This is a genomic window from Microbacterium sp. NPDC058062, from assembly GCF_042885375.1.
Classification (GTDB): domain Bacteria; phylum Actinomycetota; class Actinomycetes; order Actinomycetales; family Microbacteriaceae; genus Microbacterium; species Microbacterium trichothecenolyticum_C.
The window spans coordinates 313803-369246 of record NZ_JBHVSC010000003.1 but is presented as its reverse complement, the minus strand read 5'-3'; the positions used below and the strand labels follow the sequence as shown (position 1 = coordinate 369246).

56 protein-coding genes and 1 tRNA gene (2 of these 57 only partly in view) are annotated in these 55444 nt (G+C 69.8%); 37 read left to right on the top strand and 20 right to left on the bottom strand.

Features of this window, described 5'->3' with window-relative positions:
- The 8 genes from rpmG to ACFVSU_RS10890 form a co-directional block, all read left to right on the top strand.
- Nucleotides 1–153 carry the 3' portion of a 50S ribosomal protein L33 gene (gene rpmG, locus ACFVSU_RS10925; protein WP_018173550.1) on the top strand. Its footprint begins 18 nt before the window's first position, so 153 of the gene's 171 nt are visible here — the last part of the coding sequence; its start codon lies off the left edge, out of view; the stop codon is at nucleotides 151–153.
- Nucleotides 154–156: 3 nt separating this feature from the next.
- Entirely contained in the window at nucleotides 157–462 is a 306-nt protein-coding gene (gene rpsN / locus ACFVSU_RS10920) for a 30S ribosomal protein S14 (RefSeq protein ID WP_018173549.1), read from the top strand.
- A 148-nt stretch (nucleotides 463–610) separates the two neighbouring features.
- Entirely contained in the window at nucleotides 611–2137 is a 1527-nt protein-coding gene (locus ACFVSU_RS10915; RefSeq protein WP_387142233.1) for an alpha-N-arabinofuranosidase, read from the top strand.
- A 35-nt stretch (nucleotides 2138–2172) separates the two neighbouring features.
- Nucleotides 2173–3174 (top strand): LacI family DNA-binding transcriptional regulator, encoded by a 1002-nt coding sequence (locus ACFVSU_RS10910; RefSeq protein WP_387142230.1) that lies wholly within the window; start codon nucleotides 2173–2175, stop codon nucleotides 3172–3174.
- A gap of 89 nt (nucleotides 3175–3263) precedes the next feature.
- Nucleotides 3264–4250 carry a carbohydrate ABC transporter permease gene (locus ACFVSU_RS10905; RefSeq protein ID WP_387142227.1) on the top strand — a complete coding sequence of 329 codons (987 nt, stop codon included), beginning with the start codon at nucleotides 3264–3266 and terminating at the stop codon, nucleotides 4248–4250.
- On the top strand, nucleotides 4247–5128 hold the full coding sequence (locus ACFVSU_RS10900) for a carbohydrate ABC transporter permease (RefSeq protein ID WP_387142224.1): 882 nt from the start codon (nucleotides 4247–4249) through the stop codon (nucleotides 5126–5128). Before ACFVSU_RS10905 ends, ACFVSU_RS10900 begins: the two co-directional genes overlap by 4 nt.
- Before the next feature lie 75 nt (nucleotides 5129–5203).
- Nucleotides 5204–6466, top strand: a complete 1263-nt coding sequence (locus tag ACFVSU_RS10895) for an ABC transporter substrate-binding protein (protein WP_387142222.1) — start codon at nucleotides 5204–5206, stop codon at nucleotides 6464–6466.
- 99 nt (nucleotides 6467–6565) lie between these two features.
- Complete coding sequence (locus ACFVSU_RS10890) at nucleotides 6566–7663, top strand: alpha/beta hydrolase (protein WP_387142219.1); 1098 nt, start codon at nucleotides 6566–6568, stop codon at nucleotides 7661–7663.
- A gap of 153 nt (nucleotides 7664–7816) precedes the next feature.
- Here ACFVSU_RS10890 and ACFVSU_RS10885 read toward each other — a convergent pair whose 3' ends face one another.
- On the bottom strand, nucleotides 7817–8671 hold the full coding sequence (locus tag ACFVSU_RS10885; RefSeq protein WP_387142216.1) for an alpha/beta hydrolase: 855 nt from the start codon (nucleotides 8669–8671) through the stop codon (nucleotides 7817–7819).
- 167 nt (nucleotides 8672–8838) lie between these two features.
- On the opposite strand from ACFVSU_RS10885, the gene ACFVSU_RS10880 reads away from it, so the two are divergent.
- The 3 genes from ACFVSU_RS10880 to ACFVSU_RS10870 all read left to right on the top strand — a co-directional run bounded on the left by ACFVSU_RS10880 (nucleotide 8839) and on the right by ACFVSU_RS10870 (nucleotide 12015).
- The gene (locus ACFVSU_RS10880; RefSeq protein WP_387142213.1) at nucleotides 8839–9432 is read left to right on the top strand and encodes a TetR/AcrR family transcriptional regulator; all 594 of its coding nucleotides are present in this window, start codon (nucleotides 8839–8841) and stop codon (nucleotides 9430–9432) included.
- Nucleotides 9433–9643: 211 nt separating this feature from the next.
- The gene (locus ACFVSU_RS10875; protein ID WP_045301792.1) at nucleotides 9644–9931 is read left to right on the top strand and encodes an HU family DNA-binding protein; all 288 of its coding nucleotides are present in this window, start codon (nucleotides 9644–9646) and stop codon (nucleotides 9929–9931) included.
- A gap of 104 nt (nucleotides 9932–10035) precedes the next feature.
- Entirely contained in the window at nucleotides 10036–12015 is a 1980-nt protein-coding gene (locus ACFVSU_RS10870) for a cytochrome c oxidase assembly protein (protein WP_387142210.1), read from the top strand.
- A gap of 3 nt (nucleotides 12016–12018) precedes the next feature.
- Here the strand turns inward: ACFVSU_RS10870 and ACFVSU_RS10865 are convergent, their stop codons facing one another.
- The 3 genes from ACFVSU_RS10865 to ACFVSU_RS10855 all read right to left on the bottom strand — a co-directional run bounded on the left by ACFVSU_RS10865 (nucleotide 12019) and on the right by ACFVSU_RS10855 (nucleotide 15939).
- The gene (locus ACFVSU_RS10865; RefSeq protein WP_387142207.1) at nucleotides 12019–13797 is read right to left on the bottom strand and encodes a SulP family inorganic anion transporter; all 1779 of its coding nucleotides are present in this window, start codon (nucleotides 13795–13797) and stop codon (nucleotides 12019–12021) included.
- 57 nt (nucleotides 13798–13854) lie between these two features.
- Nucleotides 13855–15000, bottom strand: a complete 1146-nt coding sequence (locus ACFVSU_RS10860; RefSeq protein ID WP_387143487.1) for a hypothetical protein — start codon at nucleotides 14998–15000, stop codon at nucleotides 13855–13857.
- A 105-nt stretch (nucleotides 15001–15105) separates the two neighbouring features.
- Nucleotides 15106–15939: an NAD(P)/FAD-dependent oxidoreductase gene (locus ACFVSU_RS10855; RefSeq protein WP_387142204.1), complete on the bottom strand. Its 834-nt coding sequence runs from the start codon at nucleotides 15937–15939 to the stop codon at nucleotides 15106–15108.
- 53 nt (nucleotides 15940–15992) lie between these two features.
- Here ACFVSU_RS10855 and ACFVSU_RS10850 point away from each other — a divergent pair, with 53 nt between their 5' ends.
- Together ACFVSU_RS10850 and ACFVSU_RS10845 are read left to right on the top strand one after the other, a co-directional pair.
- A complete protein-coding gene (locus tag ACFVSU_RS10850) occupies nucleotides 15993–16475 on the top strand; it encodes a MerR family transcriptional regulator (RefSeq protein WP_387142201.1) in 483 nt (160 codons plus the stop codon).
- Between the two features lie 9 nt (nucleotides 16476–16484).
- Nucleotides 16485–17849 carry an ATP-dependent RecD-like DNA helicase gene (locus tag ACFVSU_RS10845; RefSeq protein WP_387142198.1) on the top strand — a complete coding sequence of 455 codons (1365 nt, stop codon included), beginning with the start codon at nucleotides 16485–16487 and terminating at the stop codon, nucleotides 17847–17849.
- Nucleotides 17850–17855: 6 nt separating this feature from the next.
- Here the strand turns inward: ACFVSU_RS10845 and ACFVSU_RS10840 are convergent, their stop codons facing one another.
- Complete coding sequence (locus tag ACFVSU_RS10840) at nucleotides 17856–18518, bottom strand: heme oxygenase (biliverdin-producing) (protein ID WP_387142195.1); 663 nt, start codon at nucleotides 18516–18518, stop codon at nucleotides 17856–17858.
- A 45-nt stretch (nucleotides 18519–18563) separates the two neighbouring features.
- Entirely contained in the window at nucleotides 18564–18890 is a 327-nt protein-coding gene (locus ACFVSU_RS10835; protein ID WP_387142191.1) for a DUF2470 domain-containing protein, read from the bottom strand.
- Nucleotides 18891–19021: 131 nt separating this feature from the next.
- On the opposite strand from ACFVSU_RS10835, the gene ACFVSU_RS10830 reads away from it, so the two are divergent.
- Genes ACFVSU_RS10830 through ACFVSU_RS10820 form a run of 3 tightly spaced genes read left to right on the top strand, consistent with a single transcriptional unit; the run spans nucleotide 19022 to nucleotide 22185 of the window.
- A complete protein-coding gene (locus ACFVSU_RS10830; protein WP_387142188.1) occupies nucleotides 19022–20239 on the top strand; it encodes a serine hydrolase domain-containing protein in 1218 nt (405 codons plus the stop codon).
- Between the two features lie 29 nt (nucleotides 20240–20268).
- On the top strand, nucleotides 20269–21159 hold the full coding sequence (locus ACFVSU_RS10825; protein WP_387143484.1) for a DMT family transporter: 891 nt from the start codon (nucleotides 20269–20271) through the stop codon (nucleotides 21157–21159).
- A gap of 39 nt (nucleotides 21160–21198) precedes the next feature.
- Entirely contained in the window at nucleotides 21199–22185 is a 987-nt protein-coding gene (locus ACFVSU_RS10820) for a Gfo/Idh/MocA family protein (RefSeq protein ID WP_387142185.1), read from the top strand.
- A gap of 15 nt (nucleotides 22186–22200) precedes the next feature.
- On the opposite strand, the gene ACFVSU_RS10815 is transcribed toward ACFVSU_RS10820, so the two are convergent.
- The 3 genes from ACFVSU_RS10815 to ACFVSU_RS10805 are packed head-to-tail and all read right to left on the bottom strand — an operon-like array spanning nucleotide 22201 to nucleotide 26809.
- Nucleotides 22201–23664 (bottom strand): glutamate--cysteine ligase, encoded by a 1464-nt coding sequence (locus ACFVSU_RS10815; RefSeq protein WP_387142182.1) that lies wholly within the window; start codon nucleotides 23662–23664, stop codon nucleotides 22201–22203.
- 35 nt (nucleotides 23665–23699) lie between these two features.
- Nucleotides 23700–24806 carry a substrate-binding domain-containing protein gene (locus ACFVSU_RS10810; protein ID WP_375870341.1) on the bottom strand — a complete coding sequence of 369 codons (1107 nt, stop codon included), beginning with the start codon at nucleotides 24804–24806 and terminating at the stop codon, nucleotides 23700–23702.
- Complete coding sequence (locus tag ACFVSU_RS10805) at nucleotides 24803–26809, bottom strand: heparinase II/III family protein (RefSeq protein ID WP_387142178.1); 2007 nt, start codon at nucleotides 26807–26809, stop codon at nucleotides 24803–24805. Before ACFVSU_RS10805 ends, ACFVSU_RS10810 begins: the two co-directional genes overlap by 4 nt.
- Nucleotides 26810–27008: 199 nt before the next feature.
- Here ACFVSU_RS10805 and ACFVSU_RS10800 point away from each other — a divergent pair, with 199 nt between their 5' ends.
- The 12 genes from ACFVSU_RS10800 to ACFVSU_RS10745 all read left to right on the top strand — a co-directional run bounded on the left by ACFVSU_RS10800 (nucleotide 27009) and on the right by ACFVSU_RS10745 (nucleotide 40376).
- Complete coding sequence (locus tag ACFVSU_RS10800; protein ID WP_387142175.1) at nucleotides 27009–29000, top strand: DUF2264 domain-containing protein; 1992 nt, start codon at nucleotides 27009–27011, stop codon at nucleotides 28998–29000.
- A gap of 49 nt (nucleotides 29001–29049) precedes the next feature.
- The gene (locus ACFVSU_RS10795; RefSeq protein ID WP_387142172.1) at nucleotides 29050–30357 is read left to right on the top strand and encodes an ABC transporter substrate-binding protein; all 1308 of its coding nucleotides are present in this window, start codon (nucleotides 29050–29052) and stop codon (nucleotides 30355–30357) included.
- A 99-nt stretch (nucleotides 30358–30456) separates the two neighbouring features.
- Nucleotides 30457–31389 carry a carbohydrate ABC transporter permease gene (locus ACFVSU_RS10790; protein WP_052676912.1) on the top strand — a complete coding sequence of 311 codons (933 nt, stop codon included), beginning with the start codon at nucleotides 30457–30459 and terminating at the stop codon, nucleotides 31387–31389.
- On the top strand, nucleotides 31389–32354 hold the full coding sequence (locus tag ACFVSU_RS10785; protein ID WP_387142169.1) for a carbohydrate ABC transporter permease: 966 nt from the start codon (nucleotides 31389–31391) through the stop codon (nucleotides 32352–32354). Before ACFVSU_RS10790 ends, ACFVSU_RS10785 begins: the two co-directional genes overlap by 1 nt.
- Before the next feature lie 4 nt (nucleotides 32355–32358).
- Complete coding sequence (locus tag ACFVSU_RS10780; RefSeq protein WP_387142166.1) at nucleotides 32359–33048, top strand: ferredoxin-NADPH reductase; 690 nt, start codon at nucleotides 32359–32361, stop codon at nucleotides 33046–33048.
- Nucleotides 33049–33094: 46 nt separating this feature from the next.
- Entirely contained in the window at nucleotides 33095–34279 is a 1185-nt protein-coding gene (locus ACFVSU_RS10775) for a glycoside hydrolase family 88 protein (protein ID WP_387142164.1), read from the top strand.
- A complete protein-coding gene (locus ACFVSU_RS10770; protein WP_387142161.1) occupies nucleotides 34276–35145 on the top strand; it encodes a fumarylacetoacetate hydrolase family protein in 870 nt (289 codons plus the stop codon). The genes ACFVSU_RS10775 and ACFVSU_RS10770 overlap by 4 nt, the downstream gene beginning before the upstream one ends.
- Nucleotides 35142–35906 (top strand): 2-dehydro-3-deoxy-D-gluconate 5-dehydrogenase KduD, encoded by a 765-nt coding sequence (kduD, locus tag ACFVSU_RS10765; RefSeq protein WP_056365831.1) that lies wholly within the window; start codon nucleotides 35142–35144, stop codon nucleotides 35904–35906. Before ACFVSU_RS10770 ends, kduD begins: the two co-directional genes overlap by 4 nt.
- Nucleotides 35907–35943: 37 nt before the next feature.
- Nucleotides 35944–36789 carry a 5-dehydro-4-deoxy-D-glucuronate isomerase gene (gene kduI, locus ACFVSU_RS10760; protein ID WP_387142157.1) on the top strand — a complete coding sequence of 282 codons (846 nt, stop codon included), beginning with the start codon at nucleotides 35944–35946 and terminating at the stop codon, nucleotides 36787–36789.
- Between the two features lie 165 nt (nucleotides 36790–36954).
- Complete coding sequence (locus ACFVSU_RS10755; RefSeq protein ID WP_387142154.1) at nucleotides 36955–37860, top strand: sugar kinase; 906 nt, start codon at nucleotides 36955–36957, stop codon at nucleotides 37858–37860.
- A gap of 111 nt (nucleotides 37861–37971) precedes the next feature.
- On the top strand, nucleotides 37972–38631 hold the full coding sequence (locus tag ACFVSU_RS10750; protein WP_387142151.1) for a bifunctional 4-hydroxy-2-oxoglutarate aldolase/2-dehydro-3-deoxy-phosphogluconate aldolase: 660 nt from the start codon (nucleotides 37972–37974) through the stop codon (nucleotides 38629–38631).
- The gene (locus tag ACFVSU_RS10745; RefSeq protein ID WP_387142148.1) at nucleotides 38628–40376 is read left to right on the top strand and encodes a beta-galactosidase family protein; all 1749 of its coding nucleotides are present in this window, start codon (nucleotides 38628–38630) and stop codon (nucleotides 40374–40376) included. The genes ACFVSU_RS10750 and ACFVSU_RS10745 overlap by 4 nt, the downstream gene beginning before the upstream one ends.
- Nucleotides 40377–40421: 45 nt before the next feature.
- Here the strand turns inward: ACFVSU_RS10745 and ACFVSU_RS10740 are convergent, their stop codons facing one another.
- Nucleotides 40422–41060 carry a hypothetical protein gene (locus tag ACFVSU_RS10740; protein ID WP_387142145.1) on the bottom strand — a complete coding sequence of 213 codons (639 nt, stop codon included), beginning with the start codon at nucleotides 41058–41060 and terminating at the stop codon, nucleotides 40422–40424.
- 67 nt (nucleotides 41061–41127) lie between these two features.
- Nucleotides 41128–41286: a hypothetical protein gene (locus ACFVSU_RS10735; RefSeq protein WP_387142142.1), complete on the bottom strand. Its 159-nt coding sequence runs from the start codon at nucleotides 41284–41286 to the stop codon at nucleotides 41128–41130.
- Between the two features lie 28 nt (nucleotides 41287–41314).
- On the opposite strand from ACFVSU_RS10735, the gene ACFVSU_RS10730 reads away from it, so the two are divergent.
- Nucleotides 41315–42208, top strand: a complete 894-nt coding sequence (locus tag ACFVSU_RS10730; RefSeq protein ID WP_387142139.1) for a carbohydrate kinase family protein — start codon at nucleotides 41315–41317, stop codon at nucleotides 42206–42208.
- On the opposite strand, the gene ACFVSU_RS10725 is transcribed toward ACFVSU_RS10730, so the two are convergent.
- The 3 genes from ACFVSU_RS10725 to ACFVSU_RS10715 all read right to left on the bottom strand — a co-directional run bounded on the left by ACFVSU_RS10725 (nucleotide 42189) and on the right by ACFVSU_RS10715 (nucleotide 45220).
- A complete protein-coding gene (locus tag ACFVSU_RS10725; RefSeq protein ID WP_387142136.1) occupies nucleotides 42189–42614 on the bottom strand; it encodes a pyridoxamine 5'-phosphate oxidase family protein in 426 nt (141 codons plus the stop codon). The genes ACFVSU_RS10730 and ACFVSU_RS10725 overlap by 20 nt on opposite strands.
- A gap of 75 nt (nucleotides 42615–42689) precedes the next feature.
- Nucleotides 42690–43232 (bottom strand): GrpB family protein, encoded by a 543-nt coding sequence (locus tag ACFVSU_RS10720; RefSeq protein ID WP_387142133.1) that lies wholly within the window; start codon nucleotides 43230–43232, stop codon nucleotides 42690–42692.
- A 482-nt stretch (nucleotides 43233–43714) separates the two neighbouring features.
- On the bottom strand, nucleotides 43715–45220 hold the full coding sequence (locus ACFVSU_RS10715) for a DUF222 domain-containing protein (RefSeq protein ID WP_387142131.1): 1506 nt from the start codon (nucleotides 45218–45220) through the stop codon (nucleotides 43715–43717).
- Between the two features lie 127 nt (nucleotides 45221–45347).
- Here ACFVSU_RS10715 and ACFVSU_RS10710 point away from each other — a divergent pair, with 127 nt between their 5' ends.
- The gene (locus ACFVSU_RS10710; RefSeq protein ID WP_387142128.1) at nucleotides 45348–46100 is read left to right on the top strand and encodes a class I SAM-dependent methyltransferase; all 753 of its coding nucleotides are present in this window, start codon (nucleotides 45348–45350) and stop codon (nucleotides 46098–46100) included.
- A 58-nt stretch (nucleotides 46101–46158) separates the two neighbouring features.
- Here the strand turns inward: ACFVSU_RS10710 and ACFVSU_RS10705 are convergent, their stop codons facing one another.
- From ACFVSU_RS10705 to ACFVSU_RS10685, 5 genes are all read right to left on the bottom strand, one after another.
- Nucleotides 46159–48228, bottom strand: coding sequence for an acyltransferase (locus tag ACFVSU_RS10705; protein ID WP_387142125.1), 2070 nt, complete (start codon nucleotides 48226–48228; stop codon nucleotides 46159–46161).
- Nucleotides 48228–48301, bottom strand: a tRNA-Gly gene (locus ACFVSU_RS10700). The genes ACFVSU_RS10705 and ACFVSU_RS10700 overlap by 1 nt, the downstream gene beginning before the upstream one ends.
- 275 nt (nucleotides 48302–48576) lie before the next feature.
- On the bottom strand, nucleotides 48577–49038 hold the full coding sequence (locus tag ACFVSU_RS10695) for a hypothetical protein (RefSeq protein ID WP_387142122.1): 462 nt from the start codon (nucleotides 49036–49038) through the stop codon (nucleotides 48577–48579).
- Entirely contained in the window at nucleotides 49035–50069 is a 1035-nt protein-coding gene (locus tag ACFVSU_RS10690; protein ID WP_387142119.1) for a hypothetical protein, read from the bottom strand. The genes ACFVSU_RS10695 and ACFVSU_RS10690 overlap by 4 nt, the downstream gene beginning before the upstream one ends.
- Nucleotides 50045–50569, bottom strand: coding sequence for an RNA polymerase sigma factor (locus tag ACFVSU_RS10685; RefSeq protein ID WP_387142116.1), 525 nt, complete (start codon nucleotides 50567–50569; stop codon nucleotides 50045–50047). Before ACFVSU_RS10685 ends, ACFVSU_RS10690 begins: the two co-directional genes overlap by 25 nt.
- A gap of 200 nt (nucleotides 50570–50769) precedes the next feature.
- Between ACFVSU_RS10685 and ACFVSU_RS10680 the strand changes: the two genes are divergently transcribed.
- From ACFVSU_RS10680 to ACFVSU_RS10655, 6 genes are all read left to right on the top strand, one after another.
- Nucleotides 50770–51051, top strand: coding sequence for a DUF3892 domain-containing protein (locus ACFVSU_RS10680; protein ID WP_387142114.1), 282 nt, complete (start codon nucleotides 50770–50772; stop codon nucleotides 51049–51051).
- Nucleotides 51052–51167: 116 nt separating this feature from the next.
- Nucleotides 51168–51365, top strand: a complete 198-nt coding sequence (locus ACFVSU_RS10675) for a hypothetical protein (RefSeq protein ID WP_387142111.1) — start codon at nucleotides 51168–51170, stop codon at nucleotides 51363–51365.
- Nucleotides 51366–51413: 48 nt separating this feature from the next.
- On the top strand, nucleotides 51414–51995 hold the full coding sequence (locus tag ACFVSU_RS10670) for an RNA polymerase sigma factor (RefSeq protein WP_387142108.1): 582 nt from the start codon (nucleotides 51414–51416) through the stop codon (nucleotides 51993–51995).
- On the top strand, nucleotides 51992–52633 hold the full coding sequence (locus ACFVSU_RS10665; protein ID WP_387142105.1) for a hypothetical protein: 642 nt from the start codon (nucleotides 51992–51994) through the stop codon (nucleotides 52631–52633). The genes ACFVSU_RS10670 and ACFVSU_RS10665 overlap by 4 nt, the downstream gene beginning before the upstream one ends.
- 89 nt (nucleotides 52634–52722) lie before the next feature.
- On the top strand, nucleotides 52723–53355 hold the full coding sequence (locus ACFVSU_RS10660) for a hypothetical protein (RefSeq protein ID WP_387142102.1): 633 nt from the start codon (nucleotides 52723–52725) through the stop codon (nucleotides 53353–53355).
- 223 nt (nucleotides 53356–53578) lie between these two features.
- Complete coding sequence (locus ACFVSU_RS10655) at nucleotides 53579–54232, top strand: hypothetical protein (protein WP_387142099.1); 654 nt, start codon at nucleotides 53579–53581, stop codon at nucleotides 54230–54232.
- 494 nt (nucleotides 54233–54726) lie between these two features.
- On the opposite strand, the gene ACFVSU_RS10650 is transcribed toward ACFVSU_RS10655, so the two are convergent.
- The gene (locus ACFVSU_RS10650; RefSeq protein WP_387143481.1) at nucleotides 54727–55008 is read right to left on the bottom strand and encodes a helix-turn-helix domain-containing protein; all 282 of its coding nucleotides are present in this window, start codon (nucleotides 55006–55008) and stop codon (nucleotides 54727–54729) included.
- Nucleotides 55009–55393: 385 nt separating this feature from the next.
- Between ACFVSU_RS10650 and ACFVSU_RS10645 the strand changes: the two genes are divergently transcribed.
- Nucleotides 55394–55444 carry the 5' portion of a hypothetical protein gene (locus ACFVSU_RS10645; RefSeq protein ID WP_387142096.1) on the top strand. The gene runs 258 nt beyond the window's last position, so 51 of the gene's 309 nt are visible here — the first part of the coding sequence; the start codon lies at nucleotides 55394–55396; the stop codon falls past the right edge of the window.

The following is a 55444-nucleotide window of genomic DNA, read 5'->3' as shown; positions in this document are numbered from 1 at the left end:
GACGTCCGTCCGATCATCAAGCTGCGTTCGACCGCGGGCACGGGCTACACCTACGTGACGCGCAAGAACCGCCGCAACAACCCCGACCGCATCGTGCTCAAGAAGTACGACCCGGTCATCCGCAAGCACGTCGATTTCCGAGAGGAGCGTTGATCCATGGCTAAGAAGAGCAAGATCGCGCGCAACAAGCAGCGCCAGGAGGTCGTCGACCGCTACGCCGCCAAGCGCCTTGAGCTGAAGAAGGCGCTCGTTTCGCCGACGTCGACCGACGAGGAGCGCGAAGCCGCTCGCGTGGGCCTGCAGAAGCTGCCCCGCAACGCGTCGCCGGTCCGCCTGCGCTCGCGCGACGTCATCGACGGCCGCCCCCGCGGTGTCCTCACGAAGTTCGGCATCTCGCGTGTCCGCTTCCGTGACATGGCGCACCGTGGCGAGCTGCCCGGCGTGACCAAGTCAAGCTGGTAACACTTCGACAGGCTCAGTGACCGCTGAGCTCGTCCGGAAGGCCCGGAGTTCCTCGGAACTGCGGGCCTTCTGCATTTCTTCTCGACATCACGCATCGTGATGTGTATCGTTACAAATCGCTTCACCCCGATGTTTCGAAGGAGAAACCGTGCCCGACCTCCGCGCCCGCGCCGTCGTCGACCTGGACGTCCCCGGTCCGGTCATCAGCCGCCACCTCTACGGCCACTTCGCCGAGCACCTGGGGCGCTGCATCTACGGCGGCTTCTACGTCGGCGAGGACTCGTCGATCCCCCACGAGCGCGGCATCCGACTCGACGTCGTCGAGGCGCTGAAGGGCATCGGCATCCCGAACCTCCGCTGGCCGGGCGGCTGCTTCGCCGACGAGTACCACTGGCGCGACGGGATCGGCCCGAAGGAGTCGCGGCCGCGCATGGTCAACACCCACTGGGGCGACGTCGTCGAGAACAACCACTTCGGCACGCACGAGTTCATGGACCTGTGCGAGATGCTCGGCGCCGACGCGTACGTCAGCGGCAACGTCGGCAGCGGCAGCGTGCAGGAGATGAGCGACTGGGTCGAGTACCTCACGCGCGACGGCGACAGCCCGATGGCGAGCCTGCGCCGCGAGAACGGGCGCGACGAGCCGTGGAAGGTGCCGTTCTGGGGCATCGGCAACGAGGCCTGGGGCTGCGGCGGCAACTTCACGGCTCCGCAGTTCGCGTCCGAGGCGCGTCGCTACGCGACCTTCTGCCGCGACCACGGCGACAACAAGCTCTACCGCATCGCCGCCGGCGCGTCCGATGACGACGTGACCTGGACGACGGCGCTGATGGAGGCGCTCAACTGCCTCGGCTGCCAGCGCGACCCGAAGAACATCTTCCAGGCGATCTCGTTCCACTACTACACGCTCGCCGGCACGTGGGAGCACAAGGGCAGCGCCACGTCGTTCTCCACAGAGGACTACTACGCGACGATGTCGAAGGCGCAGGACATCGAGCGCGTCATCAGCGCGCACGCCCGGATCATGGACGCGTACGACCCGGGCCGCAAGGTCGGGCTCGTGCTCGACGAGTGGGGCACGTGGTGGGACGTCGAGGAGGGCACCAACCCCGGGTTCCTCTACCAGCAGAACACCGTGCGCGACGCCCTCGTGGCGGCCGTCCACTTCGACGCGTTCCACCGCAACGCCGACCGCCTCGTGATGGCGAACATCGCCCAGACGGTGAACGTCTTGCAGGCGATGCTGCTGACGGATGCCGAGACCGGCGCTCTCGTGCTCACGCCGACGTATCACGTGTTCGAGATGAACCGCGGCCACCACGACGCCACGTCGCTCGCCGTCCACGTCCTCGATGCCCCCGACGCCCGCGAGGCGGACGGCCGCTCGCTGCAGGTGGTGTCGGCGTCGGCCAGCACGACCGGCTCGACGGCGCTGCTCTCGCTGAGCAACCTCGACGCCGAGGCATCCCTCACCATCGAGGTCGACCTCCGCGGCCGCGCGGTGTCGGCCGCGACGGCCCGCGTGCTCACGGGCGACTCCGCCGCCGCGCACAACACGGCCGAGGCCCCCGAGGCCGTAGCGCCGGTCGCGCTGGACACCGAGCTGGACGGCGGCACGCTGCGGGTCACGCTGCCGGCGCACTCGTTCGCGACGGTGTCGCTGGAGCTGGCCTGACGGCCGGGCCGACGGCCCACGGATAGAGTTCAGCAATGGCCACCCTGCACGACGTCGCCAAGGCCGCCGGCGTCTCGCCGATGACCGTGTCGAACGTGCTCAACAAGCACCCGCACGTGCGGGCCGAGACGCGTGAGCGCGTGCTCAAGGCGATCGACGACCTCGGCTATCGCGTGAACGTCGCGGCGCGCAACCTGCGCGCGGGGCGCACCAACACGATCGGGTTCGCCGTGCCGGAGGTCGACCGGCCGTACTTCGCCCAACTCGCGGCGCGCGTCATCGCGAAGGCGCAGGACGCGGGATACCGCGTCGTGATCGAGCAGACCGGCGCCGACCGCGAGAACGAGCTGTCGGCCATCGTCTCGTCGCGCACCCGCATGTACGACGGGCTCATCCTGTCGGCCGTCGGCCTCGGCACCGCCGACCGCGACCTGCTCACGACGGACGTGCCGATGGTGATCCTGGGCGAGAGCGTCTTCGACTCGCCCGTGGACCACATCGCCCTGCCCAACGAGGACGGCACGTACGCCGCGACGCTGCACCTGATCGACCGGGGGTGCCGGCGCATCGCGATGGTCGAGGGCGACGACGTGAGCCGCCTCAGCGTCACGTCGCTGCGACACGCGGGATACCGTCGGGCACTCGAGGAGCGGGGCATCGAGCCGGACCCTGCGCTGGTCGTCGAGCTGCGCGAGCTGTCGTCCGAGTCCGGACGCCTCGCGGCGCACGGACTGGTCGACGGCGACGGGGGTATCGACGGTGTGGTGTGCATCACCGACACCGTCGCGCTGGGCGTCATCCGCGGGCTCGCCGATCGCGGCGTTTCGGTCCCCGGCGACGTGAAGGTGGTCGGCTTCGACGACATCCTCGAGGCCCGGTACAGCGTGCCGAGCCTCACCACCATCGACCCCGACCACGACGAGGTCGCCCGGCTCGCGGTCGACCTCCTGCTCGCCCGTCTGGCGGACGCGCCGGACTGGCAGCCCAAGGAGCACGTGACCGGGTTCCGCGTCGTCGCGCGCGAGTCGACCGGATGAGCCCGCCATGAGGGTTCGGTACCGGCTCTAGACCGGTTGTAACGATACAGGTAGCATTCAGTCCACTTCCGCTGGTCGAAGGAGATCACGTGACACTCATCGAAGAGAGGCCGCAGACCGACACACGGGTCCTCGTGACGGCGGGAAGGCGCATGTCGCGATGGCTGCGCCAGCCGGTCGGCAGCCATGGCCCCGTCTACCGCGCCGATCGGGTGCGGATCAGCCTGTTCCTCGTGCCGATGATCATCGTGTTCATCGTGCTGTTCGCGATCCCGCTGGCGCAGTCGCTGTGGTGGAGCTTCACGGACTTCAACGGATACTCGTCGGACGCGCAGTTCGTCGGGGTCCGCAACTACGCGAACGTCTTCACGGACCCCTCGATGCTGGCGGGCCTGAGCTTCACGATCCTGTTCACGCTCGCCACGACGATCATCATCACGGCGCTCGCCATCCCGCTGGCCGTCGTCCTCGATCGGGCGTTCTTCGGCCGCAACGCCGTGCGCGCCATCTTCTTCTTCCCCGCCATTCCGTCGGTCGCGATCCTCGGGCTGGTGTGGGGCTTCATCCTCAACCCGCTGGGATCGGGAGCCCTCAACTCGCTGCTCATGTCGATCGCCGGCATCGGGCCGATCCCGTGGCTGTCGAACAGCACGCTGGCGCAGATCAGCGTGATCGCCGTCGCGGTGTGGACCTCGACCGGCTGGCACGCCATCCTCTACCTCGCCTACCTGCAGTCGATCCCCGGCGACTACTACGAGGTCGCTCGCATCGACGGCGCGTCGGGACTCCAGCGCTTCTTCTACATCACGCTTCCGCTGCTGCTGCCGGCGATGACGGTGAGCTGGCTGCTGCTGATGACGGGCGGGCTCAAGGTCTACGACCTGCCGATCACGCTGACCAAGGGCGGCCCCGGGTTCTCGACCTTCACGATCACCCAGACGATCATCCAGAACGGCGTCTCGCAGGCGAAGTACGGTCAGGCGTCCGCGCTCGCGGTGATCTTCATGATCGCGGTGGGAGCGATCGTCGCCCTGCAGCTCTTCCTCTCCCGCCGCCTCGAGGGGAGGTTCTCATGAGCGTCCGCGAAGCCGCCGTGCCCGCAGCATCCGTTCCTGCGCTCAAGGTGCGCCGTCGTGAACGCGTGCTGTCGCGCCCGGGCGCGATCGTCACGAGCCTCGTCATGATCCCGCTCGCCGTGCTGGTGGGGCTGCCGTTCTACTACCTGGTCATCAACACGCTCAAGACGCAGGCCGAGACCACGGCCTCTCCGCTGGCCCTGCCGGCCACGTTCAACCTCGACAACTACATCCGCGTGTTCACCGAGATCCCCGTCGCGCAGGCGTTCCTCAACACGCTGTACGTGACGGTCGCCTCGATCCTGCTCATGCTGCTGATCGGGTCCATGGCCGCGTTCTCGGTCATCATGCGGACGTCGCGGCTGATGGTCGTGCTGCTGGTGATCGCGTTCCTCGTGCCCGGCCAGGTGACCCTGATCCCGCTGTACCGGCTGCTGAGCGACGCGCGGCTCGTCGACACCCTCGAGGGGCTCATCATCCTCTACTCCGCGGGGGCGGTGTTCTGCTACTTCCTCATCGTCGGCTACATGCGGACTCTCCCCGGCGAGGTGATCGAGGCCGCGCGCATCGACGGCGCCGGGCCGTGGCAGATCTACTGGCGGATCGCCCTCCCGCTCATCCGGCCGATCCTGGTGACGGTCGGTGTCTTCCAGACGATGTGGGTCTGGAACGACTTCCTGCTGCCGGTCGTCTTCATCAGCTCGACCGAGAAGCAGACCCTCGTCCTGCAGACCTACAAGGCCGTCGGCGAGTTCACGACCGACTGGCCGATGTTCCTGACGCTCAGCGTGATCGTCCTGATCCCGATGGTGATCTTCTTCATCGCGATGCAGCGCCACATCGTGCGCGGCCTCATCGCGGGAAGCGTCAAGGGCTGAGATGCACCGCTCGCACGGCGGTACGCGCGGATGCTTCCGCAACCTGTAACGATACAACAACCGAAAGGCACAGCAATGACGCACACCTTGCCCTCCGCCCGCACGTCGATCCGGTTCGCCGCCGGCGCCGCCGCACTCGCCACGGCCGTGGCGCTGGCGGGCTGCTCAGGCGCACCGGCCGACGACCGGACGACCCTCACGTTCTTCTCGTGGTCGAACGAGGAGACCATGACGCCCGTGATCGAAGCCTTCGAGGAGGAGAACCCCGACATCCGCATCGAGTTCTCCTCGGCGCCGCCGGTCGCGGAGTACATCTCCACCCTGCAGAACCGCCTCGGCTCCAACACCGCCGCCGACGTGTTCCTCATCGCCGCCGAGAACAAGACGAACCTCATCGAGGGCGGATTCGTCGAGGACCTCAGCGACGAGCCGTTCATGGACGTCGCATCGGAGTTCAACACGGCGACCTACGCGGGTCCCGGCGGCGAGGCGTACGGACTGTCGATCTCGTCGTGGGCATCGGGCATCCTCTACAACGAGGACCTGCTCGCCGAGCACGGCTACGACGAGTTCCCGACGGACTGGGACTCGTTCGTCGAGATGCTCACCACGCTCAAGAGCGCGGGCGTCGTGCCGTTCCTCGAGTCGTGGCAGGGCTTCCCGACCTCGCTCGGCTCGGCGGTCGGCCTGGCGAACTTCGAGCAGGGCGGCGACGTCGACGCGCAGATCTTCGCGGGCGAGTCGACGTTCGAGGACCTGTGGACCGACCCGCTCACCCCGTGGGACGAGCTGATCGCCGACGGCGTGCTGAGCCCCGACATGGTCGGCCTGACGGGCGACCAGGTGCGGGACGAGTTCGTCGGCGGGCGCGTCGCGATGATCACGACCGGTCCGTGGGACGTCGGCACGATCCGCGAAGCCAACCCCGACATCAACTTCACGTTCGCCGGCGTGCCCCAGGAGGGCGGCGAGCCCTTCTTCACCGGCGCCGCGTCGCCCGGCTACGCCATCAACACCGCCGCCAAGGAGCCGGAGGCCGCGAAGAAGTTCCTGGAGTTCCTGGCCAGCGAGGACGGCGTGCGCATCTTCCAGGAGCAGACGAACGACATGACGACCACGTCGAACTACACCCCGACGATCGACGAGTCGCTCGAGGTGCCGTTCCAGGCCCTGCTCGACGGCAAGTTCTACCTGCCGATGATCTCGTGGCCCAAGTACCAGGACGCGCTGTACACCGAGCTGGTCGCGCAGATCCAGCTCATGGCGCAGGGTCAGGCCACTCCGGCCGACGTCGGGGCGGCCCTCGACGCCAAGCTCGCGCAGGAGTCCGGCGAGTAGGCGCAGCCGGCGCGAAGGCCCGGGGTTCTTCCGAACTCCGGGCCTTCCGCATTGTCAAGGACCGTGCCTGTCGCCGCCGCGGGGCGGGAGGATGGATCCATGCCGCTGGACCCGTTCTTCGAAGAGCGCCTGCGAGTGCACCGCAAGTACATGTTCGATCAGGCGATGAGCACCGTGAGGACCCGCCTCACCGCGCTCTGGCCGTTCAGTCGCGTGCCGGTCGTCCCCGCCGCGGCGTCCGTCGACGCGAACGCGAAGCCGGCGAAGAAGGCCAGATCCGGTCAGGACGTCGGCCCGCACGCCCGTGCCCGCGCCCGGCACCGTCGCGCGGCGCTCGCGTGGGACCGCACCGAGCTGAGCACCGTCGGCACACCCGGCCCGGAAGTCCGCATCACCGAGCACCACGTCCCGGTACCGGGGCATCCCGCCGTGCGCGTGCGGATCTACCACCCGTCGGTCGTGGGCGACGCGCCGGTGCCCGCCGTGCTGGCGTTCTTCGGCGGGGCCTTCCGTATCGGGGGCATCGACTATCCGACGACGGATGCCGCGTACCGCCGTCGCTGCGTCGACGCCCACGTGGCGATCGCCGCGGTCGACTACGCCCTCGCGCCCGAGCACCGCTATCCGGCGCAGGTCGAGCAGGGGTACGCGGCGCTGGAGTGGCTCTTCGCGTCCGCCGGCGAGGTCGGTGTGGACCCGAGCCGCATCGGGGTGCTGGGCATCTCGGCGGGCGGATGCCTCGCCGCCGCGGTGACCCTGCTCAACCGGGACCGTTCGCGGCATCAGCTCGGCGTGCAGGTGCTCGAGGTGCCCGTCGTCGACCTCACCGGCTCGCACATGGACCTCGGCGCCATGCGCGCCCTGCACATCCCGCGCTTCCTGACGGTGCGGGAGCTGCGGTCGGTCGCGCGGACCTATCTCGCCCGCCCGGCCGACGCCCGTGAGTCGTACGCCTCGCCGCTGCTCGCGGCCTCGCACGAAGGGCTGCCGCCCGCTGTCATCCTCACCGCCGAGTACGACCCGCTGCGCGGCGACGGCGACGCGTACGGCGCGGCGCTGCGCCGAGCCGGCGTCGACGCGAGCGTCGTGCGGTACCAGGGTGTGACCCACGACACCGCGATCTTCACGGGTGCACTGCCGGCGGCTCGTCGCTGGCATGACGACGTCGTGGCCGCGCTGCGGCGGCTGCACGCCTGAAGCACGGGAAAGGCCCGGGGCTCTTGCGAACCCCGGGCCGCTGCGTCCCACCGCGGACACCGGCCGGGACACCACCCGACCGCCGAACCACCAGATGGACTGGGAGCTCGACGACCGGGTGCTGTCGGCGCGGCGCCGGGGCGCAGCATCCGTCTACTGCGCTGCCTCCGTCTCAGGAGCCGCAGCCGTCTCGCGCACCTGGTGGCTGGTCGCCCACGCGAGGGCGTAGTCGGCGATCTCCTCCCACCCGTCCTGGCTCACCAGGCGGTGGGTGCGGCCCGCGTACTCCTTGTACTCGACGATCGCGGGGCTGCCGGTAGCGGCGTACTTCTTCACGACCGCCTTGCCGATCGCCGGCGGCACGACGTGGTCGATCTCACCGGTGATGATGAGCAGCGGCGCGCGGTCGGTGCGGCCGTAGTCGACGTGGGTGACGCCGCCCTTCTCGTTGAGCACCGATGCCACGCCCTCGAAGAAGACCCGGTTGTAGGAGTTGACCGCGTACTCCTCCCAGAGCTTGTCGGACTCGCTGCGCGGCAGGTCGTTGCCGAAGGTGAAGTGGAAGTGGCGCTTCGAGAGCGGCTTGGCGCCGTTCCGGCCGAACGGGTTCGACAGGATCGGCGTGCCGGTCCACAGAGTCGACAGCGGCAGCGTGGTGACGCCGGCGGTCTGTCCGGGGGCGACGCCCACGTAGGCGACGCCGAGGCCGCGGTCGGCGAGCATCTGGGTCAGGACTCCCCCGAAGGAGTGGCCGATGATGATCGGCTTCTCGGGGAGCTCGCGGATGATGCGCTCGTAGTTGTCGGCGATCTGCTTCAGGCCGATGCCCTTGAGCGCCTCGGGGTTGTTGCGGATGTCTTCGACCGTGCGGTCGTCGATTCCGGGCCAACCCGGCACGATGACCTGGTGGCCGGCGGCGCGGAAGCGCTCGGCCCAGGTGTCCCAGCTCTTGGGGGTCATCCAGAGGCCGTGGATGAGGACGATGGGGGTCTTGGTCGTGGTGTTCATTTCCTGCTCCTCGGTGGTGTCGTGCGGTGGTTTCGGTTGTGGTCTCAGGTTCCGGATCCTGGTGTGTCTCCGGCTGATGTGTCCGATAGTAGACCGAACGTTCTATCTACGCAAGACTATTCCCAAGAATTCTGAAATGGCACGATGGAAGGACCTGAGGGGGATCCATGAGCACCACACCTGCCGCGCCTGCCGCGGCGAGCCATCCGTCGCCGGCGCGTCAGCGGCTGCTGGAAGCCGCGACGCAGCTCTTCTACAACGAGGGCATCCACTCGGTGGGGGTCGATCGCATCATCGAGGAGGCCGGCGTCACGCGGGCCACGATGTACAAGCAGTTCGCGGGCAAGGAAGGCCTCGTGCTCGCCTACCTCGAGGGGGAGGACCAGGGCCTGCGGGCGCTGCTCGCGCAGGCGGCGCAGGCGTCGGATGACCCCGACGTGCTCCTCGATCTCGTGGTCGCGGGCATCGAGCAGGACATCCGCGACCGGCACACGCGAGGCTGCCCCTTCATCAACGCCGCGGCCGAGTACCCCGACCAGGGGCCGGTGCGCGATCTCATCGCCGACCATCGCGAGTGGTTCCGCGGAACCCTCCGGCAACTGGCCGAGGGAGCGGGGCTGCGGGATCCCGAGGGGGTCGCCGCATCCCTCGTCCTGCTCCGCGATGCGGCGCTCGTGGGCGGCTATCTCGACGGCCAGGACCGGGTCGGCCCGGCGTTCGCCCGCACAGCCCGCGAACTGATCGCCGCGCACAAGGGCTGAACGCTGTCGGCGTAATCGAGGCTCACGAGCCACATTTGTCACTCTTTTCACACGACACGCGGCCCTAATCGGCAGAAATCCGCAGAAATACGCGGTTCTGTCGGCCAGGTCGGGTACATTCGGGACCGGTCGATAGGACCAGCCGGGGGGCGAAGCCGTCCGGTCCGAGCAATGACAAGACGGCACTCGTCGTCTTTGGAGGACATACCAAATGGCCGACAAGACCATCACCAAGACCGAGCTCGTCGCGAGCATCGCGAGCGCGACCGGCCAGAGCCAGTCCGCCGTCTCTGGCGTGCTCGACTCCCTCTTCTCCACCGTCTCCGACGCGGTCGCCGCCGGCAGCAAGGTCTCGATCCCGGGCTGGATCGCGTTCGAGCAGGTCGCCACCTCGGCTCGTACGGGCCGCAACCCGCAGACCGGCGAGGAGATCAAGATCCCCGCGGGCAAGCGCGTCAAGGTCACCGCGGGCTCGAAGCTGAAGGCCGCCGTCAAGTAATTCCGACGCAGACCTCTGGAGAGGGGATGCCGCGACCCGCGGCATCCCCTCTTCTGCGTCTCCGGGCGGGAAACCGCACAGGTGCCGCGACGTAGGCTTGAGGCGTGAACCCCCGCGCCCTGCGGGCCGTCGGGCCCGTCATCCTCGTCGTGGCCGCACTCGCAGTCATGGTGTGGGCGCTGGCGTTCGGCGGAGGCACCGCGCCGCTCGCGATCGCCGACCCCGGGCCGTTCGTGCGCTGGGGGCTTCCGACCGCGAAGCTCTTCGTCAACCTCTCGGCCGCCGGCATGGTCGGCGTGCTCGTGACGACGCTGTTCACGCTGCGGGCCGGGGATCGCGAGTTCGACGTCGCACTCGACACCGCGTCGATCTCGGCCGCCGTGTTCACGATGGCCGCGGCCGCCACCGGGTTCCTCACGTTCGTCGACGCGTTCAATCCGGTCCTCAGCATCGGTCCGGAGTTCGGGGCGCAGCTCGGCCGCTTCATCGTCGAGACCGAGGTCGGCCGCACGTGGCTCATCACCACCATCGCGGGCGCCGCCCTCACGGTGCTGACCTTCGCCGTGCGCTCGTGGACGGCGACCTTCTTCGTGGCACTGCTGGCCACGGCATCCCTCGTCCCGATGGGCACTCAGGGCCACTCCGGCGAGGAGGCGTTCCACCACGAGGCGATGACCGCGCTGATCCTGCACATCATCGCCGCCGCGGTGTGGCTGGGCGGCCTGCTCCTCATCGTGATCGTGCGGCCGCTGCAGTCCCGCGACGACAGCGTCGCGACCGTCGCCCGCTACTCGAGCATCGCGCTCGCCGCGTTCGTCGTGGTGGTCGTGTCGGGCACGGTGCGGGCCGCGATCGGCCTGCGCGACTGGTCCGCGCTCATCTCGCCGTACGGCCTGATCCTCGGCGTGAAGGTGCTGGCGCTCATCGCGCTCGGCCTCTTCGGGGCCTGGTACCGCACCCGCCTCATCGGCAAGATGCGGACCCAGGATGCCGCCACCCGATCGTTCTGGACCCTCATCGCCTTCGAGCTCGTGCTGATGGGCGTCGCGAGCGGCGCGGCGGCGGCCCTCGCGCGCACGCCCCCGCCGGTCGCTCCGCTGATCCCGAAGACGCCCACGCCCGCGGAGCGCCTCACCGGCGCCCCGCTCCCGCCCGAGCTGACGCTCGACCGCTGGCTCACGGCGTGGAACGTCGACCTCCTGTGGGCGGTCATCGCCGGGTTCGCGATCTTCTTCTACCTCGTGGGCGTGTGGCGTCTGCGCCGCCGCGGCGACGCGTGGCCGGTGTACCGCACGATCATGTGGGTCGTCGGCTGGCTGCTGCTGGTGTGGGTCACCGGGGGCGTCATCAACGTCTACCAGGACTACCTGTTCAGCATGCACATGGTCGGGCACATGCTCCTGACCATGGCGATCCCCCTGCTGCTCGTGCCCGGCGCACCCATCACGCTCGCGGCGCGCGCGATCCACAAGCGCGACGACGGCACCCGCGGCGGCCGCGAGTGGCTGCTCTGGGTCGTGCACTCGCCGGTGGCGCGCATCCTCACGAACCCGTTCATCGCCGCAGGTCTCTTCATCGGCTCGCTCTGGGTCTTCTACTACACCGACCTGTTCCGCTGGTCGCTGTACGACCACCTCGGCCACGAGTGGATGATCGCGCACTTCCTCATCACGGGGTACCTGTTCGTGATGAGCCTCATCGGCATCGATCCGGTGCCCTACCGCCTGCCGTACCCGGGGCGCCTGCTCCTCCTCATCGGTGTGATGGCGATGCACGCGTTCTTCGGCATCGCGATCATGATGCAGGAGGGCCTCATGATCGCCGAGTGGTTCGGCTCGATGGGCCGCACGTGGGGTGCGACGCCGCTCGAGGACCAGTACACCGGCGGCGGCATCGCCTGGTCGATCGGCGAGATCCCCACGCTCATCCTCGCGATCACGGTGGCGATCCAGTGGAGCCGCAGCGACGACCGCGAGACCAAGCGTCGCGACCGTCACGCCGACCGCACCGGCGACGCGGAGCTCGAGGAGTACAACGCACGGCTGGCGGCGCTCGCCGAGCGCGACGCGCGCACCGGCGGCTGAGCACTACGCGTTCGGGTCGCCCAGGGTGTCGTCGCCCGGGGCGCGGCGCGGAGCCGGGGGCTCAGCATCCCATTTCGTCCCGCCGATGTCGCCCCGCAGCGTGCCCGTGACCTCGTCGACGGCGGCCCCGACGGTCGGGGCGAAGCGGTAGGGAGCGAAGCGGTCGGTGAGGCCGTAGCGGGCGAGCGTGTCGACGACCGGCGACTTCATCTCGGCGATGATGAGACGGATGCCGCGTGCCTGCAGATACTCGTCGAGCTCGACGAGCTCGTCGGCCGCGGTGGTGTCGATGTCGGTGATGGGCTCGGCGGCGAGGATCACGGTGCGGACGTCCGGTCCCGCGGACCGCACACGGGAACGCACCCAGTCGTCGAAGATGGCGCCGTTCGCGAAGAACAGCGGGGCGTCGAACCGCACGATCACGACGCCCGGAACACGGGCGCCCTCGGGATTGCGCGAGAGGTCGTGGTAGCCGCGGAGGCCCGCGACGCGGCCGAGCTCTGCCTTGTACGGGCGCCACGAGCGGTTGACGAAGGCGATGAACGACAGGCCGATCGTGATGACGATGCCTTCGAGCACGCCGAAGACGAGCACGCCGAGGAACGCGGCCGCCGAGAGCACGGCGTCGACGATGTTGATGCGCACGAGCCGCACGACTCCGCGCGCGTCGATGAGGCCGATGGCGGCGCTCATGACGACGGCGGCGAGCGTCGCTGACGGGAGGAGCTCGGTCAGTCCCGGCAGGGCGAGGATGAACACGATGAGCAGCACGGCGCCGACCACGCCGGTGAGCTGGGTGCGCGCCCCCGCCTGCTCGGCCACCGGGGTGCGCGACGACGATCCCGAGACCGGGAACCCGCCGAGCGCTCCGCCCGCGACGTTCGCGATGCCCAGCCCGGCCATCTCCTGGCTGCCGTCGACGCTGTCGCCGCGGCGGGCGGCGAACGTGCGCGAGAGCACCGCGGTGTCGGTGAACGCGATGAGCGCGATGCCGGCGGCGGGGAGCGCCAGGGATGCGACATCCGTCCACTCCAGCCCGCCGAGGGCGGGCGCGGGGAGGCCCTGCGGCAGTGCGCCGACCACGCTCAGCCGGTCAGAGAGGCCGAGGACCCCGGTGAGCACCATCGACACCACCACGACGACGAGAACGCCCGGCACGCGGAACCGCACGGCCTTGAGTACGAAGATCACGACGAGGGAGCCGACGCCGAACGCGGCCGCGAGCAGGTCGATGCGTCCGCCGAGGATGCCTTCGACGATCGCGACGGCACCCTGCCACAGCGACGGCGCGTCGACCGAGAAGCCCAGCAGCTTGGGCAGCTGCGACACGATGACGATGACCGCGATCGCGTTCAGATAGCCGACGCGGATGGGCTTGGACAGCAGGTCGGTCACGAATCCGAGGCGCACGAGTCCGCCGATGACGAGCAGCGCGCCGACCATGATCGCCAGCAGCCCCGCGAGCGCGACCGCGCGCGACTGGTCGCCGAGCGCGAGCGGGAGGATCGCGGCGGCGATGATCGGGGCGAGCGACGAGTCCGGGCCGAGCACGAGCACCCGCGAGGGACCGAACACCGCATACGCCAGCAGCGGCACGATCGTCGCGTACAGGCCGGTCACGGGAGGAAGCCCCGCGACCTCGGCGTAGCCCATGCCCGCGGGGATCAGCAGCGCGGTCACGACGATGCCCGCCCGCACGTCGGGCCACAGCCATGCGCGCTGGTAGCCGCGCACTGTCGCGACGGCGGGAATCCACCGCGCGATGCCTTCCTGCGACCTCATCATCGACCCCGGCACCCATCATGGCGGAAAGGCGGGGCGGCCTGTGCGCCGGCGGCGCTAGGTCGTGTCGGGGCCCGTCACGACGATCGTCGCAGTGCCGTCGGGGCGGACGGTGATCGTGCCCTTGACGATGAAGGGGACGTCCTCGCTGACGGCGCGCACGCGGCCGTCGAAGAGCGAGCGGATGTCGACATCGATGTGCGCGACGGCTTCTGCCGCGAGGATCGACCAGCCGGCGCCGTCCGGCTCGACGGCGACGGTCGGCTGCGACACGATCGACCACTTCGGGGCCGACGTGATGCGGTCCTCCACGAAGTAGCCGAACGGGCAGGCGGTCGGCTGCAGCACCTCCTGCGTCGCACAGGAGGTGAGGAACTCCTCGACCTTGTCCTGCACGACGCTGAGGAACTTCTCGGTCGGCTGGGCGACCACGTTGACGGGGATCGCACGGAACGGGCTGTCGGAGAGCACCGCGACGCCGGGGGTGCTCGAGATCGCGGTGTCGACCGACACCGAGTACAGCCCGGGCGAGAAGACGAGAAGCGAGACAGGTGCGGCGGGGTCGGCGTCCGCGCCGTCGGGTGAGACCTGGCGCTTGTCGAGCTCGAAGCCGTTGACATCGAAGATCATCGAGCCCGTGACGCCGAGGTTCATCACTGCGAGGGGGCTCTTCGCGAACCGCCACGTCGGCGCGAGGCCGATGGAGCCGTCGCGCTCGACCGAGAAGGTCGTGCGACCGTCGTGCCCGCGCGCCGTGTAGGCGATCGTGACGTGGGTGATGTCGCCGTCGTGCTCCTCGGACACGACGTGCGCATCGCGGATCGGGGCGAGCGCGGAGCTGCGCAGCAGCGCCTCGGACGCCGTGGGCGGCAGGCCGGCCTCTTCGAGCTCGGCAGAGCTCACCGCGACGCCGGGCACCGCGAGCGCATCGGCCGCACGCCCCTCGGCGAGCAGCTGGACGTAGCGCTCGACGAACGCCTTCGGGCTGTAGAACTCGCGCTGCATCACTCCCCACGCCGCGAACACGGCGCCGGCGAGAACCACGCCGACGATGCCGAGCAGCGTCAGATCGAGCGCGAGGCGGCGGCGAGTCCGCCGTTTGGCGGGAGGCTGGATGACCGGCGAATCGGGCGTCACGCGCGCCGTGTCAGGGGTCGCCGGACCGGCCGGAGGCGCACCCGCGCGACCGGACGATGTGTCCATCACCCCCTGGTCCACGGGCCCAGTCTAGGAAATCGTGGCCGGGAGGCCCCTGTGGAACGCAAAGTTGGGACTCGAAGTCCACTCGCCGTTCACGCGCCCCGTGAGTCAGGGCATGATCGCGTCGCGGACGGCGCTGGCGCCGGCGAGCTGGCCGGAGGCGATCGCGGCGGCCAACGACACCATCGGACCGGGAACAGCCGCCAGGTGCGCCATGTCGCCGCCCGCGTACACGCCGGGCACCGTGGTGCGCCCCATCGCATCGATCTCCACACCGCCGCTCGGGAGGCTGCCGCAGCCGAGCTGGGCAGCGAACGGGGCGCGCTGCGTCGCGGTGGCGGCGGTGAAGACCCCGGCGATGTGCTCGACCGAACCGTCGGCGAGCGAGAGCTCGAGCCCGCCGTCGACCTCGGTCACGAACGCGACGTCGTCGGGGCGGGCGATGAAGGCGGAGGCGACGACGGGACGCAGCATCCGTTCGATCATCCCGGCGTGCTCGCCGTCGATGAGGATGCCGACGCGCCGGCCGGCGAACTCGTGGCCGTGGCAGAACGGGCACTGTGCGACGAGGCGGCCCCACTGCTCGGCGAGGCCGGCAACCGGCGGCAGCTCGTCGCGCATGCCCGTCGCCAGCACGAGACGCGCGGCACGCTCGGTGCCGTCGGCGGTGGTCACCTCGAAGTCGCCGAGCGATCCCGACACGGCGGTGACCGCCGTCGTGCGCACCTCGACGGTGTCGTAGGCGGCGAGTTCGTCGCGCGCGATGCGGCGCAGCTCGGCTGGGCTGCGGCCGTCATTGGTGAGGAGGTTGTGGGCGTGCTCGACCGTCGCGTTGCGGTACTCGCCGGAGTCGAGCAGGAGCACGGTGCGGTGCATGCGGCCGATGGTGAGCGCGGCCTGGAGGCCGGCCGGGCCGCCGCCGATCACGATGACGTCGTACATGGGGATCCTCTCGTCGGGTTGCGTCTGATCCGATCCTGTGACTTCATGTCGACATGAAGTCAAGTCTGCCGATCGGAGACGCCGCCGCCAGGTTCTCGCTGCCCACGAATGTGCTCCGGCATTGGGAGGACGTCGGGCTGCTCCGGCCCGGACGCGACGCCGGCGGGCGCCGCCGCTACGGCGATGACGACCTGGTGCGCATCGGCGTGATCGTGCGCAGCAAGAACGCCGGCATGAGCCTCGAGCAGATCGGCGTGCTGCTGGACGAGCAGGCGCCCGAGCGGCATCGCGTGCTCGAGGAGCACCTCGCCGACCTCGAGCGCCGCATGGCCGACATGGAGCGCTCGCGGCGCATGACGGAGCACGCGCTGCGCTGCCGCTCCCACGACATCACGACGTGCCCGCGGTTCCGGGCGATCATGGACGAGGTCGTCGCGGGCACCGGGCGCTGGAGGGAGGCCGAGGAGCCTGTGGAGAGCGGGCGGGTGTCCACGGATCGCGGCGTGCAGGGCCGGGAGGCGGCATCCGCTCGTTAACATGAGTCGGTGAACACTCCGCCTCTGTCTGCCGAGCAGGAGGCGCTGTTCCGGCTCATCGAAGACACCCGCGAGCACGTGTTCGTGACCGGGCGCGCGGGCACGGGCAAGTCGACGCTGCTGCAGCACCTCGCGTGGAACACGAACAAGCAGATCGCGGTGTGCGCCCCGACGGGCGTCGCAGCGCTCAACGTCGAGGGTCAGACGATCCACTCGCTCTTCAAGCTGCCGCTGGGCATCATCGGCTCGCACGACGAGGATCAGTCCGAAGCGACCCGCAAGCTGCTGAACGCGATCGACACCCTCGTCATCGACGAGATCTCGATGGTCAACGCCGACCTCATGGACGCGATCGACCGTTCGCTGCGCAAGGCGCGGGGGCGGCGCGGCGAACCCTTCGGCGGCACGCAGGTCGTCATGTTCGGCGACCCGTACCAGCTCGCGCCGGTGCCGCCCCGTGGCGACGAGCTCCGGTACGTGCAGGACCACTACCGGTCGTTCTGGTTCTTCGACGCCAAGGTGTGGGTGGGCGAGGCCGCGACCGACGGCATCCTCGATGTCGGGTCGTACGGCGCCGACCTCAACATCCGTGAGCTCGTCGACATCCACCGGCAGTCCGACCCGGCGTTCAAGGCGATGCTCAACGCCGTGCGCTACGGCCGGGTGACGGCCGACATCGCCGAGGTGCTCAACGTCACCGGGGCGCGCACTCCCCCGGACCCGCTCGACGGTGAGCACCCGATCATCACGCTCGCGACACGCAACGACATCGTCAACAACATCAACCGCCGCCACCTCACCGAGCTCGTGGGCCGGGAGCAGACGGCGATGGCGGAGGTCAACGGCGACTTCGGACGAGGGGATGCCGCGTACCCGGCCGACCTCGAGCTCAAGCTGAAGGTCGGCGCCCAGGTGATGTTCCTGCGCAACGACACCGCCGCCTTCGGCGAGCCGCCGCGGTGGGTCAACGGCACGATCGGCACCGTCACCCGCATCGCGGGCGAGACCGTGCGAGTAGACGTCGAGGGTGAGGAGTTCGACGTCGAGCCGTCGGTGTGGGAGAAGTACCGCTACTCGTACAACCCGGGGTCCAAGACCCTCACCCGCGACATCGTGGCCGAGTTCACCCAGTTCCCGCTGCGGCTGGCGTGGGCGGTCACGATCCACAAGTCGCAGGGCAAGACCTACGACCGCGCGATCATCGACCTCGGCTCGGGTGCCTTCGCGCCCGGGCAGACGTACGTCGCGCTGTCGCGACTGACCTCGCTGGACGGCCTGTACCTCTCGCGCCCGCTGCGGCCCCGCGACATCCAGGTCGACCCCGACGTGCGGCGGTTCATGGCCTCCGCGGTGCGGGGGACTCCCGTGGCCTGACGCGCGTCAGGCCACGTGGGCGGCCTCGGCGGCCTTGGCGGCGGCGAGGTCCTCGAAGAGCTCGGTGTTGAAGCGGTAGGCGAGCAGCACCTCGTCGATGACGCGCTCCTGCTCGGCGGCATCCCACGGGGCGGCGTCGAGCTGCTCGCGGTAGACGTCCTTGAACGCCTTCGGGTCGGCGATGTCGTCGAACAGGTAGAAGCCGATGCCGTTCGTCTCGAACCCGAAGCGGCGCGCCATCAGGCGCCCGATGAACTGGCCGCCCGAGAGGTCCCCGAGGTAGCGCGTGTAGTGGTGGGCGACGAAGCCGCCCGCCCACGTCGCGCCGACCTCGTTGATGCGGTCGACGTAGCGGCGCGTCGTCGGCAGCGGCACGATCTGCTCTCGCCAGTCGGGGCCGACCAGGAACTCGAGGTCGGCCTCGAGCGCGGGAAGCCGCGTGAGCTTATCGGAGATGAAGACGGCCGCGACCGGGTCGTTGCGCATCTGGCCGGCGGTGCGCTCGAGCGCCTCGTAGATGAACCAGTGCTGCACGACGAGGGCGACGTAGTCCTCGCGCGTGCCCTCCCCTTTCATGAGGTCGGCCATGAAGCCGGAGTGCTCGCTCGACGAGTGCGAGCTGCTGGAGCGCTCGCGCAGGGCGGTGGAGAACGGGATCGGGTCGCTCATACCTTCATGCTAACTGAAGATAAGGCGAACCTAACCACCAATTTCCTATGCGTGCGGGCGGGGCTCGATTCCGAGGCGGCGGCACGCCTCGTCATAGAGCGCGACGATCTCCCGGCGCACCTCGCGGCGCTCCGTGATCGGGCCGCCCGGCCATGCCACGGCGATCTCGGCCGTCGACCCGTCGGCGAGCGTGGCCTCCCAGACGCCCCGATCCCCGTCGAACCCCGTCATCGTCGCGGCGCTGATCTCGGCGTCCGCGGCTCCCGCGTCCGCGGCGAACGCCCGCGAGATCAGGAGGTTGTCATCGCCGTGATCGCCGTTCATGTGGCCGAGCACGCCGGTGAGGGCGGCGTCGTCGAAGTGATGGGTCATGCCATCACCCTACGGATCGCCGTTCAACGCAAGCGACTCTGGTGTGTTTGAATTCATTGCACGATCATCGGGGGGTGAGAATGCGGACCCGCTCCACACATCGACGCGCCATCGCGGTCGTCGCAGGTGCCATGACATCCGCTCTGCTCCTCGCCGGGTGCTCCTTCGGCGGCGACATCCAGCCCGACGTGCCCCCTCAGACGACCGCTGCCTTCGCCGACGAGACCGTGCAGCAGCTGACGGATGCCGTCACCCACGCGATGGGCGTCACCGGGTCGTCCGGCGCGATCGTGGGCGTGTGGGCGCCATGGAGTGGGAGCTGGGTCGCCGGCCTCGGCACGCAGCGTCCGGACGGCGGGGGCGAGGTCACCGACGATCTGGTGTTCCGTGCGGGCAAGGTCACGCGCGCCATGACGTGCGACGTGCTGTTCGAGGCCGCCGCCGCGGGCAAGGTGAAGCTCGACGACAGCATCACCGAATACGTCTCGGGCGTGCCCGACCTCAAGGACGTGACGCTCATCGAGCTCTGCGACGGGACGTCCGGCATCGGCTCGTACACCGGCCAGCTGTACTCGTCGTGGCTCTCGAATCCCGACCGGACCTGGGATCCGCGGTATCTCGCGAGCTTCGGTCTCGGCCAGCCGCGCACGTCCGATCCGGGCACGGCCTACCGAGACTCGGACGCCGGGTACGTGCTGCTCGGCCTCGCGCTGGAGCGCGCGACCGAGTCGACGGCCGCCGCCCTCATCCACGACTACGTCGCCGATCCGCTCGGACTCGATGCCACCGCACTCGGCGAGCTCCCCGCCTCGGACGCGCTCAAGGGCGGGCAGTCGGTCAACAACGCCGAGGGAGCGCTCGACTGCGCGCAGCCCATCGATCTGACCGCGGCCTCGTCGAGCAGCGGCTTCACGGACGCCGGCGTGATCACCGACATCCATGACCTCGGCCGCTATGTGCAGTCGCTGGCGTCCGGTTCGCTCGTCGAGGACGACGACCGGTTCAACTCACCGGTGGCCGTCGCCGCCGATGCCCCGTCGTGGTACACCGCAGACGGCGGTGCGCTGATCGCCGGCTCGCTCATCGGACAGTACGGCAAGGTGCCCGGGTACATCACGGCGGCATTCGCCGACCCCACGACCGGGTTGACGGTCGCCGTCGTCCTCAACAACTCCGCCGCCGACGCCGCGGTCGGCCTGTACCTCGCCTGGGAGCTCGCGGCGATCGCGTCGAAGACGCCCGCCACGGCAGGCGAGAGGGCGCCGGAGGCCGGTCTTCCCTGGACCGCTGAGCAGTACCACGCCGCGATCGACACGCTCGCGGTCTGCACTCCTCCGGCAGCGGAGTGAACGCCGGAGCAGGCTCCGGAGGCGCGACGATCTCGGGCGGTGGCCGCTCAGGCACCTCGCCCGCCTCGCCCGCGATCCTGCTGGTCATCGCCGGCCTCGCCTGCCAAGAGGTCGGCGCGTCGATCGCGGTCCTGCTGTTCCCGCAGGTCGGGCCGCTCGGCATGGTCATGCTGCGCCTCGTGTTCTCGGCCGTCGTACTGCTGCTGATCGCGCGACCTCGCGTGCGCGGTCACTCGCGCGCCGACTGGACGGCGGTGGCGCTCTTCGGACTCGTGCTCGCGCTGATGAACGGCCTGTTCTACCTCGCCCTCGAGCGCCTGCCGCTCGGGGTCACCGTGACCATCGAGGTGCTGGGCCCCCTCGTGCTGTCGATCGTCGCGGCTCGCCGCGCGTCGGCGTGGCTCTGGGCGCTCCTGGCACTCGCCGGAGTCGTGGCTCTGGGCGGCGGCGGATGGGACCGACTCGACCCGCTCGGCGTGCTGTTCGCGCTCGGCGCCGCCGGCAGCTGGGCGTTCTACATCCTCTCCTCGGCGCGCGTCGGGCGGGCGTTCCCCAAGCTCGACGGGCTCGCGCTCGCGATGACGGTCGGTGCCGTCATCGCCCTGCCGTTCGGGATCGCGGATGCCGGAGCCGCCCTCCTGCGGATCGAGATCGTCGCGCTGGGCGCGGCCGTGGCGGTGCTGTCGTCGACGATCCCGTACGCCTTCGAGCTCATCGCGCTCCGGCGCCTCCCGGCGGCCGTCTTCGCGATCCTGATGAGCCTGGCGCCGGCCACCGCGGCGCTCGCGGGTTTCATATTCCTCGGACAACATATGACGTGGCTCGAGATCCTGGGCATCGCGCTGGTCATCGCCGCGAGCATCGGTGCGATCCGGTCCTCCGCCCGCGCGGCGCGCGAGGCCGCGGAGCCGATCGCCTGACCGGAGCGTGACGAGCCCACGGCTCGGTAGCATCGGGGCGTGACGCAGGCGCAGACGAGATGGGCGGTCCTCGGGCCGGGGTGGATCAGCCGCGACTTCGTGGTCGGGCTTCGGGCTTCGGAACACGGGATGCTGCATGCCGTGGGCAGCTCGTCGGCCGAGCGCGCGGCGGCGTTCGCGGCGGAGCACGGGGCCGAGGCATCCGGAACCTACGACGAGATCCTGGCGCGCGACGACGTCGACGCGGTGTACGTCGGGACGGTCCACACGGCCCACGCCGACCTCGCGATCCGGGCACTCGAAGCGGGCAAGGCCGTGCTGTGCGAGAAGCCCGCGAGCCCGACGCTCGCAGAGGTCGAGCGGATCCTGGAGACCGCCGAGCGCACGCAGCGGCCCTTCCTCGAGGCGTTCAAGACGCGTTTCGGCCCGTTCGCCGAGGCGCTGCGCGAGCTCGCCGCCGGCGGGGAGCTCGGAGCACCGCAGCGATTCGAGGGAGCCTTCGGCTTCGACGCGGGTACGCGCGAGGGTCGTCTGTTCGACCCGGCGGTCGCGGGCGGCGCGATCCTCGACGTGGGGTGCTACCCGCTGGCGCTCGCGATCGACCTCGCGGCCGCGGCGGGGCAGCCGATCGCACCGGAATACCGGGCATTCGAGGCCGAGCTGGTGGGTGGCGTCGACGGCACGGCGTCCGCCGAGCTCGCGTTCGGCGACCTGACGGCCGGCATCGCGACGTCGGTGATCGAGAACCTGTCCGACACCGGCGTGCTGCGCTTCGCCGACGCCGAGGTCGTGCTGCCGAACGTCTGGGGCAGCCGCACCGAGAGCCCGTCGACGCTGATCGTGCGCCGCGGGGCCGACGAGCGCGTCGTCGAGCTGCCGGTCGTGCAGCCGATGGCCGCCGAGGCCGACGCGCTGTCGCTGGCGCTCGCAGAGGGGCGGCTCGAGGTGCCCGAGATGCCCTGGGCCCACACACGCGCTGCGGCTCGCGTGCTCACCGACTGGCGCGCGGCCGCCCTCGCCGGCTGACCGCTCCGGGAGGGGTCACTCCCAGGTGTGCACGGGCTCGTTCGTGTGCATCGCCTCGCGGTACTCGAGCAGGGTGGCGCGCAGCGCGTCGTAGCGGTCCATGTCGGCCCGGCGGTGCATGCGGTCCGTGAACCATCCGGCGCCCGTGACGCCGGTGAGGCACCGGCCCTCGATGATGCCGAGCAGGCGATCTCGGACGGACGTCTCGACCCCCCACGCCTCGAGGCCCCGGTGCGCGAGCGGCAGCAGGCGACGCAGCACGAGCTCCGTCGCGGGCACCTGGCCGACGCCGGGCCAGTACTGCTGGGCGTCGATGCCGTCGCGGGCCGCGCTGTGGAAGTTCTCCTCGGCGGCGGTGAACGACAGCTGCGACCACAGCGGCCGGTCGTTCTCGGCGATCGCGCGCACGAGGCCGAAGTAGAACGCGGCGTTGGCCACGATGTCGGCGACGGTCGGCCCGGCGGCGAGCAGGCGGTTCTCGACGCGCAGGTGCGGCACGCCGTCCGCGACGTCGTAGATCGGGCGGTTCCACCGGTAGACCGTGCCGTTGTGCAGGCGCAGCTCCGCGAGGGCCGGGATTCCGCCGTCGTCGAGCACGGCCATCGGGTCGTCGTCGTGGACGATCGGCAGGAGCGCCGGGAAGTACCGGACGTTCTCCTCGAAGAGGTCGAAGACGGAGGTGATCCAGCGTTCGCCAAACCAGACCCGCGGCCGCACACCCTGCACCTTCAGCTCCTCGCTGCGGGTGTCGGTGGCCTGCTCGAACAGCGGGATCCGCGTCTCGCGCCACAGCTCCTTGCCCAGCAGATACGGCGAGTTCGCCGACATCGCGAGCTGCACGCCTGCGATCGCCTGCGAGGCGTTCCAGTACGCCGCGAACGAGTCGGGTGAGGTCTGGACGTGCAGCTGCGTGCTGGTGCAGGCCGCCTCGGGAAGGATCGAGTCCGCCGTCGTGAGGAGCCGCTCGGGCCCGTCGATCTTGATCAGGATGTCTTCGCCGCGGGCAGCGAGGATCTGCTCGCTGAGCAGCCGGTACCGCGGATTCGCGCTGATGCTGTCGGGCCGCAGATGCCCCTCCGCGAGCGTCGGAAGGATGCCGATCATCACGAGGTGCGCGCCGACCGTGGCCGACCGCTCCTCGGCATGGTTGAGGCTGCGCCGCAGCCCCTCCTCGAAGGTCGTCAGGCCGCCTTCGCGCAGGCGCGCCGGCGGCACATTGATCTCGATGTTGAACTGTCCGAGCTCGGTCTGGAACGCAGCATCCGCTATCGCTTCCAGCGCCTCGGCGTTGCGCAGCGCCGGGTCTCCCGCGTCGTCGACGAGGTTCAACTCGACTTCCAGGCCGGTCAGCGGGTCGTCGGTGTCGAAGTGCGCTTCGCGCAGCATACGCGCGAACACGTCGAGGTTGCGCCGGACCTTCTCGCGATGGCGTGTGCGGTCGGCGCGGGTGAACTCCTGTGCCGGGACGTCCTCCCCCATGGCGGAACTCTAGCGAGCCCCGCGCGTTTCCGCGCCTACGCGCCGCGGGGCGGAGCTGTCGAGCCGCGGACGTTCAGCGTGGGGTTGAGCACGACGCGGTGCACGGGGCGCGTGGGATCCTCGATGCGCCGCGCGAGCAGGTCGACGGCCGCGCGACCGACCGAGTTGCGCGGCGGGCTCACCGCGGTGAGCGCGGGCGTGAAGAGCTCGGCCACCTCGTCGTCGTACGCGACGACCGACAGGTCGCCGGGCACCGAGATGCCGCGGTTCAGCGCCAGGTCGACGAAGGCCATCGCCTCGGGGTCCGAGTGCACCAGGATCGCCGTGACCGAGTTCGACAGCGCCGCGTCGAGTGTGGCGTCGACGACCGCCGAGAAGTCGGGACTCGTGCGCGGCGGCAGGCTCGTCTCGAAGTGGTCCGACGGCGTGAGGCCGAGCTCGAGGCAGGCGGCCTGCCAGCCGGCGGCGATCTTGCGCGAGGTCGGCGAGTCCCGTGCGATGATGAGCCCGACGCGGCGGTGGCCGAGCGAGGCGAGGTGCCGGGCCGCGAGCACGGCGCCGAGCGCGTGGTCGGTCGTGACGTTCTCGACAGGGCTGCCGTCCGGCAGCACCACCGCGTCCCGCTCGACCAGCACGTTGGGGACACCGCATTCGGCGAGCCACTGCACGACGTCCTGCGCGTGGGGCGTATCGGTGTTCGGCGCGACGACGAGCCCGCGCACGCCCTCGGTGTGGACGAGCCGCTCGAGCACCGGGCGCTCGTCCTGCAGCTCGTACGACGCACCGCGCAGCACCACCCGCAGACCGTGGCGCGTCGCCTCGGTCTCGGCCCCGCGCACGACGCTCGGCCAGTAGAAGCTCAGCGACGGCACGAGCATCGCGATCGATCCGGTACGAGTGGAGGTGAGCGGATGCCCCGGCTCGACGTCGTCGAATCCTCCCGCGGGAGGCACGGCGCCGCCGTGGACGCGCACGAGCAGACCTTCGCGCTCCATCTGGGCGAGGTCGCGGCGCAGCGTCACCGGGGCGACGCCGAGCTCGTCCATGAGCTGCGCGACCCGCACGGCGCCGTCGCGCTCGAGCGTGGCCATCACGTGCGCCCGCCGTTCCGCGGCCAGCAGCGCCGGAGTCTGGTCGGTCATCGGGCGTCCTCCGCGTTCGTCAGGTCCAGTTCTACCGTGACGGCGACCGAGTCTGCCGCCGTCACGTCGAGATCGAGCCGGGTGAGTCGCGCGCCCCACACGCTGGACAGCACCGGGTCGTCGAGTTCGCGCACCACGAGAGACGCCTCCACGCCCTCCGGCCACGAGATCCGTACGGGGGTCGCGCCGTCGAGCGGCGTGACGACGGCGGATGCCTCGGCCCGGCGCACGTCGCCGGCCAGCAGCATCCGCACCTGGGTCTTCTCGTCCGTCCGGGGCGTTTCGTCTCGCTCGTTCCCCGCTCGCTCGACGAGCGGGGGCTGCCACGCGTCCTCGATCACGACGCGCCGCGTCTCGCGCTCGAGGCGCACCGTGCGCCGCCACGGCGCCGCGCCGGCGTACGCACCCGAGAGGTCGAGCGACATCGACGCGTCCTCCACGGACACCTCGACGTCGGATGCCGCGAACCCGGCGCCGGGGCTCTGCTCGACGCCGCCGATCACAGGCACGTTGTGCCACCCGCTCTGCATCGTCCAGATGTCGTAGCGGCCGGGGCCGAAGGTCTGCAGCGTGTACGTCGGCCGGCCCGCGTCGACGATGACCGGCACGCCGTCCGACGCGACGACGAACGAGCCGACGTCGTTGTGGTTGTGGTGCTCGCCGTTGTGCCCGCCCTTGACGGCGACCGTCAGGCCGCGCGCGGTCCCGCCGTGCTCACGCGCCAGCAGGACTTCGGTCGAGGGCAGCCAGACATCGCGCGGGAACGGCGACGTCTCGCGTGCCGCGCCCACCCAGGCGGGATCCGTGATGCCGCGCAGCAGGCGTCCGAAGCCCTCGTGCTCGGTGGCCGCCGGCGTGCCGGCGATGCGATGCGACGCGGCGTGGGCCGCAGCATCCGTGTCTCCTGCGTTCCGCGCCGCACGATGCAGGGCGTGCCAGGGCTGCGCGGCGGAGACGCGCGCCTGTCCGTCGGCGAGGTTCAGGTACCAGTCACCGCCGAGGTGCATGCGGTGCGGAAAGGCGACGGTCTCGCGCAGCGCCGGGATGCCGGACGCGTCGAGCACTCCCCCGGTCGCGTGGCGCACGATGTCGAGGGCTTCGAGGGCGCGGCACGCGCCGTTCCACCAGTACGCGTAGCCCTCGTCGATCGCGCCGTCGGCCGGCAGCACCGAGACGTACCGGTCGATGCCCTCGATGGCCAGCGCCACGATGCGCGCGCGCTCGTCGGCCTCGGACGCGTCGTCGAGCAGCCGCAGCGCCGCGGTGATCACGTTGCCGTGGATCCACGGGTTCCAGTTGTGCACGTCGCCGTCGAGCCCGAGCCAGTGCCAGTCGCGGCGCTCGGTGAACGGCTGGAACACGCGCACGCGCGCCTCGTGGCGGATGCGGGAACGGATGCCGGGGTACCGGGCCTCGAGCCGTGCGCCGACGAGCTGGTCGACCCACGTGAGCAGGGCGACCGCCTCGCCCGCCCCGAGGTCGAGGTAAGGCGCCGTCACCGTCGGGAGCACGGAGCCGCGCTCGCGGAACGCGTCGTCGTGGGCGGGCCAGCACCAGGTGCTCTGCTCGCAGATCAGCCAGACGCCGTCGAGCACCTCGGCGAGCCACACGGGGCCGAGCTCGGGGTCGTCGGCGTGGTACGCGGCGGCGACCGCCGCGCGAGCGAGGCGGAACTGGCGCTCGAAGACGACGGTCTCCCACCCGACACGGTCGCCGTCGTCGTGGATGCGCGCCGCGGCGGTGGCGAGCGGGACGCCCCACGGACGGCCGAGGTCTTCGTCGGCGCGGGCGAGCACGTCCGCGATGGCGACGGCGTCGGCGCTGCCGTCGGGCCCCCAGACGGTGCGGTCGGCGGATGTCGTGACAGGGAGAGCACGGTCTGCGGGAGCGAGGAGGGAGGCGAGGGCCGCGCCGAAAGCACGGTCGGCGCCGGCCTGCCGGTGGTAGACGGCGGCCAGGTCGCCCTCGAACGTCGCGGTCGAGGCATCCGTCGCGGTCGTCAAGGTTCCTCCTCGTTGATTCACCATGGGTGGGGGATCCACCTCGCAGTGAGGCTCGTTATGAACCCAAAGCGATCATAAACGATCATAACGAATCTCAAACAACCTTGCAATGAACGAATTGGGTTGCTACAGTCCCAAACGTTCGCTTTCCGCAGGACCCGATTCCGGCGGCGAGAAGAAGGCATCAAGGGAGATCCCAGTGACGGTCCAGCAGCCCACCACGTCGGCGCACATCGCGACGGGCTTCGATTGGACACGCGACGAATGGCTCGCCTACGCCGATCGCCTGCTCGACACCGCCCGCACCCACGCGTCGCCGGGTGCCGGCCGCGTCCACTTCCCGGGCGCCGAGGGCGGCTACGGCCACGCCGTCGACGGGCTCGAGGGCTTCGCCCGCACGTTCCTCCTCGCCGGCTTCCGCATCGCCGGGGCGCGCGGGCAGGGCACGGAGGAGCTCGCCGACTTCTACCGCCGCGGGATCGTGACGGGCGTCGACCCCGAGGCCGAGGACCGCTGGGTGCGTCTCGACGAGCACGCGCAGGCCAAGGTCGAGGCGGCGTCGCTCGCGCTCGTGCTCGACATGACGCGCCCGTGGATCTGGGACCGCCTCGACGCCCTCACCCAGCAGCGGGTCATCGACTACCTCGCGCCCGTCGTGGGCGATGCGACGTACCCCAAGACGAACTGGCTGTGGTTCCGCGTCGTCGTGCAGACGTTCCTCCGCTCGGTCGGCGGGCCCTGGTCGGCCGACGACATCGCCGACGACCTCGCACTGCACGACGTCCTCGTGCGCGAGGACGGCTGGATCTCCGACGGCTTCGAGCGCTCGTACGACCACTATGTCGGCTGGGCCCTCCACACCTACCCCGTGCTGTGGTCGCGCATGCAGGGCGCTGAAGAGCTCGCCGCCGGCCGCACGCCCGGCGACATCGCGCGCCTCGACCGCTTCCTGCAGGACGCCGTCACCCTCGTCGGCGCCGACGGCTCGCCGCTCGTGCAGGGCCGCAGCCTCATCTACCGCTTCGCCGCCGCCGCCCCGTTCTGGGTCGGCGCGATCGCCGAGGTCCCGTCCGTGCCGCTCGGGCAGCTGCGCCGTGCGGCGAACGCCGTCGTCGCGCACTTCGACGACGCCGGAGTGCCGGCGCAGGACGGCGTGCTCACCATGGGCTGGCACCACGAGTGGCGCGAGCTCGCACAGTCCTACTCGGGCCCGGGTTCGCCGTACTGGGCCGTGAAGGGCCTCCTCGGCATCGCGCTCCCGGCAGACCACCCGGTCTGGGCCGCCGAGACCGAGCCGCTGCCCATCGAGTCGGGTGACGAGCTGCGCACGGTGCGGCCCGCGGGCTGGGTGATCTCGGGCACGCAGGCCGACGGCATCGTGCGCATCGTCAACCACGGCACCGACCACGCCGCCGAGGGCAGCCTCGTCGGCGACTCGCCGCTCTACGCCCGCATCGGGTACTCGACTGCGACGGGCCCGCTCGCGAACCAGCGCGCGTTCGAGGAGCCCCTCGAGCAGTCCGTCGCCCTGGTGGACGCCGCCGGCCGCGCGACCCACCGCGCCGCGATGGACCTCATCGACGTGCGCGTCCAGGACGACGAGGGCGGCCGCGTCGGCATCGCCGCCTCCGTCTCGCGCGCCCACTGGATCGACCTCCGCCCTTCTGCCCAGCGCCACGGCTCCGGCATCGACGGCGACATCGAGATCGCCGGTCTCGTCGAGGTGCAGTCGCTCGTGCGCGGCCCGTGGGAGGCGCGCCTCGTCCGCGTCGCCTCGCTCGAGTCCGGCATCGACGCCGCGTCGCTCCGCCTCCGGGTGGGCGGCTGGGCGCTGGCAGCCGCCTCGCTCGATGGCACGACGGTGGATGCTGCCGCCTCGGTGATCGCGAAGGGGCTGAGCAGCAGCATCCGTCCCCTTCTCGGTGACGGCGAGACGAGCGTCGAGACGCGCGACGACGCCAGCCCGCTGGGCCCTGTCGCCGGCGTGCCGCTCGTGTCGTTCCCGGTCGAGCCGGGCTCGTGGAGCGCGACGCTCGTGGAGCTCACCACCGCAGACCTCGCATCGCCCGCCGATGCCGCACAGGTCGTCCTCGACGAGGACGGCGACCAGACCACCGCCACGGTCATCTGGCCGGACGGAACGGCGACCACGAGTCGCCTCGCACACCCCGGATCCCCCGCGAACCGGTAACCCTATGGGCCCGAGGACGGGTCCGCAATCACAAAGGAGTACCCCCAGAATGAAGCGCTCATACGCTGCCGCGGCCGGCATCGCCGTGGTCGCAACGCTCGCTCTCGCCGGCTGCAGCGGCGGCGGCGACGACGCGGCCGCGCCCGAGGAGTCGTCGGGTCCGGTCACGCTGTCCCTCTCGGGCTGGAGCCTCGACACGACGCCGGAGTTCCAGGCGCTCGCCGACGCGTTCCACGAGGAGAACCCCGACATCACGGTCGAGCTCAAGGGCTACGACGCGGCGGAGTACAACACGCTGCTGACCGCCGACCTCGCTGCGGGCTCCGGCCCCGACATCATCACGCAGAAGGAGGTCAAGTTCGTCCCGACGTTCGTCGAGGGCGGCCAGCTCCTCGACGTGTCGGATGTCGAGCTGCCCGACGGCATCAGCGGCGCCAAGTCGTACGAGGTCGACGGCACGGCGTACGCGGTCCCCTACCGCAACGACTCGTGGGTCCTGTACTACAACAAGGCACTCTTCGACCAGGCCGGCGTCGAGTACCCCGACGGCTCGTGGACGTGGGACGACTACAGCGACGCCGCGGCGGCGCTGACCGAGGGCATCGCAGCCGCCGGCGGCTCGGCCAAGGGCGCGTACCTCCACAACTGGCAGTCGACCGTCCAGGGCTTCGCGAACGCGCAGTCCGACGGAGACATCCTCAAGGGCGAGTACGACTACATGGAGCCGTTCTACGACAACGTGCTCGCACTGCAGTCGGCCGGCGACCAGGTGGACTTCAACACCGCCAAGGCGAACCAGCTCACCTACCAGGGCGAGTTCGGCAAGCAGAACGCCGCGATGCTCCAGATGGGCACGTGGTTCGTCGCGACGCTGATCGCGCAGCAGGCCTCGGGCGACGCCGATGACTTCGAGTGGGGCATCGCGCCGATCCCGCAGGTCTCGTCGAAGACGGCGGGTCTGGACAACACCCCCGTCACCTTCGGTGACCCGACCGGCTTCGGCATCAACGCCGGCATCGACGAGTCGAAGGTGGCTGCGGCCAAGAAGTTCCTCGCCTTCGCCGCCGGTGAAGAAGGCGCCCAGGTGCTCGCGAACATCGGCATCACGCCGGCGCTGCTGACCGACTCGGTCGTCGAGACCTACTTCTCGGTCGACGGTGCTCCCACCGACGACCTGTCGAAGTTCGCGTACTCGACGCACGAGGTGCACCCGGAGAACCCGACGTCGAGCAAGACGGCGGCGATCCAGGGCATCCTCGGCGACATGCACACCGCGATCATGTCGGGCTCCAAGAGCGTCTCGGACGCCATCACGGAGGCCCAGGACCGCGTGGCCAACGAGGTCGGCACCGACTGATCTCCCCGGGCCCCCCGGGGCCCGACCCGGTGGCCGGTCCGCACCCTGCGGCGGACCGGCCACCGCCCCCCGACTTCACCACCCCACTGGAGGTCCGCCATGGCGACCATCACCGCCACAGAGGCCGGCACCGCGCCGCCGCCCGTGCGCCGCCGGCGCTCGAAGCTGCGGCTGCGCAACACCCTCATCGGGTGGAGCTTCATCCTTCCGAACTTCATCGGCTTCGGGCTGCTCACGCTCATCCCGATCGTCGTGCTGTTCTACATGTCGTTCACCAACTGGAACGTCTTCGGCAAGGCCGACTGGGTCGGCCTCGCCAACTTCACGCGGCTCATCGGCGACGGCAGCTTCCGCATCTCGGTCCTCAACACCCTGTACTACTCGGTGCTGCACATCCCGCTGACGATCGTCGTCTCGCTCGGTCTCGCGCTGCTGCTCAACAACAAGCTCCGCGGCGTCGCCTTCTTCCGCACCGCCGCGTTCTTCCCCTACATCACCTCGATCGTCGCGATCGCGGTCGTGTGGAACCTGCTCTTCAGCCCCGAGTACGGCCCGATCAACGAGTTCCTCCGCTTCATCGGCATCCAGAACCCGCCCGGATGGCTCACCTCCCCCGAGTGGGCGATGCCCGCCGTCGTCATCGTCGGCACCTGGCGTGACATGGGCTACTACATGATCCTCTTCCTCGCGGGCCTGCAGACGGTCCCCCGCGAGCTGCACGAGGCCGCCCGCGTCGACGGTGCGAACGTGTGGCAGCGGTTCGTCAACGTGACCCTGCCGTGCCTGCGTCCCACCATGTTCTTCGTCACCGTGATGCTGACGATCAACTCGTTCAAGATCTTCGACCTGATCCTCGTCATGACCGACGGCGGCCCGGGTCAGTCCACCCTCGTGATGTCGCAGTTCATCTACCGCAAGGGCTTCGAAGAGAGCCAGTTCGGCTACGCGTCGGCCGCTGCCGTGGCGCTGTTCTTCATGTGCATCATCGTCACGATCGTGCAGTTCCTCTGGAACAAGAAGCGGAGCAGCTGATGGCCGAGCAGATCGAGAAGGACGCCGAGCTCCTCGTCTCCGACTTCACCGCCCCCGCGGGCGCACGTCGCGGACTGCGCAAGCTCGCCGAAGAGACCCCGGAGCAGCAGCCCCGGGTCAGCTACACCGAGAAGATGACCCCCGGCCGTCGCATCGCCCGCATCGCGATGTACGTCGGACTCGTCATCTTCGCCATCGGACTCCTCACGCCGTTCGTGTGGATGGTGCTGAGCTCGTTCAAGTCCGCCAACGAGGTCTTCTCGGTGCCGGTGAAGTGGCTCCCCGAGACGTGGGTGTGGCAGAACTACATCGACATCTGGACCGAGTCGAACATGCTCGTCTGGATCCGCAACACGCTGTTCCTGGCCGTGGTCGTCACGTTCCTGCAGGTGCTGACGGGCTCCTTCGCGGCGTACGGCTTCGCCCGGATGCGCTTCCGCGGCCGCGACGTGCTGTTCCTGCTCTACGTCGGCACGATCGCCGTCCCGTGGCAGTCGTACATGATCCCGCAGTTCATCCTGCTCTCGAACTTCAAGGTGTCGAACACGCTGTGGTCGATCATCCTGCTGCAGGCGTTCGGCGCGTTCGGCGTGTTCCTGATGAAGCAGTTCTACGAGACGATCCCCGAGGAGCTCTCGGAGGCGGCACGTCTGGACGGACTCAGCGAGTACGCGATCTGGCGCAAGATCATGCTGCCGCTGTCGATCCCGGCGCTCGCCTCGCTGACGCTGCTCACGTTCGTCAACACCTGGAACGACTACCTCGGGCCGCTCATCTACCTGCGCAACCCCGACCTCTGGACGATCCAGCTCGGCCTCAAGGGCTTCGTCTCGAACCTCTTCGACACGAACTACGCACTGCTGTTCGCCGGCCTGACGATCTCGGTCATCCCGATCGCGATCATCTTCCTGCTCGGCCAGAAGTACTTCGTCGAGGGCATCGCGACGAGCGGTCTGAAGGGCTGACGCCATGAAGAAGCTCAACGGGCTGGTGTCGCACGAGACGTGGGCGTCCCTCATCGGGATGATCTACCTCGGGCTCATCGTGAACCTGCTGCTGGTGGTCTCGTCGCTGCCGCTCGTGGTGCTGCTGGTCACGACCGACCCGCTGTACTCGTGGCCGCTGCTGGCGATCGCCGCGCCGCTCGCCGCCCCCGGTCTCGCTGCCGCGTTCCGCGCGTTCCGCGAGCACGGGGAGGGCGGGCTGGGCCCGATCCGAGCCTTCGTCGCTGGGCTGCGCGCCACGTGGCGTCGTGCGCTCCTGATCGGTGCCGCGGTCGCGGCGGTCATCGTGGTGCTGCTCGTGGACGTGCGGATGCTGTCGAACACGGCCGTCGCCGTGTTCACCGTCCCGCTCCTCGGCGTGCTGGCGCTGCTCGCGATCGCGGTCGGGCTCGTCGCCCTGGTCGCGATCGCGGAGGTGCCGGCCGCGCGCCTGCGTGACGTGCTGCGGGCCAGCCTCTACCTGAGCCTGCGCCGCTGGTACCTCACGGCCGCGTCGCTGGCCGCCCTGGCGGCACAGGTCGCCGTGTTCGCCACCGCGCCCGCTCTCGGGCTGGGCCTCACGGCCTCCGCCGCACTCTTCTTCGCGTGGACCAACTCGCGCTTCACGCTCCGCCCCGTGCTCGACCTCGACGAGAAGGCCGCCGCGCAGGCCTGAGCCCGCGGCATCCGTTCTCTGCATATACCTCAGAAGGAATCTCTCCATGACGTCCACCTCGCCCGCCGCGGGCACCACCGAGACCACGACCGACGCGGCCATCGCCGCCGCGCTGTCGACGATCCGGCGCAACATCGCGAAGTTCGGGGGCTCGTACCCCGACGACACGACGGTGGACGACCGCTACGAGCTGCGTCCCGCCGAGGGCGGCATCCCGCTCGGCGGCAACCGCGGCTGGACCACGAGCTTCCGCACCGGCCTGCTGTGGCTGGCGTGGGAGCTGTCCGGCGACGAGGACTACCGCGACGCCGCGCGGATCGACGCGGCCGACTTCGAGCGTCGCGTGCGCGCCGAGGAGGACCTCGACACCCACGACCTCGGCTTCCTGTACACGCTGTCGACGGTCGCCGCCTGGCGCCTGGTGGGCGACCCGAAGGCGCGTGACGCGTCGCTGCTCGCCGCCGACCACCTGATGCGCCGGTTCCTCGAGCCCGCGGGCATCATCCAGGCGTGGGGCGACCTCTCCGACCCCGCTCAGCGCGGGCGCACCATCATCGACAGCCTCATGAATATGCCGCTGCTGACATGGGCCCACGAGCAGACCGGCGAGGAGCGCTTCGCGGACGCCGTGGTGCGCCACACCGCGCAGCTGCGCGAGCACATCCTCCGCGAGGACGACTCCACCTTCCACACGTTCTACTGGGACGCCGAGACCGGCGAGGCCCTCCGCGGCGGCACCGAGCAGGGCGCGGCCGACGAGTCGTGCTGGGCGCGCGGGCAGGCGTGGGGCATCTACGGCTTCGCGATGAACTACGCGGTGACCGGCGACGAGCGCCTGCTCGAGGCATCCCGCCGCTGCACGGAGTACTTCCTTCGCCACCTGCCGGCCGACGAGGTGCCGTTCTGGGACCTCGTCTACACCGACGGCAGCGACGCGCCGCGCGACAGCTCCGCCGCCGCGATCGCAGTGTGCGGCCTGCTCGAGCTCGCGAAGGTGGAGACGGATGCTGAGCGCGCCGCCGAGTGGAGCGCCCGGGCGCACTCGATCCTGGCGTCGCTCATCGCGAACTACACGCCGGTGAACGCCGAGGACTCCGACGCGCTGATCCTGCACTCGGTCTACGACCTGCCGAAGGACAACGGCGTCGACGAGGGCACGCTGTGGGGCGACTACTTCTACCTCGAGGCCCTGATGCGCGTCGCGCGTCCGGAGTGGAGGAAGTACTGGTGAGGCTCGTCACCTACGCGGGTGCGGACGGCGCCCGGCCGGCCGCGGTCGTCGCGGGGGATCGCGTGCTCGACCTGGGCGGGATCGCCGGTTCGGTGACGGCGCTGCTCTCTTCGGACGCCGCTCTGGCGGCGGCGCGGGAAGCGGTGGCGTCGGCCGATGCGGATTCTCTTCCGGTGCTCGATGCGGCTGCCCTTCTCGCACCTGTCGTGCCGGGCAAGATCCTCTGCCTCGGCTACAACTACCGCGGACACGTGCCGGACGGCGTCGACCCGACCGCGAACGACCCCGAGTATCCGGACGTGTTCGTCAAGACGTCGAACACGCTCGCCGGCCCGAACGACGCCGTCGTGATCCCGCCGGGCGCGACCGACGTCGACTACGAGGGCGAGGTCGCGGTGGTCATCGGCCGCCGGGCACAGCGCGTGGCGCTCGAGGATGCCCTCGACCACGTCGGCGGGTACACGATCCTCAACGACGTGTCGGACCGCGCCTGGCAGCGCCGGCAGAGCCAGTGGGCGCTCGGCAAGTGCTCCGACGGCTTCGCGCCGCTGGGACCGTGGGTTGTCACGCCCGACGAGGCGCCGGACCCGCAGGACCTCCTCGTGGAGGTCGTGCGCGACGGGGTCGTCACGGTGTCGCAGTCGACGTCGACCACGATCTTCAGCGTGGCGTACGTCATCCATCACCTCAGCCAGGTGCTGACTCTCGAGCCGGGCGACATCGTCTCGACCGGCACACCGCAGAAGCTGCCCGCCGCGCAGGACGCGCACCGCCCGCTCGCCGACGGCGACGCGGTCACCGTGCGCATCGCCGGCCTCGGCGAGCTCACCACCCGATTCATCGCAAGCCAGGAGTCCGCCGCATGATCCTCGATTCGTTCCGCCTCGACGGCAAGGTCGCGCTCGTCACCGGTTCGAGCCGCGGTCTCGGCCAGGGCGCCGCCGTCGCTCTGGCGGAGGCCGGGGCCGACGTGGCGCTCCTCGACCGCGGCGACGCATCGGCCACCGCCGAGCTCATCGAGGCGACCGGCCGCCGGGTCCACCGCGTGCAGCGCGACCTCGTGTCGGCCACGCCCGACGAGCTGTCCGCCGCGGTCGACGAGGTGATCGCCGAGCTCGGGGGCCTCGACATCCTCGTGAACAACGCCGGCACCATCCGCCGCGCGCCCGCCGCCGAGTACCCGCTCGGCGACTGGGACGACGTGCTCGCGATCAACCTCGACGCGGTGTTCCACCTGTCGCAGGCCGCCGGCCGCCACATGCTCGCGAACGGTGGGGGACGCATCATCAACGTCGCGTCGATGCTGTCGTTCCAGGGCGGCATTCTCGTTCCGGCATATACCGCGTCCAAGCACGCCGTCGCCGGGCTCACCAAGGCGCTCGCGAACGAGTGGGCGGCTGCGGGCGTCACCGTCAACGCCGTCGCCCCCGGCTACATGGCGACCGACAACACCGCACCGCTGCGTGCCGACGAGGACCGCGCCGCGTCGATCCTGTCGCGCATCCCCGCAGGACGCTGGGGCGAGGCATCCGATCTGCAAGGCGTCTTCGTCTTCCTCGCCTCCGACGCCGCCGCCTACGTGACCGGCGCCGTCATCCCCGTCGACGGCGGCTGGCTCGTCCGCTGACCCTTACGCACCCCCACGCAGAACCAGGAGAGAACTCGTGACCGAGACGCACATCCCGCAGCGCTACGCGACCAACCCCGCCCAGATCCCGGGCATGACGACGCAGGACCTGCGCGACACGTACCTCATCCCCGACGTCTTCGTGCCGGGGGAGATCCGCCTCACGTACACGCACCACGACCGCATCGTGCTCGGCGGCGCCGTGCCCGCAGGTTCGGTGCTCGAGCTCGGCGGATACCCCGAGATCCGCAGCGACTACTTCCTCGAGCACCGCGAGGTCGGCATCATCAACGTCGGCGGCACCGGCACGGTCACCGCCGACGGCGAGGTCTACACGCTCGTCAAGGGCGCGTGCCTGTACCTCGGCCGGGGCATCAAGGACGTCTCGTTCGCCGACGCTTCCGGTGAGACCGGGGCGCAGTTCTACCTCTTCTCCGCTCCCGCGCACACCGCGTACCCGTCGGCCCTCGTGTCGCCTGGCGAGGGCACCGTGCGCGAGCTCGGCGACCAGCTGACCTCCAACCGCCGCACGCTCAACCAGTACATCCACGAGAACGGCGTGAAGAGCTGCCAGATCGTGATGGGCGTCACCGAGCTGCACCCGGGCTCGATGTGGAACACCATGCCGGCGCACACGCACGACCGCCGCACCGAGTGCTACCTGTACTTCGACCTGCCCGAAGACGCTCGCGTCATCCACCTCATGGGCGAGCGCGAAGAGACCCGCCACCTCGTGATCGCCGACCGCCAGGCCGTCATCTCGCCCTCGTGGTCGCTGCACTCCGGCGTCGGCACGTCGGCGTACACGTTCATCTGGGCGATGGCCGGCGAGAACCAGGCGTTCGACGACATGGACGCCGCCCCCGTCACCGACCTGCGATGACGCGGCTCGACGCCGCCGGCGCTGCGCCGGCGGCTGCCGGGATGCAGAGATCCGGCGGAACTCGGACCGATCGCGCGAATCCGCCCGAGTTCGGCGGGATCTCCGAGTCTCGCGTGATCGCGCAGGGGAGGGCGACGGATGCCGCAGCCTGACTACGCTGGCGGGGTGCCCCGGACTCTGCTCGCGATCGGCGAGACCATGGCGATGGTGACGCCCGTCGTCGCGACTCCCGTCGCCGACGCCGACGCGTTCCTGCTCGATGCCGGGGGAGCGGAGTCCAATGTCGCCGCGCACGTGGCCGCGCTCGGACACCGTGCGGTCTGGTTCAGCCGGCTCGGTGAGGATGCTCTCGGGCACCGCATCGCCCGCCAGCTGTCGGGGCGGGGCGTGGATGTCTCGCGCGTGGTGTTCGATGACGGGAACCCGACCGGGCTGTACGTGAAGGACCCCGGCAACGGGGTGCTCTACTACCGTCGGGGCTCCGCTGCAGCGCATCTGTCGGAGTCCGACGCGGACGACGTGTCGTTCGACGGCGTCGACCTGCTGCACGTCTCGGGCATCACGGCTGCGATCTCGGCGTCCGCGGCCGCGTTCCTCACGCGTGCGATCGCTCGCGCCCGGGAGCACGGCGTGCCGGTCTCGTTCGACGTCAACCACCGTGCGCCGCTGTGGGATGCCGCGACCGCCGCCCCCGCGCTGCTCGAGCTCGCCCGCAGCGCCGACATCGTGCTCGTGGGCCGCGACGAGGCCGAGACGCTCTGGGCCACTCCGACCGCGGCCGACGTGCGCGCCCTTCTGCCGGATGTCGCCGAACTCATCGTCAAAGACGGCGACATCGGCGCGACGGCCTTCGTCGGCGACGACGAGGTGTTCGAGCCGGCGCTCGTCGTCGAGGTCGTCGAACCGGTCGGCGCCGGCGACGCGTTCGCGGGCGGCTACCTCGCGGGCCGGCTCTCGGGCGAGTCGGTGTCCGACCGACTGCGCGCCGGCCACGCCCGTGCCGCTCGCACCCTGCAGACCACCACCGACTCGATCGACGAGCCCGCGACCGGCATCCCGACCGCGACATGACGGGTTCCGGGCGCGTCCCGAACCTTCGGGGCGCAAGCCGCACGCCCGGAACGCACGCGGTGCGCCCCCACCCGCAACGATGACTGAACCCGACACCCGAAGGACCCGCGAATGACCTCCCAGCCCACCTCATCGAGCGCACCGGATGCTGCCGCCCAGGGCGCCTGGTTCGACACGGCATTCGCCGGGGCGCCGCTCATGGCGATCCTCCGCGGCATGGGCGTCGAGCGCTCGGTGCGCCTCTCCGAGACCGCGTGGGACCTCGGAATCGACTCCGTCGAGGTGCCGCTGCAGACCGACGAGGACGAGCGCGCCCTGCGTGCCGTCGTGGAGGCGGCGAACGCCCGCGGCAAGAGCGTCGGCGCCGGCACGATCATCACGCCGGAGCAGGCGACGCGGGCCGCCGACGCGGGCGCGGTGTATCTCGTCTCGCCGGGACTCGACCCGGTTGTCGTGCGGGCGGCGCAGGATGCCGGCATCCCGATCCTCCCGGGAGTCGCGACCCCCAGCGAGGTTCAGCTCGCCGTCTCGCTCGGGCTGACGTGGCTCAAGGCGTTCCCCGCGACGTGGCTCGGCAGCGGCTGGTTCAAGCACATCCGCGGACCGTTCCCGCAGGTGAAGTTCGTCGCCACCGGTGGGCTCGACGCCTCGAACGTCGAGGAGTTCCTCGACGCCGGCGTGCGCGTCGCCGCCGTCGGCTCGGCCCTCGAAGACGCATCCCAGCTCGAGCGTCTCGCCGCGGTGCTTCGCGCGCGCACGGCTGCGCGATGACCGCCGACGCGCGCTCGTTCGCGATCGGCGAGACCGAATTCCTCCTCGACGGGGAGCCCTTCCGGGTGCTCGCCGGTGCGCTGCACTACTTCCGGGTGCACCCGGGGCAGTGGGCCGATCGCATCCGCAAGGCGAAGCTCATGGGGCTCAACACCATCGAGACGTACGTCGCGTGGAACGCCCACGAGCCGGTGCGCGGCGAGTGGGACGCCACCGGCTGGAACGACCTCGGGCGGTTCCTCGACCTCGTCGCGGCGGAGGGCATGCACGCGATCGTGCGTCCCGGCCCCTATATCTGCGCCGAATGGCACAACGGGGGACTCCCCGTCTGGCTGACGGCGCTGGACGGCGTCGGCCTTCGCCGTTCCGAGCCCCGCTACCTCGAAGAGGTCACCGCATACCTCGAGCGGGTCTACGAGATCGTGGCTCCGCACCAGATCGACCGCGGCGGACCCGTCATCCTGGTGCAGATCGAGAACGAGTACGGCGCGTACGGCAACGACACCGCGTACCTCGAGCACCTCGTGCGGGTGACGAAGGACGCCGGCATCACGGTCCCGCTCACCACGATCGACCAGCCGACCGACCAGATGCTCAGCGACGGCAGCGTCGCGGGGGTGCACCTCACGGGCTCGTTCGGGTCTCGCGCGGCCGAGCGCCTCGCGACCCTGCGCCGTCACCAGCCCACCGGGCCGCTCATGTGCGCCGAGTTCTGGGACGGCTGGTTCGACTGGTGGGGCAACACCCACCACACGACCCCGGCGGCGGCGTCGGCCGCCGAGCTCGACGCGCTGCTGGCGTCGGGCGCGTCCGTGAACTTCTACATGTTCCACGGCGGAACCAACTTCGGGCTGACGAACGGCGCGAACGACAAGGGACGCTACCTGCCGATCGTGACGTCGTACGACTACGACGCCCCGCTCGACGAGCGCGGCGATCCGACCGAGAAGTACTTCGCGTTCCGTGACGTCATCGCGAAGTACGCGCCGGTGCCCGACGAGGTGCCCGCGGTCAGCGGCCCTGCGCCGGCATTCGCGGTCGCACTGGAGCCGGTCGCGGCCGAGGCGGCAGCATCCGGTTCCCGTCATGACCTGCCGCCGACGTTCGAGCAGCTCGAGCACCTGAGCGCCCTCGTCGCGTACGAGGCGGACCTCGACGGCCGCGGGGGAGTGCTGCGCTTCGGCGAGGTGCGCGACCACGCGTGGGTCTCGGTCGACGGTGTGGCGGTGGGCACGCTGTCGCGGACTCGTCACGAGGATGCGCTCGTCGTTCCCGCGGGCCGCCGTGTGCGGGTCCTCGTGGAGGAGCAGGGCCGCGTCAACTACGACGTGCGCCTCGGCGAACCCAAAGGCCTCCTCGGTCCGGTGACCTTGACGGGTGAGCCCCTCACCGGGTGGACCGCGACACCCATCGACGTCGCAACTCTGGGCGCTTCGGCGATGGATGCTGCTCCCGCCGCCTCCGCAGATCCCGGCGTCGCCCCGTTCGTGCTGCGAGGCTCGTTCGCGCTCGACGAGCCGACCGACCTCTTCCTCGACACGAACGGCTGGGGCAAGGGCTTCGCTCTCGTGAACGGCTTCCTGCTCGGCCGCTACTGGTCGAGCGGCCCCCAGCGCACCCTCTACGTGCCGGCTGCGGCGCTGACCGTGGGCGAGAACGTCGTCGTGGTGGTCGAGCTGGATCGCGTCACGGAGGCCGAGGCGCGCTTCGTCGCCGAGCCCGACCTCGGCCCGCTCGAGGAGTAGCCGGCGGCGAGGCTGCGGCTGAGTCGCCCTCCGCGTGATCGGCGTCTAGATGTCGGCGAAGTCGTTCCCCGGGCTCTGCAGCTGCGAGACGACGTCCCCGTCGAGGACGACGACGATGTACTCGCGGCCTGCCGCTCCGGGCCGACTCAGCGACTGCGTTCCCTGCGCCTCCCGCTCGTCGATGCCGAGGTAGTCCGCTTCGCCGTCGCCGTCCTCATCCCAGGAGTCCCACCCTCCCGCTGCGACCACGGTCTCCCGCGTGTCGCCGACGGCCACGCCGCCCAGGGTCCGGACGGGAACCCCGCCGACGGTAGGCGCGAGTACGGCGATGCTGGCCGGGCCGTCCTTCATCACGCTGACGGTCAGCTCGGTCCATCGGTAGGTCGTTCCCCAGACATCGCCGTTCCCCCACGGGTCTTCGAAGTCCTCGCCGTGACGGGGCTCACCGATCAGCTCCTCGATGACGGTCAGGAGGGACTCGGGATCGTCGAACGCGAGGCTCTTCGCCGCCGCGCCATCCGTGTACTCGATTCCATCCAGCCCCACCGTGAGCATCGGGGCGGGTGTCGGAGTCGCGGTCGCCGTCGGGGTCTCGACCGTCGATGCGCCGGGGGCGCTGGTGCCGGCCGCGGTCGTCGGCTCCTCCGATGCGCAACCGGTGAGCAGGAGACCAGCGGCAACCAAGAGGACAGAGAGTCGTCGGAGGGGTGCGTCGCCTCGGCGCGATGGTGTGGAGAGCGAAGCTCGCCCGTCAGGGCAACCCCGTGGAGCCGTTGACGGCGCCCTGGAACGTCGAAGCGGCGTCATCGTCGACGCCGACGCGCTCGCGTTGGACCTCACCGGGGTCGCGCAGTAGTCTCCTGGCGTCGACCTGCGGCTGCCCCGACACGGGAAGTCGATTCGTCGTCACGCGGAGAGACGGCTGGTTGACTGGGCGGATGCCCCTCGCGTCTGACGCCCGGGTCGCCGTGTGCGGCCCCGCGTCGTGGAACCACCTCATCCTCCTCGACCGCCTCCCCGAACCGGTGCCGCACATGCAGTTCGCGCTCGGCGACCTGCACACGCTCGGCGGGACGTCGGCCGGCAAGGCGCTGCACCTCGCCGATCGCGGCGTCGACGTCACGCTCCACGCGCTGCTGGGCACTGACGACGACGGCCGGCGCGTGTCTGCCGCGCTCGACGCGGCGGGCGTGCGGGTCGCCGCCTATCCTTCGGAGCGCACCGAGCGGCACGCGAACCTGATGACCGCGGCGGGGGAGCGCGTGAGCCTCTACCTCGCGACGCCGTCGGCCGCATCCGACGAGGAGGTCGGCCGTATCGAGGCCGCCCTCGCCGGCGCGGACATCGCGGTGGTCGATCTCAGCGGGGTCGGCGCGACGATCGTGGAGCACCGTCTCGCCGGCGCCGCGGGCGCTCCGATCTGGACCGACCTCCACGACTACGACGGCGCGGCGGAGTTCCACGAGCCGTTCCTCCGCGCCGCCGACGTCGTCTTCATGAACGACGACGCGACCGACGATCCGTGGGCGCTGATGCAGAGCTGCCTCGACCGTGGACCGCGGCTCGCCGTCTGCACGCTCGGCGCGCGCGGCGCCATCGCCCTCGCCGCTTCCGGTGGGCGCGCGACCATCGATGCCGTGCCGGTGGATGTCGTCGACACGAACGGCGCCGGCGACGCGTTCTTCGCCGGGTTCCTCGCTGCGTCGCTCTCGGGTGCGGACCTGGACGGATGCCTCGCCGCCGGCGCCCGTCAGGCGGTCGTGGCGCTCTCGTTCGAGCACCTGCACCCGGCGGTCGTCGGCGCCGGAGAGGTCACCAGCGGGCTTCGGTGACGTGGGCGGGACTCGCCGCCGCGTCGTAGACCCGCACCCACGCCGGTCGCACGACGACGACGGCGAAGTCCGGGTCGAGCGCGCGGGATCCGGGGAACTGCGCGTTGTAGGCGCCGCCGTACTCCTCACGAAGCGTGCCGTGAACGATCGTCCCAAAGCCGTCGATCTGCGCCGACACCGCGCCGTCCGTCCCGACGACGACGGCGATGCGATGGTCGTGGCGCAGGTTCTCGGCCTTTCGCGACCCGACGAGCGTGTCGAACACGAGGGTGCCGTCGTCGAGTGCGGCGATTCCGACGAGCGCCGCCTCGGGTGCCCCCGACGGCGACACGGTCGCGACGACGCCCTGCGCTTCGGCACGCACGAAGGCCACGAATGCCTGAACGTCACTGGGATCGAACGCCATCCGCTCACAGTACGGCAGGGAGTCCCCGCCGGGCATCGACTCGCAGAACAGCGGATGCCGCGCCGCGACCTCCGCTCAGAAGCTCGTGTTGAGGGCGAGGATCGCGCGTTTCTCCGCGTCGGTGAGATCTGACAGGGCGAGCACCTCCTGCAGCACCGGTGATTTGAGGGCGAGGTAGGTCTCGATGTCCATTCCCGGATCGCGTGCGAGCTCGGTCTTGACCGCACCGTACCGATCGCGGAGATCGTCGCGATGCCGGAGGATGCCCCGCACCGCGAGGTGGTTCCGCAGGTGCAGCGTCCCCTCGACGCACACATAGACGTTCCTGCGCGGGTCGTCGTCGGGTGCAGCCATCGACTCCCGATCGGTGACGCCCAGGTCGCCGCGGTGGGCGTACCCCGCGGCCACGAGCGCCGCGATCGCCGCCGTGACCTGCGCGCGGTCGACGACGACATCGATGTCGATGACGGGCTTCGCCGCCAACCCCGGCACAGACGTCGATCCGACGTGCTCGATCGCGAGCACCGGGACGCCTTCCAGCGCCCGTCGCAGCTCGGTTGCCGCGCGCTCGAACTGCTCCGGCCACTCGTCCGAATAGGGAACGACCATGACCGCCATGCTCCCCAGCCTCCCACTCCGCCTCACCGGCGGCGCACGCGCCCGGCAACTGTACGCGCGCAGACCCGTCGGCGTACGCGCTCGTCGTGAGTCTCCGCCCGCGCCTTCGCCACTTTCGCTTCGGGGCTGCGCCAAGTCCACGCGTCCACTCGCTGCGCTGGTATGTCTCTCGCCGCGTGCCCGTTCGTCGCTCCGGTGCGTCTCTGGCCGCGTGTCCGTTCGTCGCTCCGGTGCGTTCTTCGTCACGTGTGCGCTCGTGGCGCCGGTGTGTCCTTCGTCACGTGTGCGTTCGCTGCGCCGGGGCGACCTTCGTCACGTGTGCGTTCGCTGCGCCGGGGCGACCTTCGCCACGTGTCCGTTCGCCACGCCGGTACGTCCCTCGCCACGTGTCCGCTCGCTGCGCCGGTGTGTCCCTCGCCACGCGCCCGCCTGCCGCCCGCACACCCCTTGCCACGCGCCCGCTCGCGACGCCCATCCGCTCGTCATGCCGCCTCGAATCGTCGAGGCGACTTCGACCTCAGCTCCACGGGCTCGCCCATTTCACCCGTCACCGGGTCGGGCGGAGGGTGCAGCCAGTACGTGTCGGCATCTGTGATCGGATCTCGTGCGCGCGTGATGCGCCATCGCTGGTTGTGAAGCCGCAGGTGGCAGTTGCGGCAGAGGGCGATCCCGTCGTCGACGTCGGTGCGGCCGTGATCTTCCCACCAGTGATCGATGTGGTGGTACTCGCATTGCGAGATCGGGGCGCCGCAGGACGGCCACATGCAGCCGCCGTCACGGGCGGCGATCGCGATGCGCTGCTTTCTCGTGAACAGGCGAAGCTCGCGCCCGACGTCGAGTGGGCGACCGTCGGGCCCCCACATCACCGGGATGACCCCGGAGTCGCACAGACGTGCGTCGATGACCCCGCCGGGCAGCGCTTGTCCGCCGTCTTCGATGTGGCCGATCCCCGTGACCTGCATCTCGCCACGCTGATCGCCGCCGGCTACCGCTGAGGCTTCCACCACGATGCGCACACCCGGCTGGCGGTCGCCGAAGGCCTGCTGAGGATCGGCGTTCGCGCCCGTGCGCATCACGGCCATGATCGTGTCGTACTGCAGCTGCTCGTTCGACCGCTCGTCGGCCTCAGCGGCGCGCATCTTCTCCCCGGTGTCCGCACCGACGAAGCGTGGTCCGCGACGGGGTCGCAGCGCGGCCTGCAGGAGCGCGTCCACCCACGCGCCCGCCTCGTCGTCGAACAGGATATGAGCGTGGCGCTGGCCGTCCTGGTCGGTCCAGGTGCGGAAGGACCGCGCGGCGAAGCGCTCTTCGAACCGCAACGTCACCCCGACCGGATCGAGTCGGTCTCGGGCGATGCGCGCCTGGTTGCGGAGATCTTCCACGGCGAGTCCGTCCGCTTCGTCGAGCAGCACATGCACGGCGCGAGCCCAGGCCTGCGGGAGGAAGTCGGGCGCCAGCTCTGGGTAGCGCTCGACAGGCGGCTCGCCGAGTCCTGCACGGATCGCCTGGAACTGCGCCTGTGTCACGCATCCGGACGCGAGGGCGCCTCGAAGCGTGCCGAGCCACTCGTCGACCGCCGGCGTCGGGGGAGCGGCCGCGCTGTCCGCCCCGCCCACCCGCACCACGCCGGCCACCGGCTCCGCCGGCGTCGGGGCGAGTTCCCTGCCCGCATCGACGGCTCTGGTCACGTCTGCACGCCCGAGCCCGGTGATGTGCTGGACGAGCGCCGTTCCGGTGCGCAGGCCTTTCCGTTGAGCCAGCCCGCCGTACCCGAGCTCTCGGGACGAGCGCCGCGACACCTCTGCCGAGGCGCCGGCGACGATCAGCTCGAGCGCCTTCCGCGCCTCGGTCGCGTCGGTGAGCAGTTCCAGGAGTTCGTCGTCGGCCATCTCCGCCACCTCGGCTGCGCCGTCGCCGAGCCGCGAGGCCACGCGGGCGGCAGCATCCGTCAACCGCGTCGAGGGAGAGGAAGAGGCCGGAAGGTTCATAGAACAAAGATACGAACGGTCTCCGACATTGATCGCCACGACCGGTGACCGCCCCCCACGTCAGTCGTGATCGGCGCACGCACCGTGTACGTCGCCCACGGTGGAGGCCGGGTCTACGCTCGCTCGCATGCCGAGCGCAACGCACTTCGAGGAAGGCGCTGAAGAATACGACTCGGCGCGCCCGCCGTATCCGCCGGCGTTGTGGGATCGGCTGCGCATGATCGGTCTGCTGGAGTCCGGGAAGTCGGCTCTGGACCTGGGCGCGGGGAGCGGGCAGGCGACGGGCCGGCTTCTGGCCGCCGGGATGAGGGTCACCGCGATCGAGCCTGGCCGGCGCCTCGCGACCCTGCTCGAGGATGCCCATCCCGCCGCAAGGGTGATCGTCTCCCGGGCCGAGGATGTCGAGCTCCCCGCAGGCAGCTTCGATCTCGCGGTGGCCGCGACGTCCGTCCACTGGCTCAATCTCGACATCATGCTTCCGAAGATATCTACGATTCTCACGCCCGATGGGCACTTCGTGGTCTGGCGCAATGTGTTCGGAGACGCGGACGCTGCGCAGACGCCGTTCCGCTCACGCGTCGCCGAGATCGTCGCCGCGCGCCACGCGCCCGAGCGGCCGGGGCCGCCCGCTGAGGACCTCGCCGCGATGACCGACGCGCTGACGGCATCGGGCCTGTTCGCCGTGGAGGACGTCTCGACCTACCGATGGACCGTCGAGCTCGACGCCGCGGCGATCGGGCGCCTCTTCCGCACCTTCAGTGATTGGTCGCCGGCAGAGGTGGAGCAGGCAGTCGCGGCGGTGAGGGACCTCGGAGGCTCGGTCGTCGAGCACTACTCGTCGTGGCTGCTGGTGCTCGCCCCGACGCGGCAGGGGACGTGATCGAATCGAGACGGATGCCTCGGACACAGGCGTCCGTGGATCTCCGGGGCGATCGCGCCTACGGTCGCAGCGCCAGCGCCGGCTCCGGTCGGTGCACGCCGCGCGGGCGATAGCCGAGCGCGTCGGACACCCCCGCGAGATCCGCGAGGTACCAGAGGATCGCGAGCCACATCTCCGTGCCCTGGAGACCCGGCTCGGTCTCGGTGAGTCCGCGCGTCGCCGGGCTCGGCTCGCGGAACGAGAATCCGGCGCCGGGCACCCACGTCGCCAGCGCTTCGGAGAGCAGGCGCGCGGCCAGCTCTCGCACCTCGTCGTCGCGGTAGCCGCTCCCGCGTGCGAGCCACAGCGGGTGCGCGACGTCGAGCACGTTGCACGCGTTGCGCGCGCCGGATGCGAACCAGCGCGGATCGCGCGCATGGCGCAGCACGGTGTCGATCACGCGATCGGGGTGGGGAAGCGGCACGCCGAACTGCGCGAACGTGCCGCGCGACGCCCGGTAGAAGCCGTTCACGACGGGGAGAAGTCCGCGGTCGGGAGTTGTCGAACCCCACATGCCGGTCTGCGGGTCGGCGTGGAGCAGCAGCCAGCCGAACAGCGCCTCCTCCACACCCGCCGGAATCGGATGCCCGGCACGCTTCGTCCACAGAATCGCGGTGCCGAAGCCGTCGATGTGGTGTCCGGCGCCCCACGCGTCGGTGGCCCACGGCAGACTCTCGCAGAACTCGACGACCCGTTCGGGGGTCGCCGCGGTCACCCATGTGAGAGGAGCCGGAAATTCCGACCCCAGCAGATCCAGCGCGTAGCCCGTGCTCAGCACGTGGTACGCGACATCCTCGTGGGAGAACCCGAGCCCCTCCCGCTGTCGCCCGTCCGCATCGAGAGGAGCGACCGCGCCGGTCGCGGCGTCCTGCCATCCCTGTAGACGACGAATCTGCGCGTCCGCCGACCCCTGCGGCGGCGCGGCGCCGAGCAGCAGGTCGGCGATCTCGATCGCGTCCGCCTGGGCGCGGACGGTCGGGGCGGCGCCGGGTCGGTCCGCGAAGAGTCCGAGGTCGTCGTTCCACGCGCGTTGCAGGACGACGGATGCCTCGTCCCTCGCGCGCGCCGCCAGTTCGGCGACGCGTTCGGCCAGGCCTGCGGTGTCGGCGGCCGCGGTCGAGGTGGCGGCGGCGGTGACGACGTTGGTAGACGTCGCAGTCGGGGCGCCGGGTGCAGTGGCGGTGGCATTGACGTTGGCCGCCGTGTGAGCGGGGTCGGCGTCGTACGCCGTCGCGCGCGGCGACACGTGCGTGTGCAGGTGACCTTGCGCGGGGTCCGCTGCGGCCCACCCCTCGGCCTCGGGCTCGGCCTCCGGCTCGGGCTCGGCCTCCGGTGCGGGCAGGAGTTCCGGCGCAGACAGGAGCTCGGATGAGACCCCAGCCTCCGACGCGGCCGTGGCCAGCGCGGCGAGCACCGCCGGCGGCGTCTCCACGGGCTCGCGTGGTTCGGGCGAGTCGAGGCGGTCCTCGGTGCCCCGGGCGGCAGCATCCGCCGCCGCATCGGGGTGGATGCCGGTGTCGTCGGGCTCGACGCGCCAGCGGATGAACCGCGCGGGGTTCCCGCCGACGACGGCGCCTGCCGGAACGTCCTTGGTGACCACCGCGCTGGCGGCGAGCACGGAGTGCGACCCGACGCTGACGCCGTCGAGGATCACGACGTGCGAGCCGATCCACACGTCGTCGCCGATCTCGATGCCCTTGGAGGTCAAGGGCTGACGGAAGACCGGCGTGCCGGACTCCATCGAGTGGTTGAAGCCGAGGATCGAGGTGTGCGCGCCGATGCGGACGCCGTCGCCCATCGTGACCCGTCCGCGGATCACCGTGTACGGGTTGATGCTGCAGTCGGCGCCGGCCCGGAGGTCGCCGGTGAGGTAGGCGCCGGCCGCGACGTACGTGCGGTCGCCGAGGCGCAGCGAGTCGTTGTCGATCGAGGCCAGCTCGGAGAGGAAGCACTGCTCGCCGAGTTCGTGGTCGGGACGGCCAGCGACGACGGTCTGCTGGAGGAGCAGCTGCGCTTCGCGCTCGGACGGCGTCGCCTCGCTCCAGAAATCCCAGGGCGAGTACTCGTGGGCGGCGATCGCGGGAGACATGGAGGGGCTGACGGGAATCGAACCCGCGCTGTCTGCTTGGGAAGCAGAAGTTCTGCCATTGAACTACAGCCCCGGAGCCTTGAAAAGGCTGGGAAGTAGGCTACCCAGCAAGATCAAGTGTACACATGTGAGTCACATGTGCAAGGGAGGAAGCAACCTCTGCTTCAGCAGACAGTTTAGCCCGACCAACAACCGACCATGGACGCGTCGAGAGAGGACGCGATTTCGCGCGTCTGGTCAGGGTCTCTCTCGGGCACCCGCTCGCACAGGTTGGGGAGTGGTCCGGCTCAGTCACGATCGGCGTCACCTCTCGTATCTGACCCTGAGCGGGATCGAGCCGTGTGAGCGCTAGTAGCAGCGGATGTTGTCGGTGGGGCTGTACACGTTGGCGAAGTTGCCGGCCGATGTCGATGCCACGACTGTGGTCCCGAGGCGCGCCTGTACGGTTCCGATTGAGCGGGCGTTTGCCACGGAGCCGACGGATGCGAGGGCTGTCGTGGAGAAGGTGCTGCAGCTTGCCCAGGACAGTCGCGCGCCGCCTTCGTTGGCTGACTGGAATGCGCAGATTGTGCCGCTCGGGCACTTGGATGACAACCCGAACGGCGTGATCGCGGAGGGGATGGTGAGCTGCGCGCCGGTGTCCGGCCAGACGACGGTTGTCGGGTTGATCAGGACGCCGCCGGGCTGCGCGTCGAGGGCGTAGGAGATGCGCGGGTCCAGCGGCTCGTCCGCATTCGCCGCGGAGCCTATTCCGATGGTGAGGGCGAGCGCGATGGTGAGGACGGCGGTAATGGTGGTGCGAGGTTTCAACGTGTTTCCCAGAGCGTGTAGGAGGTGACGCCCCCGGCGGGGAGGAGGTCTCCCAGCGGGGTCAGGCGGACATTTTCGGTGCCGACGATGCGGCCGGTCTCGTTCGAGATCAGCAGGAACTGGCGGAAGTCGGGGTTGGTGGTGGAATCAGCGGCGATCACCGTGACGTCGCGCCCGGCACGGTCTACCGCTGTGCCGGCCACGGTCGCGCCGGGCGCGGTGCTCAGCATGGTGAGGATGTGGGCATGCTGCTCATCGGTGAGGGTCCAGGACCCGAACGCGTTGGACACCGCGGTGATGATGTCGGACGCCGACGGGTCTGCTGCCACGGGGGACCAATACGCCGACAACAGCTCGCGCACATCCGCCTCCGTGTTGCCGGGGATGTGATCGATCGGGGACCCAAACCCACCAGCGGGATAGGTCGTCTCGGACAGCTGCGAACCTGCCGCCGGTGCGGAATCCGGGTCCGGTGGTGGGGAGCCGTCCGCAAGGTACGGCACGCCGGCGGTGATGACCTCGCGCCCGGACCCATCGGCCTCCCAAGTCAGGTGGATGACCTGAGGTGCGATCACCGAGCGTGTGTCGCCTGTGGTGAGGTGGTCCATCTGCAGGTACCAGCCGACGGACGAAACCTTGCGTTCCGCATGGGGTTCGCGAGGGCTCCTGGTGAGCAACCGGTGTGCCACGCTGACGACCTCTCCGATCGGCTGCGACGAACTAGATAGCTGCAGCGGTGGTGGGGTGAGGGCGACAGCGCGACGCGCCGCCGGCGGCCACACCAGCACGATCGCGATCATCGCGACGACCGCAGTGACCGCCATCGAGAGGACAAGCGGGAAGTTCCTGCGGGCTGGCGGGACCGAGGCCGGTGACGACGCGCGCTGTTCCGGTGCCACCATGATCCGCTGCAGCGTTGCTTGCTCGCGCAGGGTGAGCAGCTCATCGGTCTTCAGCTCACGGAGAGGATCTAGCCCTCGGATGAGTGCGTCGATCTGGGCGTCGTTCATGGCGTCGGGATCGTGTCCCATGATCGACCTCCCTTGCTGGTGTCGTCCGTGTCGGTGGGCCAAACATCTCGGAGTGCCTGTCGTGCCCGGCTTGCCCGTTTCCACACCGACTGTTCTGAGCAACGCAACACAACAGCGGCATCCGCGGCGCTCAGCTGGTCCCAGATGAGCAGCTGAAGCACTTGTTGGTGACGGTGGGGGAGCCGCTGCCAGGCTTCCGCGAGCTGCTCGAGCCGGGGGTCTTGCCAGTCAGCCGGCGTGTGCAGGATCGCGTGGTCGCGGAGTGCTTGGGCGTCACGTCGTCGACGTCGGGCTGTGGCCTGGAGGATGTGCGTGGCGGTGAGGATGAGCCACCCGGCCGGGTTGGGGTGCGAGGGGTCGAGCTTTCGGTAGGCGAGCTCGAACACCTCGGCGCAGATGTCGTCGCAGGCGCCGTCGGCGTCGACTCTTCGTCGCACGAACCTCCACACGGTACGCCGATGCCCGCGATAGAACTCTGCAAAGTCCTCTGCCGCGAACACCGTTCTCCTGTACTTCCACCGGGGGCACTTGGTGACGCCCTCACCTTGTATATGTCAGGAGGCGTCACTTCCTGACATCGAGGTTGTTCTCCGATGCGGCCGGCCCCAGAGCGTCCGCGGTGTCAGGAATCGCTGCTTCTGGACATAGGCGATTGACGGCGCCCAAACGGGCCGCATCGGTCGAAGACACGGGAAGCGGCATGGCCATCGAGATCACCCACGTTCGGTTCAGTAGCACCGATAGGACCGAAGAAGAGATCGTCCGCTACCGGTGGAAGACCATCAGCAACGGCCCGATAGGGGAGAGTGACGGGCCTTCGCTCGTGAAGTGGATTGAGAGCAACGACGGTGAGGCGTACGTCGCCAGCGAAGCCGGGCGCGTCGAGGTCCGTGTCATCCGGTTGACGAAAGGTCAGTCATACCTTCGCGCGCACGCCGACGGGGAGTGGACGAATGATCTCGTTGGCCTCCCGACCTTCTAGCTGGATAGTCGCGGGCTATGTGCCCGCGGTCGTCCTCCTCTGGATAGGGATGGCGCAGGTGGCTCGCTCGCAGGGGAAGTGCCTGTGTTCGGGCCGACCGCGAGCGAAGAAGCTGTGTGGACCTGGGTCGAATCCTGCGCTGGACAGGCGCGATCGCCCTCATCGTCTCGGGCGTCCTGGTTGCTGCTTTTCGGAAGCGCACTGGACTCACCCGCGGTGCCGTCACCCTGGTGATCGTGGTTGGCTTCATCCTCGCCATCGTGGGCACGTTAGTTGTCTGGATGTTGGAGCTGCCGCCGCTCCTCGAGAGCTAGCCCGGTCGCGCCCCGTCTGTATTGGCAAGCGGGAGACAAACCGGTCTCGTGCCAGATGCAAATTCCGAACCTTCGACGGACTCGCGGACACTATGGGGTGTGAGCGAAGATGAGCGATCGGAATGGACGCGAGCACGCGCCGGAGATACCCACGCGTTCGCGGCCGTGTTCGATCGTCACGAGTCACGTGCTTTCGCGCATGCACGTCAGCTTCTGACTTCACGTGAGGACGCAAAGGACGCGGTGACCGTCGCGTTCTACGAGTTGTGGCGCAAACGGGCTCAGGTTCGCCTTGTCGAAGGCTCCCCGTTGCCGTGGTTGCTCAACACTGTCGCATTCACGGCCCGCAACCTTGAGCGGTCGAGTCGGCGATACCGCGGGCTTCTCCACCGACTTCCTCCGCCGGCACCATCCGGCCCCGTGGTCGCGGTCGACGAGAGCGGTGCGTTGGCTGCGCTAAAGCGCCTGCCATCTCGAGAACAAAGCGTGATGGTGTTGACGGTCCTCGAGGGATACCCCGAACGAGACGTGGCTCGGGCGCTCGGCATACCGGTGGGGACCGTGAAATCCAGACTCAACCGAGCCAAGGCTCGGTTGAGGACCGAGCTCGAAGGGATGGAGTTCTTATGAGCGTCGAAGCGGACAAGCTCACGCCTGATGAGCACGCGGACATGCGTGCAGACGTTCTGACGGGAATCGACCAGATCCAGCACAGCCGAAAGCGCCGAGCGCGGGCTCTTGCGGCCAGCTTCGCTGTGGTGCTCGTGGCCGGGCTCACGGCTGGAACTGCCACACTGCTCGCATCGCGAACCGTCATGGTGCCGCAACCCGCATCATCGTCCGCCCCGACCGCGGCAGTCGAAACGCCTCAGCCCTGTCTCGCATACGAGGGATCCAACATCGAGTACGCGAACGGCGGTGCCGCGATCGCGGAAGCGATCAGTAACGTGACCCTGCCTCCTGGCTTCGTCGTTAGCCCCGGCATCACGATCACCAGCGCAACCGATGGCACCAGTGTGGATGCGGTCGCGCGAGTATGTGGCGCATCCCTAAGTCGTGCGGCCATGGTCGACGCGGGCAACGCCATTGCGAAGCAGATCTCCAGCCAGCCCGCCGTCGGTGAGCTGAGAATTCTCACCATCGAGCCGTGGATACCGGTCAGCTCCGAAGCGATTGCCCGGGACGAAAACACTCCTGACATCCAGACTCGCTACTCGGAGTACGACTGGAACACCCCTGAAGCACTCCCTGACGAGGCCTGGCGATGAGGACAGCACCGCCCAAGCGTCCGGACCGGGGTGCTCGGATTCCCGGCTCCGAGAGCCCGCTGCCGATTGCCGTCGTTAGCGTGGTTCTCATGCGCAGACGTAGGCTGACCTGGCTCATAGGCGGCATCGGGCTGATCGCATGCGGGGTCATCGGCGTGCTTCGCGGGGCGGTTCTCGGCACACCCGTGCTGTCCACCACCGTCGCGGTGGTGGAAGACCTGCTGTGGGCCGGCGCGATCCTCGTACTGGCGATCGGTCTAGGCCGGGAGGGCAGCGTCGTTGCCCGCAAACCGCTGGGACTGGCTGCGTCGGCAGTGGTGGCCGTCTGGCCACTGACCGCGAGTCTGGTCGGAATGATCGCCGGGCCCATCGATGCCGAGCAGGTCGACACTTGGTCGATCTGGGGCGACTTGGTGGTGGTGGCCCCCGTGGTCGCCGGGCTGATCGCCACAGTGCAGGTCGCTCGCGCGCGGGTGGTGCCCAAGCCGTGGAACTGGGCACCGCTGTGGGTTCTCCTCACGCAAGTAGTGCTGTGGGTTGTACCGCAGCTAGTCGGTGTCGCCGCCCCAGGCGCATTCCTTCAGATGGCGAGTGCGCTATCGGCGTTCGGAACCCTGGGGTTCCTCGCCGGCACCATCGGGCTTGGCGTCGTGGCCGTCGTCCTTGCGAACCGCTCGTCCGAGGGGACAGTCGAAGTCTTCCGCTCAGCGACGCCCGAGTAGTGCCGCACGGACGCTCGCTCGCGTCCAGCAGACACAGGATCGGATGCGCCGTCGGATCCTTGGCGGACGGCACGCACCCCGGCGATCCGCAACCTAGTCTTTTCGGTGGTCCCCAACCCCAAATCTCCCTACGGTCTGAAGCGAACAGCGCGCCGAATCGAACGTGACTCCCAGACACCGGATTCGGACGCGCAAAGCAACGATGCGAACTGGAGATCGACTGATGCAAAAACGCACGCGCCTGGCCCTCGCCGCTGTCGTGAGCGCGACCCTCGCCATACTCCCCGCGGCCCTCGCCTCCGCGGACGACGCCGTCCCTTCTCCCCCCGTCGAAAAGCCCGTCGCCGACCATCTCGTCATCGACGGCGAGGAGGTCCCGGTCGCGGTCATGCCCGGCTTCGCAGACAGCGGCCCCGTCGTCATCGCAACGGATAACGGGCTGGAGACCGGCGTGATCGAGGAGGACGGAACGATCACCACCGACAGCGCAGCCGGCAGGCCCCAGTCACGCGCCGCGCTCGCGGGGTGTGGCGGTTGGACCACCTGGGTCGCACCAGCGAACAACCTCTGGAACCAGTCGGTTCCGGGATGCTCGCTGATCGGAACCACCTCCACGACCACCGCCGGATACTCCGTCACAGTCGACGGCAGCGCACTCGCAGGCGCCTGTGTCCAGATCAAGGGGCACAAGCTGACCCCGGTATCGACCGGTGGCTACCAGTGGGTAACCGACTGGAAGGGCATCGGATGCTTGCCCGCCTACGGTGGCGGTGGCAGCGGCACGATTCTCTGGGGCAACGTCGCAGACACCACGCGCCTCCTGACGAAGTCGTCGGGTGGCGGCGTGATCGGGTCGTCCGGCATGTTCGCGAACTGATCCAACTGATCCAACTGAGTTAATGTGTGCCCCGTGGCCTCGACCACGGGGCACGCATTGCGTTTTCTATTGGCGCTCTCCTTGTTTCCCTTCGCTGTCAGGCGGGTACGCCGAATAGCTCGATGTCGACTTGGAAGGCGCGGTTGCCGGACGGCGACCGAGGTAGATGTCGTTCACATCGGTGACTGCTTCCGCTGGGACTGGACCGCGCCGGTGACGCCGAGATCGAGCGACGATTGCCCAGAGGACGCCGGCGGCGATCGATCCCCACAGCAGCCAGAAGCCCCATTGCTGAAGTGCAGTAGCGGTTGAGGAGAGCCCGAGAACGTTCGCCACAACTATGGCGATCACCAGGCCGATAGCTCCGATCAGGGCAACCGAGCCCAGGACCCGTACGAGTATCCATCGCCGTCGCATCATTCGTCCCTACCTTCCCTACCTTCCTGCATCATCTCCAGTCGATCAGACAGACCTGGCCATGTCCACGCCACCATCTATTTCTCGCCGTCGGTCTCGGCCTCGCGGAGTAGCCGCGGGGCATCCACGCCCAAGACAGTGAAGATCCGCAGGAGGGTATCGATCCGTGGGTTGGCGTCCCGCCCCCACGGTGTCTGACCTCGCTCGAGGTAGCCGTAGGTATCAACGGAAAGTCCCGCGTCGAGCGCGACTTGCTCCTGCGACAGGTTGCGCGAATGGCGTAGCGCACGCAGGGCATCTCCGAGTCGAGTAGCCGCTTCGTGGCGTCGCTCCGCGTGCTGTCGCTCATCTATCTGCACCACACACCCCCGGAAAGACCGCTTCACCTGGTTAGGACCGCCGAGGGCGATTCCTGACAGTCCGGATCAACATCCAGGGTCAGTGCCTTCGCGATGCTGCTGTGCCCCACCATGTGCGGCCTGCTCGCTCTATGCGATCGGGCCGTCGACCGGCGACGCGCCGAACGCAAGACCGACCGCGAGATACGACGCATCCTCAGCGCAGTGGTGAATGGCACGAAGACCGCGACCCTCACCCACGTTGACGTGCGCAGGAGCTACGCATGCAAGAAGATCAAAGAATGGTGGCGCAACTGAAGCCGCAAGACGTTGCAGATCTCATCTGCGCTGAACTGGATCCGCTGAGGACCGCCAACGGATTCCAAGCGGGTCAATCTGGCATCGGGTGGACATCGGAATCATCTACTGCGCGCCGCATGACGAGTTCCGCCGCCGC

Excerpts from the sequence above, each read along its gene's own strand:
- rpsN (WP_018173549.1), top strand. The coding sequence starts at position 157 with ATGGCTAAGAAGAGCAAGATCGCGCGCAACAAGCAGCGCCAGGAGGTC.
- ACFVSU_RS10910 (WP_387142230.1), top strand. The coding sequence starts at position 2,173 with ATGGCCACCCTGCACGACGTCGCCAAGGCCGCCGGCGTCTCGCCGATG.
- ACFVSU_RS10900 (WP_387142224.1), top strand. The coding sequence starts at position 4,247 with ATGAGCGTCCGCGAAGCCGCCGTGCCCGCAGCATCCGTTCCTGCGCTC.
- ACFVSU_RS10895 (WP_387142222.1), top strand. The coding sequence starts at position 5,204 with ATGACGCACACCTTGCCCTCCGCCCGCACGTCGATCCGGTTCGCCGCC.
- ACFVSU_RS10890 (WP_387142219.1), top strand. The coding sequence starts at position 6,566 with ATGCCGCTGGACCCGTTCTTCGAAGAGCGCCTGCGAGTGCACCGCAAG.
- ACFVSU_RS10885 (WP_387142216.1), bottom strand. The coding sequence starts at position 8,671 with ATGAACACCACGACCAAGACCCCCATCGTCCTCATCCACGGCCTCTGG.
- ACFVSU_RS10880 (WP_387142213.1), top strand. The coding sequence starts at position 8,839 with ATGAGCACCACACCTGCCGCGCCTGCCGCGGCGAGCCATCCGTCGCCG.
- ACFVSU_RS10875 (WP_045301792.1), top strand. The coding sequence starts at position 9,644 with ATGGCCGACAAGACCATCACCAAGACCGAGCTCGTCGCGAGCATCGCG.
- ACFVSU_RS10865 (WP_387142207.1), bottom strand. The coding sequence starts at position 13,797 with ATGAGGTCGCAGGAAGGCATCGCGCGGTGGATTCCCGCCGTCGCGACA.
- ACFVSU_RS10860 (WP_387143487.1), bottom strand. The coding sequence starts at position 15,000 with ATGGACACATCGTCCGGTCGCGCGGGTGCGCCTCCGGCCGGTCCGGCG.
- ACFVSU_RS10855 (WP_387142204.1), bottom strand. The coding sequence starts at position 15,939 with ATGTACGACGTCATCGTGATCGGCGGCGGCCCGGCCGGCCTCCAGGCC.
- ACFVSU_RS10850 (WP_387142201.1), top strand. The coding sequence starts at position 15,993 with ATGAAGTCAAGTCTGCCGATCGGAGACGCCGCCGCCAGGTTCTCGCTG.
- ACFVSU_RS10840 (WP_387142195.1), bottom strand. The coding sequence starts at position 18,518 with ATGAGCGACCCGATCCCGTTCTCCACCGCCCTGCGCGAGCGCTCCAGC.
- ACFVSU_RS10835 (WP_387142191.1), bottom strand. The coding sequence starts at position 18,890 with ATGACCCATCACTTCGACGACGCCGCCCTCACCGGCGTGCTCGGCCAC.
- ACFVSU_RS10830 (WP_387142188.1), top strand. The coding sequence starts at position 19,022 with ATGACATCCGCTCTGCTCCTCGCCGGGTGCTCCTTCGGCGGCGACATC.
- ACFVSU_RS10815 (WP_387142182.1), bottom strand. The coding sequence starts at position 23,664 with ATGGGGGAGGACGTCCCGGCACAGGAGTTCACCCGCGCCGACCGCACA.
- ACFVSU_RS10810 (WP_375870341.1), bottom strand. The coding sequence starts at position 24,806 with ATGACCGACCAGACTCCGGCGCTGCTGGCCGCGGAACGGCGGGCGCAC.
- ACFVSU_RS10795 (WP_387142172.1), top strand. The coding sequence starts at position 29,050 with ATGAAGCGCTCATACGCTGCCGCGGCCGGCATCGCCGTGGTCGCAACG.
- ACFVSU_RS10790 (WP_052676912.1), top strand. The coding sequence starts at position 30,457 with ATGGCGACCATCACCGCCACAGAGGCCGGCACCGCGCCGCCGCCCGTG.
- ACFVSU_RS10785 (WP_387142169.1), top strand. The coding sequence starts at position 31,389 with ATGGCCGAGCAGATCGAGAAGGACGCCGAGCTCCTCGTCTCCGACTTC.
- ACFVSU_RS10780 (WP_387142166.1), top strand. The coding sequence starts at position 32,359 with ATGAAGAAGCTCAACGGGCTGGTGTCGCACGAGACGTGGGCGTCCCTC.
- ACFVSU_RS10775 (WP_387142164.1), top strand. The coding sequence starts at position 33,095 with ATGACGTCCACCTCGCCCGCCGCGGGCACCACCGAGACCACGACCGAC.
- kduD (WP_056365831.1), top strand. The coding sequence starts at position 35,142 with ATGATCCTCGATTCGTTCCGCCTCGACGGCAAGGTCGCGCTCGTCACC.
- ACFVSU_RS10750 (WP_387142151.1), top strand. The coding sequence starts at position 37,972 with ATGACCTCCCAGCCCACCTCATCGAGCGCACCGGATGCTGCCGCCCAG.
- ACFVSU_RS10745 (WP_387142148.1), top strand. The coding sequence starts at position 38,628 with ATGACCGCCGACGCGCGCTCGTTCGCGATCGGCGAGACCGAATTCCTC.
- ACFVSU_RS10730 (WP_387142139.1), top strand. The coding sequence starts at position 41,315 with ATGCCCCTCGCGTCTGACGCCCGGGTCGCCGTGTGCGGCCCCGCGTCG.
- ACFVSU_RS10725 (WP_387142136.1), bottom strand. The coding sequence starts at position 42,614 with ATGGCGTTCGATCCCAGTGACGTTCAGGCATTCGTGGCCTTCGTGCGT.
- ACFVSU_RS10720 (WP_387142133.1), bottom strand. The coding sequence starts at position 43,232 with ATGGCGGTCATGGTCGTTCCCTATTCGGACGAGTGGCCGGAGCAGTTC.
- ACFVSU_RS10715 (WP_387142131.1), bottom strand. The coding sequence starts at position 45,220 with ATGAACCTTCCGGCCTCTTCCTCTCCCTCGACGCGGTTGACGGATGCT.
- ACFVSU_RS10710 (WP_387142128.1), top strand. The coding sequence starts at position 45,348 with ATGCCGAGCGCAACGCACTTCGAGGAAGGCGCTGAAGAATACGACTCG.
- ACFVSU_RS10705 (WP_387142125.1), bottom strand. The coding sequence starts at position 48,228 with ATGTCTCCCGCGATCGCCGCCCACGAGTACTCGCCCTGGGATTTCTGG.
- ACFVSU_RS10690 (WP_387142119.1), bottom strand. The coding sequence starts at position 50,069 with ATGGGACACGATCCCGACGCCATGAACGACGCCCAGATCGACGCACTC.
- ACFVSU_RS10680 (WP_387142114.1), top strand. The coding sequence starts at position 50,770 with ATGGCCATCGAGATCACCCACGTTCGGTTCAGTAGCACCGATAGGACC.
- ACFVSU_RS10665 (WP_387142105.1), top strand. The coding sequence starts at position 51,992 with ATGAGCGTCGAAGCGGACAAGCTCACGCCTGATGAGCACGCGGACATG.
- ACFVSU_RS10660 (WP_387142102.1), top strand. The coding sequence starts at position 52,723 with ATGCGCAGACGTAGGCTGACCTGGCTCATAGGCGGCATCGGGCTGATC.
- ACFVSU_RS10655 (WP_387142099.1), top strand. The coding sequence starts at position 53,579 with ATGCAAAAACGCACGCGCCTGGCCCTCGCCGCTGTCGTGAGCGCGACC.